The following is a 57,671-nucleotide window of genomic DNA, read 5'->3' on the forward strand; positions in this document are numbered from 1 at the left end:
ACCATTCCCTTTGTTAAAGAAGTGTTGCGCTTATAAGTGAATGCTTAAAAATGATTGTCTTTTTTGTAAGCTCACTCATATAGATGAGTTTATTTTGATATAAATTAATGAAAATTAGTATAGAAAGGATTATAACTGTCTGAATTCAGTTCATAACTCGAAGTCATTTTCACTGATTGATTTCTCTGGTATGAATTTCTCATATTATATTGCAAGGAAACATAAACATGAAAAAATTCATTGTGTTGGTCTGTGGTGTGTTGATGACAGCTGGTACTTTTGCCACTGATACTGAAACTGATAGCTCAATAATAGTCATAGATAAAAAGACCGAAAAAGTAGTACGCAAAAATACTGAAAAGTTAAAAAACTTTAAAGGTAACTTTTCTACTGAAACGGACAAAGCGGGTAATAAAGTAGAGAATAGCTCAGAAAAATTGATAAAGTTTAAAGGTGACAAAGTTAAAGGTAACAAGGTTAAAGCTGCCTCCGCTGAACAAGTCTCTGCTAAAAATGAATTACTCTTCGATAAAATGGACTCTGATGCTGATGGTATGATTTCAAAGGCTGAGTATATGCATTTTAAAGCGCAGCAATTAACCATTCAAAACGCTAAAAAGAGCCAGTAGTTGAATTAAGTCTTGAAATCAAGAGTTGAAATTAAAGTGTGAGTCGAAAAAGCCATTATTAATCTGTAATAATGGCTTTTTTAACCGCCGCCCAAATGTATTAGCAAAGTGCTAGTATATGGTAAGGAAAGGAGTAAAAAATAGGTTATTTTTTAGTTTTCTTTTTACGAATACTTAACCCTAACTCTTGTCCTTTATATTTAGCAAAATAGATATTCCCTGCCAAAAATAAACTCGCTAATACCAACTCAACTACCGCTAGCCATCGTTCTTGTTCATCGCTCATTATAATGACACATGCATGCATGATATAAATTAGGGCAATGAATCCACTCCAAGCATAAGTATAAGGATTACCTTGAACGATCCCTTTTAAAGGAAACAGCAATGGAATCAACCAGATCAGCATTACTAACCAAGGATTAATATCTAGTGCGGGAGGGGATAGATAAAGATGCCAAGTTGGAACCAAAATCAATAACCCAAAATACCCACATTGTGCAAGACGTTGAAAATGTATGGTGCTCATCTAAAGCCTTTTATTTTTTTGCTGTTAATAATATCACTATAAGATATCTAAAACAGATTCAGGTGGACGACCCAAAGCAGCTTTACCGTTAGCCACTACTATTGGTCGCTCAATTAATTTGGGATTGGCTTGCATCGCCGTTATTAATGCTGACTCATTGTCTTCATTTGCAAGATCTAACTCTTTATATAACGTTTCTGTAGTGCGCATTAATTGGCGAGCGGAATCAAAACCTAATTGCGTGATTAAGGTCTGAATTGTCTCTACAGAAGGTGGCGTTTCTAAATATTTTATTATTTCAATACTGTGTTGTTCGTTATCGACTAGCGCTAATGTTTCTCGGCTTTTTGAGCAACGTGGATTATGATAAAAAATGATATCTGTCATAGTAACCTCTTGTTATATAGTGAATTATTTTTAATGCAGGTGTTTAGTTGAGTATTTATTCTGCAGGCCAAATGGCGATATAGTCCTCTAAATTATCGAGATCTATTTGTGTTTCTGAAACAATTTTCCCTCGAATAGAGTGTCCGCCTTTATGCATTGCAGATTGACTACCTGTTAATAAAGGATGCCATACTGGCAATGGTTTTTCTTCTATTAATAGTTTATAGGCACAACTTGCTGGTAACCAGTGAAATTGTTCTACATCATCCAATGAAATTTTGACACAGTCAGGAACCAGTTTTAAACGCTTTTCATATTTTCTACATTGGCAGGTTTTAGTATGTAATAAATGACAAGCGACATTAGTAAAATGTAGTTCTTCTGTTTCATCATCGATTATTTTATTAAGACAACATTTACCACAACCATCACAAAGTGATTCCCATTCGTTTTGTGACATTTGCGATAGTGTTTTTGTTTCCCAAAATTTTTCCATTTTTTCTACTTACCTTGTAATCGACTATTATTTTTTGCGATGGGTAATGTTTATTACCCATTTTATTATTTATGTCACTTATTATTAGAACACGATTAAAATGCTGTTCGACTATTAGTTAAATGCTATTCAACGACTATGCGTGGCGAAAGAATACGCTCTGATAAATAACTGACCGCAGTGGCAAAGTAATACGAACGGTTCCAATGCATTAGCACTTTGTAATTATTATAAGCTAAGTAAACACGTCCGTTTTGATCATCAGGTATAACAATTGATGCCTGTAAGTCAACATTTGGTAAATCAGTTCCCTCGTAACGGCGCACTCCTAAAGCTTGCCATTGTGCTAATGATTTTGTTTGTTTAATGCCTGCTAATTCAGTATCGAAATCAGCTGGTAACTTAACTTGTCGTCCCCATGTCTGCTGGTTATTCCAACCTTCTGTTTTTAAATAATTTGCTGCAGAAGCAAAAACATCGCCAGGTGTATTCCATATGTCTTTTTTACCATCACCATCGTAATCAACAGCATAATTTAAATACGAGGTAGGCATAAATTGAACTTGTCCCATTGCACCTGCCCATGAACCAATAAATTTATCCTGGCTAATATGGCCTTGCTCTAAAATCGTTAAGGCTGCAAATAGTTGTTTTTTAAATAATGCTTCACGACGGCCTTCATAAGCCATTGTCGTTAATGAAGAGATAACGTAATGACGTCCAGTCAAACGTCCGAAATTGGTTTCAATGCCCCATAACGCAACAATAAAACGAGGCTGAACGCCATACTCTTTACCAATCTTTTGTAAAAGATGATAGTTATCAGCGTAGGCTTGTCGTGCTTGATTTATTTTCCAATCAGGGACAGCACGTGGAATATAAGTATCCAAGGTCATTTTAAATTCAGGTTGTTGTTTGTCAGATGACACACTGCGTTGTAAAAATTCTACTTTTTCAAAAGCACTGTCAATGATCTTTTGATCGATACCTAACTCGGCAGCTTCTGCTTTGATATTTTCAACATATTTAATAAAGGAAATGTCATCTTTTGCAGCGGCAAAACTACTTATTGAGAAACTGCATAGCGTAAAAACAGATATCGTTTTAAGTAAGTGCCCCATTTTATTTGAAAATTGCTTTATTGCATTCATTCCTCTGTTCCCCGTTTTTGTTGTTGGCGTTTTTTATGATCTTTTAAATGGTCAACAGGAGGTGGCGGAAGTTGCAAATAAAAACCTGATCTAGTCACTTCTTTGATCACCTTAGGTGCTTCGGCCATCGCCATTTTGGTGGTTTCAGTGATATTTAACATGCTCACTAATTTTGGTGGACCAAATTGTTCTAACAAAGCAGTCGGGACTTGTGAAAAGTCATCTCGTTTTGCTACAAAAATGTAGGTTTGTGGTTTACGGATACTTTTATATACAGCACATAACATAATACTTATCTAGCCCTTTACTTGCCTAATGTTGATGCAAACTATAACATGCATAAGCGTTTATTTTTTATAGAAATCCGCTGAATTTTATGTCAAATAATAAAGATTTAATAAGAAAGGACAATTATGACGTTAAAATCGTTAAATTTTACCTTGTTAGTCGTCAATCTTGATAATGAAACACTTTCAGACCTTGCCGAAGAATTAAATAGAAAACGGTTAATGGCACCTGAATTTTTTGCTCTGACCCCAATGGTGGTTAATATTGCTGAAACATCGTTAAATATCGATTTTCTACAACTACGAAATATCGTAGAAGAGCATGGTTTTATCTTGACAGGTATAACTGGCAAAGTGTCAGAACAGCAAAAACAACAAGCGAGTGAACATTCAATTGCGGTGTTACATGGTTCTAAGAGACAGGTTGTAAATACTTCTCCTGTGCCTGAGCCCATGGAGGAGAATAAAGAAGTTGCTGATGTCTTACCTACCGAGCAAGACTATACCGTCAGCGAAGTAAAAACAAAAATACATACTGGCCGCGTTCGGTCAGGACAGCAAATTTATGCAAAAGAGTGTGATTTAGTTATTCGTGGTGATGTGGGAGCCGGTGCAGAAGTTATTGCCGATGGCAATATTCATATCTACGGTACCTTAAGAGGTAAAGCATTAGCAGGTGCGATGGGAGATACCGATGCGGTTGTTTTCTGTACGGTTTTACAACCTGAGTTAGTGTCAATTGCAGGTGTTTACAAATTAAGTGATACCTTGCCTGAAGATATGTGGTCAACCTCGTGCTCAATCTCTTTAGAAGATCAAAACATGGTTTTTTCAAGTTTAAATAAAATTTAAAATTAGGAAGGAAAGTTATATGGCAAAGGTAATTGTTGTCACTTCAGGTAAAGGTGGCGTTGGCAAAACAACGAGTAGTGCCGCTATCGGCACCGGTTTAGCTAAAACAGGTGCTAAAACGGTGGTTATCGATTTTGATATTGGTCTAAGAAATTTAGACTTGATCATGGGATGTGAGCGACGTGTAGTTTATGATCTTATCAATGTGATTAATGGCGAAGCTAATCTACAGCAAGCATTAGTAAAAGATAAACGTGTTGATACCTTATTCATTTTACCTGCATCGCAAACACGTAATAAAGATGCGTTAACCCAAGAAGGGGTTGCACTGGTTATTGAAGCATTAAAAGCAGATGGTTTTGAATACATTATTTGTGATTCACCGGCTGGTATCGAGCAGGGGGCAATGATGGCTTTATACTTTGCAGATGAAGCGATAGTCACGACTAATCCTGAAGTATCATCGGTGCGCGATTCTGACCGAATTACGGGCATGTTATCCAGTAAATCATACCGTTCAGAAAAACAAATGGAGCCAGTTAAAGTTCATTTGCTAATTACGCGTTATTCTCCAGAGCGTGTTGAACGTGAAGAGATGCTAAGTATCGAAGATATTGATGACATATTAGGTATAGATTTACTAGGCGTTATTCCAGAGTCTAAGGATGTGTTAAGTGCATCTAACTTGGGTGAACCAGTGATCTTAAATCAAGAAAGTGATGCAGGTAAAGCTTATCAAGATGCTGTTGATCGTCTTTTAGGTACGCCGCGTGATTTACGCTTTGTAACAATTGAGAAAAAAGGCTTTTTAAGCCGTATATTTGGGGGTTAAGATGGGATTATTACAATATTTTAGAAAAGATAAACCTAAAAAGGGAACTGCGAAATTAGCAAAAGATCGCTTGCAGATAATTGTAGCCCATGAGCATTCAAGTTTTGACGTGCCTTCATACATGCCTGAATTACAAAAAGAATTAGTTGCAGTGATCCGCAAATACATGGATATTTCATCGCATGATGTTAAATGTGAATTTAATGATAGAGCGGATGATGATATGTCGGTATTAGAAGTTAATGTGACATTGCCAAAAAATAAATAAACAATCCAGTAAATAAAATGCGACTTAATAGTGGTCGCATTTTATCACTTTTGCTAAGCACGGTATGAAGCCTGTCATTCAGCATTAGTCATTCGCGTTGTTTTAACTTACCCTAACTTAGCTTAGTAAAATCAGCTTAAATTTAACAAAAGCTTTACTCTTTAGTTGCTGGTTTAACTAATGTGATGCTATTAATAATAACTGTTTGTACGGGTTTATCTGCCGCCGCGGTTTGCACTGATGCGATCGCATCGACAACATCTAAGCCTTTGCTCACTTTACCAAATACTGCATAACCCCACTGACTACCCCGCATATCCAAAAAAGTATTATCTTTGTGATTAATGAAGAATTGACGTGTTGCCGAATGAGGTGCATTTGTTCTTGCCATTGCAATAGTTCCTCGTTCATTGCTTAAACCATTACCTGATTCATTCCTAATCGCAGGCAGTGTCTGTAAGCGAGTGCCATCTTTTAAAAATCCACCACCTTGGATCATAAAATCTTTTATAACGCGATGAAAAGTGGTGCCTTTAAAGCCATCCTGTTGTACATAACTTAAAAAGTTAGCAACACTAAGGGGAGCTTGCTCAGGGTATAACTCGACGCTAATTTGACCTTTGTTAGTATCAATAATGACGACTGGGTTTTCGGCCGCTAACGCGAAGTGGCTACTCACTAATAAAATCAGTGCGGTGATGTACTTCATATCATTTCCTTTATTATATTTTATCGACTATAAATAAAATTAATTACTGTATTTACAATGTTGCTAACGAGTTGATTATACCAACTCTGCTAACTAACTGATCAATCTTGCTGGTTAAAAGAACTATTTTTACGTTAAAAGTTTTGTAAAGGGAGCAATCATTTACGGCAACTTTTGCCTTAAACTAGCTCCTTTTTCCTGCGTAATATTTGATCATTAAATTAACGTAATTGGAATTAAAACTGTTGTAATTTACTATTTAGTTCTGGGTCCTGAATAATTTGATTTAATAATTGTGATATCTGTACATTAAGTTGCTCTGTGATGCCTGCTGCACTGGTAGAAAAAGCGGCATCCCACTGTTTGTTGCTGCGGAATAATTTAACGAAGTTCTTGCCTTGGTAGTTAAGTTCTACTTTTATTACCATTTGTGAATCTACATCATAGCTTAATGTTGATTCAGTCACCGTAGCCAGAGCTTTGATTAATTTAATATTAACTTGGTGCTCACTGCTTTTATTCACTTTTAATTTATTGTTTATCCAAGCTTGGGTTAAACTTTTTTCAACTAGCAAACGTAATGATTGTTGCTCATTGATAAGTTGTGCGACATTGTCCCCATCAATAATCTCAATTAAATGGCGTGCAACTCGTAAGTCTTGGCTACCTATTTTCCAAGTATCCGATTTGTTAAAAGTATAAGCATTTTTTTCAAGGTCAAGCTCAGGGTTAATATTAATATCGGTCGGTAAAGACGCACAGCTGGCTAATGTAAGTAAGAGGGTAAGCATGGCAACTAATTTGCTATAAGTATTAAGCATTCAAAGGTCCTTAGAAGAAAAATAATAATGCATCATATCAAACCTATTATTGAATCGTATTAATAAATATTCTATTTGGTTTAATTTTGAACAGGATTGGTTTTATTGAATCAGTTAAGTTAACAAAGTGTTACATTTTTTGCTATATACCATCATTTTAGGCACGACTTGCCGCAACACCTTATTTTTTTATAAATGTACTTTTTTGTATAAAATATGATCGAACTAGCTAAATTATTTGCTAATGAGATCTCTGTCATATTATCTTAATCTTTCTGTAACACTGATAAACTCTAGGCTAGCGATGGTTATCCACTTTTTCTGTGGATAACTCTGTGGGAAGTTAATGAAGATCGTGCTGAAGGCCTTGCTATACCTTGGGTTTGATTAGATCGAAGTATTTTTGAGCATGAAATTTAAGTTATATTTATCAATGAGTTGTAATCGTCAAGTGGTTTTTTTATGGTTTTGTCACTTGTCTATAAGCTCGCTTTTGATTTATGCCTTGTCAATCATTTTCTGTGCATTATTTGTTAAAAAATATATTTATTTTAATTGACAAAAATACGGATCACAGAATTTATATTGCCTATTTATTGAGCGGGTGCTGCGCCTTGTATTTATTATAAAGCGTGCTTTTGATGCGCATGAATATTGAACTGTTGAAAAATTAGTAATGACTTAAAATGCCAAATAAGGTCTTTTATTGTTATTTTACTCTTGTAAATATTATGTTTGTCAAATAATTTAATCGTAACCTCTATTTTCAGCTATTACTGATATTTGTGTTTTTATCGGTTGTTAAAAAATGTTCATTTTAGTGGTGATCGTTATAATGATAAGATGAACTTTTGAATTAAAATCAATAACGAGGATTTATGAGTAAAGTATTTGAGTTAGTTTGTCCATTTTCTCCCGCAGGAGATCAACCACAAGCGATTGCTAAGTTAGTTGATGGCATTGAGTCAGGATTGGCATATCAAACCTTATTAGGGGTGACTGGCTCAGGTAAAACCTTTACTTTGGCAAATACCATCGCTCAATTAAATAAACCGACTCTTATTTTAGCGCCTAATAAAACGCTTGCCGCGCAATTGTACGGTGAGATGAAAGCTTTCTTTCCAAACAACGCTGTTGAATATTTTGTTTCATATTATGATTACTACCAGCCAGAAGCTTATGTCCCAAGTTCAGATTCCTTCATAGAAAAAGATGCTGCTGTTAATGCGCATATTGAACAGATGCGTTTATCGGCAACAAAAGCCTTATTAGAGCGTGATGATGTTGTCTTAGTCGCTTCCGTTTCTGCTATTTACGGTTTGGGTGACCCACAATTGTATCTTAAAATGATGTTGCATATTAGTGTCGGTGAAATGATTTCTAGCAGAGATATTTTACAACGTTTAGTCGATATTCAATATACACGCAATGAAACAGAGTTAAGCCGAGGCACCTTTCGTGTCCGTGGTGAAGTCATTGATATTTTCCCAGCGGACTCTGAAAAACAAGCTGTTCGTGTGGAATTATTTGATGACGAAGTCGAAGCGATTAGCATTTTCGACCCATTGACGGGTCAACAAATAGAAAAACTCTCACGTACCACTATCTTCCCTAAAACACACTATGTAACACCCAAAGAGCAAATCCTAAAGGCGATAGATGGTATTAAAGAAGAGTTACAGGATAGAAAGAAAACGTTTTTAGCTGAAAATAAACTCATTGAAGAGCAACGGATTTCGCAACGTACTTTATATGATTTAGAGATGATGAATGAACTCGGTTATTGTTCGGGTATTGAAAATTATTCTCGTTATTTATCCAGTCGTGGAGTAGGCGAAGCTCCGCCGACGTTGTTTGATTACCTACCTAATGATGGGTTATTGATAATTGATGAAAGCCACGTTACGGTTCCACAAATTGGTGCTATGTATAAAGGTGATCGGTCACGTAAAGAAAATTTGGTCAATTATGGTTTTCGTTTACCTTCTGCGTTAGATAATCGTCCATTAATGTTTGAAGAGTTTGAGAAGTTAGCACCACAAACCATTTATGTGTCGGCGACTCCAAGTGATTATGAGATTAACAAATCACAGGGAGATATTATTAGGCAGGTGATACGTCCCACGGGATTATTAGACCCAATCATCGAAGTTCGTCCGGTAACTACACAAGTGGATGACCTGTTATCTGAAATTAATATTCGCGTTGCAAAAAGTGAGCGAGTATTAGTTACTACCTTAACAAAACGTATGGCAGAGGACTTAACTGAATATCTGAATGAACATGGCATTAAAGTGCGTTATTTGCATTCAGATGTTGATACGGTGGAACGAGTTGAGATCATACGCGATTTACGTTTAGGTATATTCGACGTATTAATTGGTATCAACTTATTGCGCGAAGGTTTGGATATTCCTGAAGTTTCTTTAGTGGCTATTTTAGATGCGGATAAAGAAGGATTTTTACGTTCGGAGCGCTCGTTAATTCAAACTATGGGTAGGGCTGCACGTAATTTAGAGGGGCGAGCTATTTTATATGCGGATAGAATTACTGATTCTATGCGTAAAGCCATTAAAGTCACAGAAGATAGACGAATATTGCAAGATGATTTTAATAAAGCCAATGGTATTGAACCTAAAGGTCTGTCAAAAGAAGTCAATGATGTGATGCAGTTAGGGCAAAAACCACAACCTAGAAGTAATATTACACCGCTTAATGTAGCTGAGAATGGGGTTTTGTATCAATCCAAGAAACCACTTCGTACTGAGCAAGATATCTTAAAAGAGATTGCCAAGCTTGAGAAAGAAATGTTCGCTTTTGCCAAAGCATTAGAGTTTGAAAAGGCGGCACAGTTGCGCGATCAAGTGTCCAAATTACATGAGCAACTTCTATCTGTAGGGTAAACACTGATAGCTGTTTATATTTATAGGCAGAATCTAGTCGCTCATGTCTTGCAGATTTTGTTTCTTCAATGGTAACGAGTATCAATTATCTAGTTCCACATAATTAATGCTCAATTCTTTTTTCTAATTGGCACTAATAAAATGTGATACACCTCATTAATATAGATGAAGGTGAACAAGCAGGCAGTGCATGACCTCTCATTAGCATAAAAGTAGACTGCAACAGTAAAAATGACCATTATACTTAAAATAATAAGTCATACTTATAAGTGATCAAAATGGACTGACATTTTTTAGTTGAATCCAAGAATGGTAAATTAATGATAGAAACTGAAGAATATGGATATCGCCGCACTACACTGCGGGTTTTACTCGTTGTAACCATTTTTGCAGCAAGTTTTTTTGCTGTGACTAATTGGCTCGCAGGGTTTCATCTTTTTTCAATTATCGAAGCAATTATTGCGAGCTTTTGGAGTTGGATATTAGTTATTAGTAAGACAACACAATATTTACAGAGGTGGTCTTTTGTCTATTTATGTACTTTTTACTTTCTAGTCATATATGGAATTATGATCACTAATTTTAAGGCCGGGCTATTCTCATGGCTGTTTATTTTCCCCATTCTCTCTTATCTACTGTTAGGGCTAAAAGCAGGAACAGTGATCACCTTTGTTAGTGTTTCTGGCGGCTTAGCAGCGCTAGGGCAATTAGTGTGGGCGAGTAATACCGAAGCATACTGGATTGTTATGGGGAATGTTGGGTTTACGCTTGCTGCAATTTGGTCAATGGTTTATGTATACGAAGCTAAACGTGAAGAGGTTGTTAAATACTTGAAGGAGCAAGCAAGGAAAGATCCTTTAACTGGTTTACTCAATGTACGTGACTTGAATGGTATTCTCACCAGCACATTACAAATAGCGGAGCGGCATTCACAACCTGTGACCTTGGTATACATTGATATTAATGATTTTAAGCAGATTAATGATGCGCAAGGGCATCAAAAAGGCAATGAAATTTTGCTTGCAGTGGCAAAAGCTATAAAAAAAATGACGCGTGTAGAGGATCAAGCATTTAGATACGGTGGAGATGAATTTTGCATTATTTTCCCTAATTGTGTTGAACAACAAGTAGAGCAAACCTTTGGAATACGACTAGCTAATGAAGTACATGAAAATTTAGATAAATTGACCATGAGCATTGGTTATGCTCAGACGGGCCCTACTAATTTTTGTTCTCCTGATTCCCTTATCCATAAAGCAGATAAAAACATGTATTTAGTTAAGTCAACTTCCAAAATAAATATTTAACTTGGAAGCTGGCTGAATAAATACGCGGATATATTGTTAAGCAATTATTTTGCAATTACTTTATGTCGCATACTTGAATGAGCGATGACAACAATCATTATTGCGATATAAAATTAATGATGTCACTAGATTCATATAACCATTGTGTTTCACCGCTGGCATGCTCGATGCGTAAACATGGTACTTGTTTTTTACCGCCACCTTGAATTAAATCATTACGATGTTGAGTTTGCTGTTGGATATTTCTGTGCTCTATATCCAACCCTAATTTTTGTATCGCTTTACGTGTCATTGCACAATATGGGCAAGCATCGTAATGATAGAGAGACAGAGATTTTACTGGTGTTTTTGATAATGTCATTTTGCTTCCTTAAAGTGGAACTGGTTGTTATAAAATTTAATTTTACTGATTCATTTTGCTGATTGATATTTGTAATTTGAAGTGAATTATAAACAATGAATTAGTGTTGGTAGCGACCAATCGTCTAAATATCCCTCCCATTTGTCCATTTCGTTGATTTATAGATAAATGTTAACAAAGCCAATTCCTTTGCTTTGAATTCAATATCAATCTGCTTATCAGGCTGCTTTTGACATTTTCTTACCGTGCAAGGAAGTTAGTTTTTTTAATAACATATCACCAGCAATATAAATAACGATAGCCCCTACAGGCGGATTAATGGTTGTGAATAACCACCAGTTCGAATGCCAATACCAGGTGCCAAGCTGCGTACCGACAATTTCTAGATATAAGACCAATAGACTCATTATTAGATATAAAATAGCGTAGTTTTTGCGCTGCAGCAGATAAAAAAACAATAGCGCTAAACAGGCGCTTAGGGTGTCGCTGAGCACTATCGATACGGTCAAAAATAATAGAATGAAAAAGGGCACTAAGACCATTTTAATTTTGTGTTCATTTTTCTGGATTAATTTTACGTTACTGATTAATAAACCAGTGATATAGATTACAGCATGGCCAAAGGGTACGTATAGGGGAATGCCATCATTCCTATAATTATACATATCAAGCCATAGACAACAGATCAGCTCACCAAGCCATGATAAAGGCACCATGATGATCATTAGTTTTTTTAGTGATGTATTGACTTTAATAAAAAGAAAAGCCCATAAGCTCATAATTATGATTGATGTAAAGAGCTTATTATCAAAGTTAGTACCTTGTATCAATGTAGAATCTAACATCAATGCAGGGATCCATATCAAGATAAGTAATGAGTAGGTAGCATATTTATTTAGTAGCATTAATTAATACTTTTAATGAAGAAGTTTTTTAGGTTGATCAATTAAACAGCATTTTGACAAAGACATTATCATTTGCAAGATTTCTCTATATTATACTGCTATGTAAATCCTATGTAGAGTTCATAACATTTCTAAGCAGGGTAACTATCACACTGTTTCAATACTAAGCTAATGGTGTTAGTTGATGCTGTTTGGCAATGGCATTTGCAACCTGTATTAATCGATTTTTTATTGCTTGTTCAATACCTTCATTTATTTTTACTAAGTCTGCAATTGCAATCAAGGCTTGCGTATTTAGGTTATTACCTTGGTGTTGATAAGCAATGCCAGTATCGACCACCCAATGTTCTGTAGTCAGCTGTTTTTCTTCTATTGTCTTTACTAGCATAAAATTAATGGACAAAATAATCCTTTCATCTTCATACCAATTTGCCTTTAAAGCTTGAAAGTTGATCCACATTTCTAATTTCTTTATTAAAGGGGTTAGCGCACTAGAAAATGTCTGGTCGGCGACGACTGTGATAGGAAGTGAATTATACATTATGTAGATCATCTATTATTAGGGGCAGGAGTTGGCCTATTAACCTGATCCTGCCTAACGTTATTAGAATCTTGCTGCGGTACTTTTACAGTACTACACGATGCTGTTAGCGACTGCAGTATACGTATCAACACTTTGCTTAAAGCACGGAAAACCCTTCTTTTTCTAATAGCTCAATCAAAGAGATAAGTGGAAGCCCAATTAAACTATTTGGATCTTTCCCTTCAAATCGACTAAATAAGCTAATACCAAAACCTTCACTTTTGAAACTTCCTGCACAATTATAAGGTTGCTCTTTGTTAAGGTAATTAGTGATCATTGCATCTGATAAATCACGAAAATAGACGTCGAAAGGTTCAACTAAAGAGTGTACTTGTCCCGTTTTGCTATTAACTACCGCTAATCCAGTATAAAAAGTAACGTGTTGACCACTGGCTGCTTTTAATTGTTTAAATGCATTTTCAAAGTTACCGGGTTTACCTAAGATTTTACCGTCGTTTAAACACACTTGATCTGAACCTATGATTAAGGCGTCTGGAAATTCGCTAACAACTGCTTGAGCCTTTGCTATCGCCAATCTTTCTACTAATTGGATTGCCGTTTCTCCAGGTAATTCCTCTTCGTTTACGTGTGGGTTAGCTGTTGAAAAGTCTAGATGTAGCTTTGTTAATAGCTCTTTTCTAAACGGTGAAGTCGATGCTAACACTAGCTTCTGTGGCATAATAAACCTTACTTAAGTGGAAAAATGAGTTTATTTTAAGGACTGTGAAAGAATAAAGCGATAGCTGAATAAAAACTTAAGAAAAATAACGCTTTTTCTTTGACTATATTGAACTCTATCTATATTATTCGCGACCATGCAAAAGGTTAAACTACCGATTAGCGTTGATTCTGTTCGCGCTGCTAATAATAGACTGGAGCTAGTTGCTAGCCTCGATAAGTCTTTATTAAGCAGATTAGGAGAGTCAACAAACAGTATTCACTCTGATATCGATACTGCTTTTTCGTTTGATGTGGACCAGCAAAAGCTGAGAATATTCAAAGGTAAAGCAAGTGTCGCAGTAGAACTCACTTGTCAACGGTGCAATGAGCCTATGACTTATCAGTGTGAAGCTGAATTTACGTATTGTCCCGTTCTTAATAAAGAACAGGAAAATAATTTACCAGACGTTTATGAACCCATTTATTACGATGAAAATGGGGAGGTAAACCTTCATCAAATAGTTGAAGATGAGCTGTTATTAACACTTCCGCAAATTGCAAAACATGCAATAGCAGAATGTAAATATGGCAACTACGAAAGTAGCTTTGGCGAAATTGAGGAAGAGCAAGAACGTCCTAACCCATTTGATGCTCTAGCGAAGCTAAAGCTCAAGTAACTAGCAGGAATTTTTAAAATGGCAGTACAAAAAAGTCGTAAGACTCCTTCAAAACGCGGTATGCGTCGTTCACATGATGCACTAAGTGCACCTACTTTAACTGTTGATAGTACTTCTGGTGAAACTCACCGTCGTCATCACGTTACTGCTGACGGCTTCTACAAAGGCAAAAAAGTAATCGAAAAGTAAGTTATTACTTTGCGTAACTTTACCATTGCGCTTGATGCCATGGGGGGTGATTTTGGCCCCCATATTTCTTTATCTGCAAGTACCAAATCCCTACAGTTACACCCAAATTTGTTCATTACTATCGTTGGTGATGCCCAACAAATAACTCCTCTATTAAAAAAATATCAGCTACTTAATCACAATAGAATAAAGTTTGTACACGCACCAGAAACCATATCAATGGAAGATGATCCTGTTTCTGTTTTACGTCATCGATCTCAATCTTCAATGCTCGTTGCGTTACAATTAGTGGCTAACGGAGAGGCAGATGCTTGTGTCAGCGCAGGTAATACTGGCGCATTAATGTTACTAGCTAAGCATACCTTAAAAACATTAGAGGGTATTTCAAGACCCGCTTTAGTCTCTGCACTACCAAATAATCGTGGTGGTCACAGTTACTTAATGGATTTAGGTGCAAATTTGCAATGTGGGTGTGATACTCTGTTTAATTTTGCATTGATGGGCAGCGTACTTTGTGAACAAGTTGAGCAATTAAATGCTCCATCGGTTTCATTACTAAATGTTGGACGCGAAAGCAATAAAGGTAATGAAACGATTAAACAATGTGCAGAGATGTTGTCTGCTACTGAGTTTATTAATTACATCGGTTATATCGAAGCCAATGAACTATTCGACGGACGTGCAGATGTCGTTGTGACGGATGGGTTCAGTGGTAATATAGCGCTTAAAAGTTATGAAGGCATGGGACGTGTTTTTTTTGCACGATTACAGCAAGCGATAAATTCAACTTGGTATAGCCGTTTATTGGGTAAAGTATTGAATCCAATAATAAAAAACCAATTAAAAAATTTGCATCCAGATCTGTATAATGGAGCAAGTTTAATCGGATTACGTGGCATTGTTGTAAAAAGTCATGGAAGTGCAAATGAAAGTGCATTTTTCTATGCAATAGAACAAGCCATTAAAGAAATTCAATGGCAGATACCTGCTTGTATTAGCGCAAGGTTGGAATCTGTCCTAGCAGAGCGAGATTGTTTATCACATGAATAGCAAAATTATAGGTACGGGTAGTTATTTACCAACAGCAGTGCGCACCAACCAGGATTTAGAAAAAATGGTTGATACCAGTGATGAATGGATCACTGTACGTACTGGCATTAAAGAACGTCGCATTGCTAATGAGCAAGAAACAATCGCTTTCATGGGCAAGAAAGCTAGTGATCTAGCGTTAGAGGCGGCTGGTATGAGTGCGTCGGATTTAGATTTAATTATTGTGGCAACCACAAGTAACCATAATGCATTCCCTTCAGCAGCTTGTGAAGTGCAAAATTTATTAGGTATCTATGATATACCTGCCTTTGACGTTGCAGCTGCCTGTGCTGGATTTACTTATGCCTTAAGCGTTGCAGATAATTTCATTAAAGCCGGCGGAGCCAAAAACGTACTCGTGATTGGTGCAGATACATTGGCGAGTACTTGTGATCCAGAAGATCGCAGTACTATTATTCTATTTGGTGATGGTGCCGGTGCAGCCGTGCTAACAGCAACGGAAGAACCTGGTATTTTATCGACTCATATCAATGCCGATGGTCGTTTTGGTGATTTACTCAAACTGCCAAATGTTGGCCGCGATAAAAATGCATTATTAAGTAATTCATATTTAACGATGGCGGGCAATGAAGTATTTAAAGTAGCAGTTAAAAAACTAAGCCAAGTGGTTGTTGATACTTTAGCCGCTAATAATATTGAAAAAGAAAAACTAGACTGGTTAGTACCGCATCAAGCGAACCTTCGTATTATCGCAGCAACGGCAAAAAAATTAGAGATGTCTATGGATCAAGTTATTTTAGCACTTGATAAGCAAGGCAACACTTCTGCAGCATCTGTACCACTTGCTTTGGATGAAGGGGTAAGAAGTGGCAAAATTAAACCAGGCCATTTAGTGTTATTAGAAGCATTTGGTGGTGGTTTTACTTGGGGTAGTGCATTGGTTGTTATGTAATTAACTTTACTAGTTACTAACACTATTAACTTCCAAGTTTCATTTTAAAAATTGTTAATACAAAATTTAGGAATAAAGATGACAAACTTTACATTCGCCTTTCCTGGTCAAGGCTCACAAAGTGTGGGCATGTTGGCTGATTTAGCGGCAACCTATCCTGTTGTTGTTGATACGTTTAAAGAAGCAAGTGCAACGTTGGGTTATGACCTGTGGGCATTAACCCAAGAAGGTCCTGCTGAGTTGTTAAACCAAACAGATAAAACACAACCAGCATTATTGGCTGCATCTGTAGCAATTTGGCGTGTATGGGCAGAAGTTGGCGGTGAGTTACCAACAACAATTGCTGGCCATAGTTTAGGTGAATATTCTGCATTAGTGTGTGCTGGTGTGATTGATTTTAATGATGCCCTTAAATTAGTTGAGTTACGTGGTCAATTAATGCAACAAGCTGTACCAGCTGGTGTTGGTGCAATGTATGCGATCATCGGTTTAGGTGATGCAGAAATAAAAGCGGCTTGTGAGCAAGCTGCGCAGGGCGAAGTTGTTTCTCCTGTCAATTTTAACTCACCAGGACAAGTTGTTATCGCTGGTAACAAAGATGCAGTAGAGCGTGCCGGTATATTGTGTAAGGAAGCAGGTGCTAAACGCGCATTACCATTACCTGTTTCTGTACCCTCTCATTGTGCATTGATGAAACCTGCTGCCGATGAATTAGCCGTTGCACTGCGTTCTATTACATTTAATACACCGAAAATTTCAGTGATTAATAATGTTGATGTCGCGATTGAAACTGAAGCTAACAAAATCAAAGATGCGTTAGTGCGCCAACTATATTGTCCTGTACGCTGGACTGATATTGTAGTGAAAATGGCCGCCCAAGGCATTAATCTACAAGTGGAAGCAGGCCCTGGCAAAGTGTTAAGTGGTTTGGTTCGTCGTATTGAAAAAGGTGTTGCTGCGCAAGCTATCAATGATTCAGCAAGTTTAGACGCTGCATTAGCTGCAGTTAAAGGAGAATAAGAATGAGCATGCAAGATCAAGTTGTTTTAGTCACTGGTGCAAGCCGTGGTATCGGTCGTGCTATTGCCGAAAGTTTTGTTGCATTAGGTGCAACTGTATTAGGAACCGCGACGAGTGAAAGTGGCGCAGCTGCAATCAGTGAATATTTAGGTGATGCGGGTAAAGGTTTTGTCTTGAACGTCACAGAAAACGAGTCTATTGAAGCATTATTTGCTGACATTAAGAAAGAGTTTGGTACTGTTGATGTGTTAGTGAATAATGCAGGTATCACTCGTGACAACCTATTGATGCGTATGAAAGATGCAGAGTGGGATGACATCATTGGTACTAACTTAACGCCTATCTTTAAATTGAGCAAAGCGGCGCTTCGTCCTATGATGAAAAAGCGTGCTGGTCGCATTATTAATGTAGGCTCTGTAGTCGGTACGATGGGTAATGCTGGTCAAACTAACTATGCAGCAGCGAAAGCGGGCGTAATTGGCTTTACTAAATCATTAGCTCGTGAAGTGGCAAGCCGTGGCATTACTGTTAATACAGTAGCACCTGGTTTCATTGAAACAGATATGACTAAAGCATTAAACGAAGAGCAACGTGCCAATACTTTAGCAAACGTACCAGCTGGTCGTTTAGGTGATCCGAAAGAGATTGCTGCAACTGTTGTATTTTTAGCCTCTGAAGGTGCGGCTTACATTAATGGTGAAACAATTCACGTTAATGGCGGCATGTACATGGTCTAATTTTTGACTTGTTGAGTTATCAAATTAACCTGAAAAAGATAGATATTCTATAATTTATTGATTAAAGTCGTAAAATACTGGTCTAACCAGTGATAGAATACTTGAATATTAAACGCGATAGAATAAACTACCGCAACTTAACGCAAAAGCGTAATTACAAAGGAAGATAAAAAATGAGCAATATCGAAGAACGCGTAAAAAACATCATCGTTGAACAATTAGGTGTTCAACTTGACGAAGTTAAAAACGAAGCTTCTTTCGTTGACGATCTTGGTGCTGATTCACTAGACACAGTTGAGCTTGTAATGGCTCTTGAAGAAGAATTCGATACAGAGATCCCAGATGACGAAGCAGAGAAAATCACGACTGTTCAATCTGCTATTGATTACGTTGTTAACAACGGTTAATTCTTCACTTTAAAGTGTAGTTAATTTCTAAAGGCGGTCTTCTGACCGCCTTTTGTTTTTTATAGTTTGAATCCCATCATTTTCTTTAGCAATACCTAAGTATTTTATTTAAAGTTTTTAGTTATTGTTTTTAAAGCCTCATTTAGGAGAGTCTAGTGTCAAAGCGTCGAGTTGTAGTAACCGGTTTAGGTATGATATCGCCAGTAGGTAATACAGTAGAGCAATCGTGGCAGGCCATTCAAGCTGGTCAAAGTGGGATCTCAAATATTGAGCACTTTGATACAGAGAAGTTTTCTACTAAATTCGCTGGTTTAATTCGAGACTTTAATGTCGAAGAATATATGCCAAAGAAAGAAGCACGTAAGATGGACCTATTTATTCAATACGGTGTAGCAGCTGCTGATCAAGCAATCAAGGATTCAGGTTTAATCATTAATGATGATAACGCTGAACGCATTGGTGTTGCTATTGGTTCTGGTATTGGTGGTCTTGGTATCATTGAACAAAACAAAGATAATTTTGCAAAAAGTGGCCCTCGTAAAATTAGTCCATTTTTTGTCCCAGCGACAATTATTAATATGATTTCAGGTCATGTTTCTATTAATAATGGTCTGAAAGGTCCGAACATTGCGGTGACAACGGCCTGCACAACGGGTACGCATAGTATCGGTTTAGGTGCGCGCATGATCCAATACGGTGATGCTGATGTAATGATTGTAGGCGGCGCTGAAAAAGCATCGACTGAAATGGGCATGGGTGGTTTTGGTGCTGCACGTGCATTATCGACACGTAACGATTCGCCAGAAACTGCAAGTCGCCCGTGGGATGAGTCCCGTGACGGTTTTGTATTAGGTGACGGCGCTGGTGTGTTAGTGATTGAAGAATACGAACACGCAAAAGCACGTGGTGCCAAAATTTATGCTGAGTTTGTTGGTTTTGGTATGAGTGGTGATGCTTATCACATGACGTCACCACCAGAAAGTGGTGCAGGCGCTGCGTTAGCAATGAAAAATGCGATTAAAGACGCGGGTATTAACGCTGCAGATATTCAATATATTAATGCACATGGCACTTCAACACCTGCTGGTGATATTGCTGAAACACAAGCTGTTAAAGGTATATGGGGAGAAGATGCAAAATCAGTAATGATGAGCTCTACTAAATCCATGACAGGGCATTTGTTAGGCGCTGCTGGTGCAATTGAAGCTATTTTCAGTGTACTTGCAATTAAAGATCAAGTTGCTCCACCTACTATCAATCTTAAAAACCCAAGTGAAGGTTGTGATTTAGATTACGTAACAGATGGTAAAGCGCGTCCTTCGAATATAGAGTATGCACTATCGAATTCATTTGGATTTGGTGGAACAAATGGTACGTTAATCTTTAAACGTATCTAGTTTTACGCATTACCTATAAAATGAAAACCCGATATTGACTCGGGTTTTTTTATGTCTAAATTTTACATCGCTAAAGTCGCTTATTTTCAGTACAAGTGACTTGTATTGAGCACAAGTGCTTTCTTATTAGCTTTGTTTAACCCTGTATTAGCAATTACTTTAAAATAGGTGGCAGTAAGCTGATGTTTATTAACGGTGAACAACATAACTCAATCGATGCAAGTGATCGCGGTTTAGGCTATGGGGACGGTTTGTTTTCCACCATAAAAGTCGAATATGGCAAGGTTGTTGATTGGCAACTTCATCTACAACGTTTACAGCTAGGCGCCTCGCGTTTATTTTTTCCTGCTATCGATTGGTTGCAACTTCAAAGTGAGGTGCTTAGCTGTGCAACTACGGTGAAAGCAGAAGCAAATTATGTGTTAAAAATCATATTAACTCGCGGTAGTGGTGGTCGGGGCTATAGTGCTGAAGGTTGTGCGCAACCGATGCGCATCATTAGCTTATCACCATTCCCAGTGCATTATTTTGAATGGCAAACGCAGGGAATTGACATTGTGCAATGCCAAAGTCAATTGGGGCGAAATAAACAATTAGCTGGGTTAAAATCATTAGCGAGATTAGAACAAGTCTTTATCAAACAAGAACTAAGCTCATTAAATGCAGTAGAAGGCTTAGTATGTGATGAGTTTGGGCATGTTATTGAGGCCTGCAGTGCGAATCTTTTTATTCACCTAAATGGGCAGTGGTTGACGCCTAAATTAGATTATTGTGGCGTAGCTGGAGTGATGCGTCAGCGTATTATGCAACATATCGATATTGATGTGACTGAAGCTGAATTGACCGTCGAACAAGTTAAACAAGCCTCCTGTATGCTATTAACTAATGCGTTGATGGGGATCGTACCCGTTAAGCAATATCAAGATATAACATATTCTCAACAACAGTTGCAGCAAGTAACTGACTTACAAATTAAGCTTAAGCAAGGAAGTGGTTACTAATGGTCAAAAAAATTATCTTAGCCTTACTATTTATCGGTATTTGTCTGAGCATCGCTTTTTTATGGGCACAGCAACAGGTAGATAAATATTTACATGTGCCAAGAGTACAACAAACACAGTTGTTTACCTTATCTGAAGGGCGTTATTTTGCACACCTTGCACCGCAGCTAATTGAACAAGATTTATTGGATACTGATCGATGGTGGAAAGTTGTTTCTAAATTGAAACCTGAGTTAACTAAAATAAAATCAGGCACCTATGAGTTACCTAAAGGTGCATCATTAGCAGATATCTTAACCATTTTAACCACAGGACGTGAGTTTCAATTTAAATTGACATTTGTTGAAGGTAGTACCTATAAAGACTGGTTAGTGATATTGCAAAATGCACAACATATTCAACCATTACAAGAGTCTGAGCAAACTTTGTTAGCTAAACTTGGCAGTAAAGCAACAAAGTTAGAGGGGTTATTATTCCCTGAAACTTATCATTACACTGCTAATATGAGTGCTTTTAGTATTGTTAAAAAAGCCTATTTGCATCAACAAATGGTATTAGATAAATTATGGCCTGAAAGAGACAAAAATTTACCTTATAAAACACCTTATGAAGCGCTGATCATGGCCTCTATTATTGAAAAAGAGAGTGGGCTTGCAAATGATAGAGATAAAATAGCATCAGTGTTTGTTAACCGTTTACGTATTGGCATGCGGTTACAAACCGATCCGACGGTTATTTATGGCATGGGAGAGCGCTACGACGGGCGTATTCGTAAGAAGGATTTGCAGGAGAAAACAGCTTACAATACGTATACTATTAATGGTTTACCACCGACACCAATCGCGATGCCGAGTGAGGAAGCAATGTATGCGGCTCTACATCCAGCGAAAACACGCTACTTATATTTTGTCAGTAAAGGGGATGGGACCTCTTATTTTTCTAAAAATTTGAGAGAGCATAATAATGCCGTTAATAAATATATCCGAGGAAGGTAACATGTCAGTATTAGAAAAATTAGCGGGTAAATTTATTGTTATTGAAGGGTTAGAAGGGGCAGGAAAAACGACTGCCATTCAGTATATTAAAAACTGGCTAATATCAAAAGGGCTTGCTGAACGACAACTTGCCTTTACTCGAGAACCTGGTGGTACTGTATTAGCTGAAAAAATGCGTGATATAGTTAAAATGGACGTGACAGACGAACAATTAGCTGACAAAGCGGAGTTACTGATCATGTACGCAGCACGAGTACAATTGGTTGAGCATAAAATCAAACCAGCTTTAGCGGCGGGCCATGTGGTGATTGGTGACCGACATAATTGGTCTTCACTTGCTTATCAAGGTGGTGGTCGTGGCATAGATCTAAACCTAATCAATGAAATTAAGCAGGTAGCCTTAGGTGACTTTAAAGCGGACTTCACCCTATTTTTAGATATTGAACCTGAGTTGGGACTTGCAAGAGCACGTGGCCGGGGAGAGTTAGATCGCATTGAGCGTTTAGCCATTGATTTTTTTAATCGTTCTCGTGCTGTTTTTCAGCAGCTGGTTAGCGAAGAAAAAAATGCGGTCTGTATCGATGCAAGTCAAACATTTTCGCAGGTTGAAATTGATATTAATCGACAGCTTGACGCATGGTTAGCGAGTTTATAAAAATGCCCGAAAGTAATATTTTTGAAAATGTGAGTACCCCTTGGTTAACCCCTTTCTATACGCATTTACAGGATGCATATCATCAAGGGCGTTTTGCGCACGGTCTATTATTTACTGGCAGTAGTGGTATTGGTAAATATAAATTAGCGCGACAATTAGCCCAGTATTTATTGTGCAGTAATAAACAACATAACGATGCCTGTTTTGAATGTCACTCCTGTCAGCTGTTTAGTGCTAATAATCATCTTGATTTTAATCTATTGGAAGCTGAAAAAAATAAATCAATTGGCATTGATCAAATTCGTTTATTAACAGATAAATTGAATGAACGTCCGCAACTTGGTAATAATAAAGTCGTGTTGATTAAAGGTGCTGACCAATTAACCGAGGCTGCTGCTAATGCGTTGTTGAAAACCCTTGAAGAGCCTCAAGGTGATAGTTATTTAATTTTATTAACTCGAACACATCATCAATTGATGCCGACCTTACTAAGCCGTCTGCAACAAACACATCTACACAGTCCCGACGATCAAACCTTAATTGATTGGTTATATCAATTTGGTTTTCAAGTCAGTGACGTTGGTGTATTACGTTGGTTTCAAAATAGTCCTTTAGCCTTGCTCAACCATTTAAAAGCGTTACAAGAAGATGCGTCGCTTGATACTCGTCGGCAATGCATCGAAGGGTTGTTCTCTCTTTTATATGAGCCTATTAATTTATTTTCCTTTGCACAATTATTAGTGAAGGACGTTGAACAAAATCTATTATTATTATTTCATTTATTACATGACCTGCATAAATTAAAATTGAATGGTAACCAGCTTGATCCTGATGCTATTTATTACTTCGCTTTACCGCAATTGAAAATCTGGCAAACACAGTTGTCGTTAAAAAGTTTACGTCTATTAAGCGACGAAATACTAAAAAATCGCAGCCTATTAATGGGGCATTCGGCGCTTAAAAAAGAATTATTGGTTAATGCGTTATTAATAAAAATTAAAAATGAATTTAAGGAAATTACAGTATGTTAGTAGACTCTCATTGTCATCTTGACCGATTAAAATATGGGGAAAAACATACCGATATTACTGAGGTCATTGAAAAAGCCCAAGCAAAGGGCATTACTCATTTATTGAGTGTTTGCGTGACGTTACAGGATTACCCTGCAATGGCTGCAATGATTGCACCTTTTAAACAAGTCTCTAGCACCTGTGGCGTACATCCGTTATATGAAAAAGCGGTGATGGATGAAGCCTTATTACTAGAATATGCAAGTGCAGAAAAGGTGGTTGCAGTAGGAGAAACAGGTTTAGACTTTTTCTATTCTCCAGAAACAAAAGAATGGCAAATCGATGCATTTCGTAAACAAATTAGAGTGGCTAAACAACTCAATAAACCTTTAATTATTCATACTCGAGGTGCTCGCCAAGAAACCTTAGATATTCTTCGTGAAGAAGGCGCTGAGCAAGTCGGTGGGGTTTTACATTGTTTTACTGAATCAATTGAAATGGCAGAAGCAGCGATGGAAATGGGTTTTTATATTTCTGTCTCGGGCATTGTAACCTTTAAGAATGCAAAAGAATTACAAGCAGTAATTAAAGCGGTGCCTTTGGAACGCTTATTGGTAGAAACGGATTCCCCTTATTTAGCACCAGTCCCTCATCGAGGGGAAGAAAATGAACCTGCTTATACCTACGATGTTGCACAATTTGTTGCTGAATTAAAAGGGGTGACATTTGAAGAGCTTGCCAAGGTCACCACTGAAAACTACTTTACGCTATTTAAAGGTGCGCAAAGGTAACCTATAGTCATTAAACCTAGCTCAATTGGGAATGCTCAGTTTGGCAATGAAATTCGTTTTATATATAAGGACCTCTCATGCAATCAATATTATTAAATGGAAAAATAATTACCCCGTCGAAAGTAGTTTGTATTGGCCGTAATTATGTAGAGCATATTGCTGAACTGAACAATGAAGTCCCTACTGAGCCGGTTATTTTTGTCAAACCTAACTCTGCTATCGCTGCTGAAATCAAAACACATGCCGTTGACGCGATTCATTATGAAGCTGAAATTTCTTTTGTTGTTGAGAATAATCAGTTTATAGGTGTTGGCATTGGATTGGATCTAACTAAGCGTGAAGTGCAAAGTGTCTTAAAGGCTAAAGCATTACCTTGGGAACGTGCAAAAGCATTTGATGGGTCTGCTGTTTTTTCAGATTTTATTACGCTCGATTATGATACTAATATTGAATCGATACGCTTAGTTTTATTGATTAATGAGCAGGTCACTCAGCAAGCGACGTTTGATTTGATGATCTATAAACCAATGCAAATTGTTGATGCAGTAAAGGCATTTATGTCCTTTGAAGATAACGATATTTTAATGACAGGCACACCTAAAGGTGTCGGGAAAGTGAATCAAGGTGATTGCTTTACTGGACAATTATTTGCAGAGGATAAGTTGTTGTTAAGCAAAACGTGGACGGTATTATAAGTCCTTATTTCATCTGTTTTAGTTCAATGCTGGAGTGAAGACTTTAATATCGTTAATTAATTCTTCATTTCCAGCGTTTTATAGTCTGCAAAACGCCCTCAGCACTAGCCATATCAATTTGAACTGCGTAAAATTACATCCATATTTTTTATCACTTGTCTAAAGTAGAGTAATCAAATGCAGCATCTAGATGAAATCGTTGCTAATGCGCAACAACAGATCGAAAACGCCGCTGATACCAATGAATTAGAAGAAATTCGTTTACAGTATCTTGGCAAAAAAGGCTTAATGACTGAACAAATGAAAGGCTTAGGCAAATTACCGCCTGCTGAAAAACCAGCCGCTGGACAAATGATCAATCAAGCGAAACAAGCAATTCAAGCTGTTTTAGTTGAACGTAAAAAAGGCATGGAAGAAGCTATTCTAAATGAAAAATTAGCGTCTGAAACTATCGATGTCACTTTACCTGGTCGCGGTTCAAAGCAAGGTAATATTCACCCTGTAACACGTACAACAGAGCGTATCGTTGAGTTTTTTAGTGAATTAGGTTTTGAAGTTAAAGACGGACCTGAAGTTGAAGATGGTTACCATAACTTTGATGCGTTAAACATTCCGCCTCATCATCCAGCACGTGCTGATCACGATACTTTCTACTTTAATCCTGACTTAGTATTACGTACACAAACCTCAGGTGTACAGATTCGTACCATGGAAAAGCAAGAGCCTCCGGTACGTATTATCTCTCCTGGACGTGTTTATCGTAACGACTACGATCAAACACACACACCAATGTTCCATCAGGTTGAAGGCTTGATGATTGCTGAAAACGTAAGTTTTGCGCAGCTTAAAGGTATTTTGAACGATTTCTTACATAATTTCTTTGAAGAAGATTTAGAAATCCGTTTCCGTCCATCTTACTTCCCATTTACTGAACCTTCTGCTGAAGTAGATGTAAAAGGTAAAAATGGTTGGTTAGAAGTGTTAGGTTGCGGCATGGTACATCCAACTGTATTAAAATCGATGGGAGTTGATCCTGAAAAATATTCAGGCTTTGCCTTTGGTATGGGTATCGAGCGTTTAACAATGCTGCGTTACGGCGTAAATGATTTACGTTCATTCTTTGAAAACGATCTTCGTTTCCTCAAGCAATTCAAATAAGGGTTAATAATAATGAAATTTAGTGAAGCTTGGTTACGCGAGTGGGTTAACCCAGAAATTACACGTGATGAATTAACACATCAAGTGACAATGGCCGGCCTTGAAGTTGACGATGTTGATCCTGTTGCTGGTGAGTTTAGTAAAGTACTTGTTGGTGAAGTCGTTGAATGTGGACCACATCCTGATGCAGATAAATTACAAGTCACTAAAATCAATATCGGTGAAGATGAATTAATCGATATCGTTTGTGGTGCTAAAAACTGTCGTTTAGGTTTAAAAGTGGCTGTTGCCGTTGTTGGTGCCGTATTACCGGGCGATTTTAAAATTAAAAAAGCAAAATTACGTGGCCAGCCATCATTTGGTATGTTGTGTAGTGAATCAGAGTTAGGTATGGCTGACAGTGCTGAAGGTATTATTGAATTACCTTTAGACGCACCTATCGGACAATGTGTTCGTGAATATTTACAACTTGATGATGTGATCATTGATGTTGACTTAACAGCCAACCGTGCTGATTGTTTAGGTATCGCAGGTCTTGCTCGTGAAGTGGCCGTATTAAATGGCATCGAAGCAACACCGGTAACTTGGAATAATGTTGATGTAACGATTGATGACCAAGTCGCTATTAATCTACAAGCGCCTGAAGCATGTCCTCGCTATCTTGGTCGTGTCATTAAAGGCATTAATCAAAATGCAACAACACCACTTTGGATGGTTGAAAAGCTACGTCGTTGTGGTGTGCGCAGTGTCGATGCCGTGGTTGATATTACTCAATACGTATTACTTGAGTTTGGTCATCCAATGCATGCATTTGATTTAACTAAACTAGAAGGTGGTATTGAAGTTCGCCTTGCTGAACAAAATGAAAAACTAACGCTTTTAGACGGTAAAGAAGTTAAATTAAACGCTGATACATTAGTGATTGCCGACCAATCTAAAGCACTTGCAATGGCGGGTATCTTTGGTGGCCAAGATTCTGGTGTTCAAGAAGGCTCAACAGATATTTTCTTAGAAAGTGCATTCTTTGCTCCTTTAGCGATTGCGGGTCGTGCACGTAGTTACGGTTTACATACTGACGCTTCACATCGTTATGAACGTGGTGTGGATCCTGTATTACAAGCAACTGCAATGGAACGTGCTACACAGCTGTTAGTTGAAATCTGTGGTGGTCAAGTTGGCCCAATTACAGAAGCTGTAAGTGAAGCCCATTTACCTAAGCAAGCTACAATTGAACTACGTCGTAATAAATTAGATCGTTTAATCGGTATTTCAATTGATTCAGATCGCGTTCAGAAAATATTAACGCAATTAGGTTGTGTTGTATCTGAAACGGCAGAAGGGTGGTCAGCTGTTGCACCTACTTATCGTTTTGATATGGAAATTGAAGAAGATTTAATCGAAGAAGTTGCTCGTGTATTTGGTTATAATAATATTCCAAACATTGCTCCTCAAGCCGCGTTAACAATGCCTGCGCATAATGAATCTCGTTTAAAATTATCTAAAATTCGCGATGTGCTAGTAAATCGTGAATATCAAGAAGCGATCACCTACAGTTTTGTTGACCCAGATAAGCAACTTAAACTACATCCTGAAGCGGATGCACTGATTTTGCCACATCCTATCTCTAAAGATATGTCGGCAATGCGTGTTAGTTTATGGACTGGTTTGTTAGAGAGCGTGTCTAAAAACCAAAAGCGCCAACAAAATCGTGTGCGTTTATTTGAAACGGGTTTGCGTTTTATTAAATATGAACAAGCTGAAAATGGTATTCGCCAACAAGCAATGCTTTCAGGTGTGATAATCGGTAACGTCAATGACGAGCACTGGGCGATTGAAACTCGTGGTGTTGATTTCTTTGATCTTAAAGCAGATTTGGAAGCCGTATTGGATTTAGCTGTTGATGATGCAAGTTTTGAATTTAAAGCAGAGAAACACAGTGCTTTACATCCAGGTCAATCTGCAACTATTTACCGTAATGGTATTAAAGTCGGATATATTGGTACTTTGCACCCAAGTTTGAAAAAAACTTTTGCTTTAAACGGCCAAGCAATTGTATTTGAAATAGAAGTTGATGCTATTTTAACCCGTCAATTACCTCAAGCTGGCGACATTTCTAAGTTCCCTGCAAACAACCGAGATCTCGCTTTTGTAGTCGATGATCAAGTAAATGCAGGTAAGGTCCTCAAATTTATAGAAAAAATTGGCGGATCTCAGCTAGTTAGCATAAACTTGTTTGACGTATACAAAGGATTGGGTGTTGAAGACGGTAAGAAAAGCTTAGCAATAGGCTTAATATTACAAGACGCGACACGTACTTTGGAAGAACAGGAGATTGCTGATAGTGTTAATTCAATAGTTGAAGCGGTTTCTACGGAATTTCATGCATCGTTGAGAGATTAATTTATGGCACTGACAAAAGCTGAGATAGCGGCACATTTATCGGAAGAAATCGGATTAAGCAAACGAGAAGCTAAAGAGTTTGTGGAATCATTTTTCGAAGAAATTAAATCAACTCTTGAAGCTGGTTCACCAGTTAAAATATCAGGCTTTGGTGGATTTGAGCTAAAAGATAAAGGGGAACGGCCAGGTCGTAATCCTAAAACTGGTGAGGACATACCTATAGAGGCCCGACGAGTTGTTACTTTTAAAGCGGGTCAGAAATTGAAAGAGTTAGTAGAAACAAGTCTTTCAGATAAGCCTAAAAAATAATTTATTCCCTTTTAAAGAAAGTCGCTTTGCGGCTTTTTTTTTGCCTCAAATTCGGTTGGAATATGAACTGAACCACAAACTTTTTCTGATATAACATTACAATCAATAATGACATTTTTGATACTTTATTGCCGCTTATCAAAAGTCAGGTTGTGAACAGTCAGATTGCATTGGGGCGTTAGTAAATAAGGCATTAATAAATAGAGCTCAGCTTTATGCTGTTGGGATTATGTTTTTGATTGAGGTTTAAAGTAGTGAGTAAATATAAAAAAATAGTAGTGTTAACAGGAGCGGGTATTTCTGCAGAATCAGGTATTGAAACGTTTCGTGCAAAAGATGGTTTGTGGGAAAAATATAAACTTGAAGACGTCGCGACTTTGGATGGTTATCAACGTGATCCTGAATTAGTATTAGATTTTTATAATAAACGACGTCAGAGTTTTTGTTTAGGAGAAAATAAACCTAATGCTGCACATTATGCGTTAGCGGAATTGGAACAAAAATTTGATGGGGACTTTTTACTTGTTACTCAAAATATAGATGATTTGCATGAACAGGCTGGATCAAAGAGCGTTATTCATATGCATGGCGAATTATTAAAAGTACGCTGTGCTAAAACTAATCAAGTCATTCCTTGGGCAGTGGATTTAACCAGCGATGATTTTTGTACCTGTTGTCAATACCCGTTACCTTTAAGGCCACATATTGTTTGGTTTGGTGAAATGCCTATAGGTCTAGATATTATTTATCATCACCTTGCGCAAGCCGATCTATTTATAGCAATTGGTACTTCTGGCACTGTCTATCCAGCAGCAGGATTTGTTGAAGAAGCGAAAAGTGCAGGAGCTGATTCTATTGAGGTTAATCTAGAGCGCAATGAGCACAGTCATTTCGATACCATACTAGAAGGTAAGGCTAGCCAATTAGTGCCTGAATTGGTTAAAAACCTATTAGCATAAAATTAATTACTGGTTTTATAGTGACTAAAAGCTAAATAGCCTGAAGGTTTGAAACTTTGAAGGGTGGATAAGGGCGAGTCAACATTCTTAACTCGTTAATAAGCAATCAAAGATTTATGTTTATATTGCTTGATCCGGTTTTTTTAAGTGCAAATTCAAAAGCTGGTTAACCACGAAGAGTGCAGAAGGATGAATCAAACCATAACCCTTTAACAAGTGATTAAAATTTACTTTTTAGCTTGATCCTCATTTTTAATCTTTTCTTCGTGTTCTCTGTGCAGCGGCTTCGTGGTTAATTGCTTTAAAATCAAAAGCTGATTAACCACGAAGAGTGCAGACGGATGAATCAAACCATAACCCTTTATCTCGTTAACAAGTGATTAAAATTTACTTTTTAGCTTGCTCCTCATTTTTAATCTTTTCTTCGTGTTCTCTGTGCAGCGGCTTCGTGGTTAATTACTTTAAAATAAAAAGTGAGTTAACCACGAAGGCTCGAACTGAAACCAAAAAACTGAAACAAAAAAACTTAAAAAATGATAATAAAATGGCTTAGTTTTTCCTTAGTAAGCTCTGTGTCGTGTCTTGATTTTGTCGTTAATTACTTTTTAAAATCAAAACTGACTAAGCACCAAGCATAGTAAAGAAGGCGTGTTTAAAAACTTACTAAGTAATCAATTCTAATTAATCTTGTTTAGTCTTGAATGTACTTGAAAAGCTAACAGAACTCCCTACAATGATCCGCTGTTAAGCAGCTGTTATTCAATTTAGGGAAGTTAGTGTGTTATGAATTCAAAATATTTTGTATTAGGTGGTGATATTAAAAAATCGCTGACCGAAGGGTATCGATTTGATCTGAAAAAATTGTTGCTAGATGCCCTTAAAATTACGCGTAAACATTTCTTTCCTTTGCTGACTGCTTGTTTATTTATCATGTTGGTTTCATTTGCTTTACTCAGCGTATTTCTTGATCAAACAACATCACTTGATGATCCTAAAACCATGATCCTTTTCTTTATTTTTGCCTTAATTGTCGTGCCTCCTTTGATGACCGGTATGCTGATGATGGGAGTACACCATTCAGTTGGATTAAAAACGAAATCTTTTCACTTGTTTAATTATTTTAATATCATCTTTAAATTATCGTTAGCCGCGATGATCATCAATTTGATGACCAATGGCGCTAGCATGTTCTTAGGGCAAGTCTTTGGCAGTGTTGGTTTTGTGCTATCTGTTATTGTGTTGCTGTATTTAAAAATGTCTTTCTGCTTGGTTTATCCTTTGATTGCCGAGAAAAAAGTATCACCAGTGATGGCTTTAAAACTCTCATTTAAGTTGGTTCATAAAAACATTGCTCAATTTACCCAACTATTAATTATTTTTTGTGTTCTTTTTATGATTGGTATTTTGACATCAGGCATTGGCTTATTATTCGTTATTCCATTTGCTATCAACGTGATGGGGATTGTTTATCGTCAAGTATGTGGTGTTAGCATATCGGTAACAGAAGCAACGGAAGGTCCAAAAGACAACGACAATAATGACGATGATAACCATCACTCAGGACCTAAAAACGGCGGCTTTGAAGCTTAACTCCCAATACAGAGAAGGAAGGTATAATGCGACGTTTAGTGCTCGCCATTTTATTGTCTAGCTTGACTTCACTGAGTCAAGCTTCAACTATTAAGCTTAATTATTCAGTGTTTTTTAGCTACATGAAAACCATGTATAAGCTTGACTATCCCTATGTCACTACCGCCTTTTATCTAATCGATAGAGAGGATAAAACGCTATGTACGATTACTAATGCAGAGATGGTGGTTGAGAATATTCGAGAGCCTATTTTGTTTGAATCAGCAGGTCGTTTGTTGCCTTTTTACTCTGATAAACATCGCAAAGACGGTGGCATGTTAGAAGTTGATATCGATGATAATAAAAAATTATCTAGTTGTGACTTACAAGTAACAGTGATGGTAAAAGAGAGTGAATTATTTAATTTAAACGAACAAAAACTCGCTACTATTAATGAACAATTAAAAGGGGTGATAAAGAAAAATGCAGGCATGATAGGAAAGTATTTTTTACCAACGTTTGCTGGTTTACGCCTGCAGTTTTTAGATCCAATTGCCGCATCCATGAATACTTCACTAAGTAGCAATGTTGAAAGTAACGATGTTAAATTTGCTGCTAATGGTGATCTATTACTTAACAAAGATGATTTTGCAAAAATTAAAGAAATAAATGAACTTAAACTTTCAGTGGTGCGTATAACCCCATGGATGTTAAATGACTGACTTTGTTAGCTTATCGCCATTGACGGGTTAATTGTGGCAGCCCAATTTAATTACTCTACTTATTGATATGGATATAGTTTAATTAACTAATGGTCATGTTTGAAATGATGATTTTGAAGCGGGTAATTAATTACAAGTTAATACCGCTAAAATACATTGCAAAACCACATTGCCAAACCAAGTACAATAAAAAATAAAATAGCAGCACTTAGGAGTGACTCTTGAAATTTACAGGTAAAAAAGCAATTCTTTTTGATTTAGATGGTACGTTAATTGACAGCGCACCGGATCTTGCATTAGCTATCAATCATATGTTAACAAGTATTGGTCGTGAACCTATCTCTGCAACTATTATTCGTTCTTGGGTAGGCAATGGAGCAAGTGTGCTAGTGCAAAGAGGTCTTTCTGGACAAGCGCAGATAGCCGATGATCTTGACTCTGATTTATTAGCAAAAGCTTTAGCTATTTTTCTTGAGTTTTATGCTCAAAACTTATGTATAGATACGGTCACTTACCCACATGTACGTTCAACATTAAAAATATTAAAAGCGAAGGGTTATCAGCTTGCTATTGTAACCAACAAACCTTTTGATTTTATACAACCTATCCTTGATGGTTTAGAATTAAATGGTTTATTTGAGCTTTTAATTGGTGGCGATACACTAGAAAAGCGTAAACCTGATCCACTGCCTTTGCATTACAGTTGCGAAAAATTAGGTGTTACTGTTGATCAGTGTGTGATGATTGGTGATTCTAAAAATGATATTTTAGCAGCCAATGCAGCCAACATGCAGAGTATTGGTTTAAGTTATGGTTATAACTATGGCGAAGATATCAACGAACACAATCCAGATATCAGTTTTGATGACTTTGCGGACATCATTGCTACTTTCTCAGATGTTAATCAATATGAATTAACAGAGTAAATAGAGCTTCAGTTAATTTTTGATAAAATCTAACCATATTATTTTATATATGGGATGACTTAACGTAAATATAAACGGTTTTAAAATGACTAAGAACGAAATGTCAGATAAAAAAATTGCCATTATCGGTGGTGGTATTGCTGGAGCTTCAATTGCACTTTATTTAAGTGAAATAGGTTTACAAGTTGATTTATTTGAAAAGGGGACGAGTTTAGTAAATGGACCTCCTATTTGTCATCTTCATGCTGGTGGCAATCTATATAGAGAAATTTCAGAAGATCAATGTGTGACGCTATTAAAAGAGTCTATAGAAGCACTGCGCTTATATCCTGACTCGGTCGATTATCGCCCAACAGTGATTGCGATTCCTGAGCAAGATCCAGGACAACCATCAGAACTTTTACCTCGTCTAAAGCGATTGCAAAGTGAATACCAAAATCTAATTGATGAAGATACTGATAATCAAGTATTGGGCAAAGCCAGTGACTATTATCAACTATTTGAGTTGGAAGAATTACAACAGTTAGCGTTACTCGATGAGCATCAAGTACCTAGTACTGCACTACAATGGATGATTCCATTTGCTAAGCATGTTGACCTGTCTTTATTAAAGTTTCCTGTTGTTTTAGTCCAAGAATTTGGTTGGAATGTTTTTCGCTTAGGCGCAACAGCTGCGCTTTCTTTAGAAAAGAACACACACTGTCAGGTCCACCTAAATGCTAAAATTACAAAAATTGAACAAACTGTTGATAAGAAATGGCAGCTAAGCTGTGATGAGAGTGGTCAAAATACCCAACAGAAATTTGATTATTTAATTAATGCAGCTGGCTTCAAAACCGGTGAAATTGATGATTTAGCAGGTTTTCATCGTCAACGTTTAGTCGAGTTCAAAGCTGCCTATGTCACCAAATGGCAGGGTACAGGAGGGCTATGGCCTGAGGTTATTTTTCATGGTCAACGTGGTACGCCTGAGGGGATGGCACAGTTTACACCCTATGCTGAAAATTTAGTGCAGTTACATGGTATGACAGAACAAATTACATTATTTGATAATGGCCTGGTTGCTAGCGCTGGAAATAGTTCTCAACCTCAGCTAGATGAGCAGTTTCTTCGCAAAATAGATAAAGGTTGGTTAGCCCAAGAGGTTGCAGAACGTGGACAACGCGCAATAGCACACTTGGCTCGTTATATTCCTGCTTTTAAAGAAGCGAGCGTAGAGGGTAAACCACTATTTGGAGCACAACAAATACCCGGTGAGGACGCTTCCCTGCGCGCCGCTGGTGTATCTTTTGAAGATGATAATTATGCACGTTGTGAAATAGTCAAAGCCTCATCTGTATTAACTAGCGCCGATGCGTTAACTGAAAAATTGGCGGAATTGGGTTTCGTTGATAAAAGCTTAGTGGGAGCACGTTCGTTTCCAGTGACGCGTTCTATCACTGATCAACAAGTAACCGAACGTTCTGAGTGTTACACGCAGCAACGCGGTTATCCGCTGGCTTTAGCGCATAGAACAGTCAAACAGCCATGATTGATCCATTTTACCTAACGCTTAAATAGACCATTTATTTATCCAGATTGGTATTACGAGTAGTGAGTATAAATAGGGGGATAATCCCCCTATTTATCATTAAATAATAAACACAGTTGTTTTGTGCTGTAAATTTGAAACACACGATTCATTTACCTTGTGGTCTCATTTGGTCTAAACTTCAAAATCCAATTCGCAGTACTTATCAATAATCTACCACGTTTACCAACGCCTCATTAAAAAGCATGTTCACCCATCATCGGAGCGGTTTGATTACTACTAAACAAGCTAGCATGTAAGCGCAACGCATGATTATCCGTTAAGCTAGAAATATAATCTGCAATGACTCGTTGCTCTCGAGACTCATCTCCATTTTGAGCTTTCCATAATTGCTTAGCACCCTCCGGTAGAAAACGTAAGGGGCCTGCTTTAAAGGCCTCAAATAACTCCATCACGATTTGCTGTCCACGGTATTCTAATATTTGCAAATCAGGGCTTTTAATCACGTAGTTTAAAACAAAGCCTTTCAGTATTTCTAACGCTTTAAACATCGCTGGATCTAAGTAGGCATTATAAGCTAATAGAGGATCGACAAATTGCTTATTAACACGTTGAATACTGATTGATGTGATCAGTGAATTTACTAGGGCACCAATCGCATCTTTGCGTTTAAAGTGCTGTAAGGAGAATAGGTTATCCGTGATCTCTTGTAGGTTATCACTTAGGCAAAAGTGCTCAATTGATGCTAACTGATTCAATACTTTTTCTTGCCATAGTGCTTTATTAATAATGCCCATTGCAATTGCATCTTCAAGGTCATGCACACCATATGCAATATCATCTGCTATTTCCATTATTGAACAATCTAAGGATTTATATTTAGATTTAAGATGAAATTTTGAATCTACAACCGGCGTTCTTTTACTGCCAAATAACAGTCGGTCACCTGCACATAAAGGAGAAAGAACCGCTTCTAATAGTGCTTTATCGTGATCATAAATACCTTTCGCTGGCATCCATTCTTCAGTTTTTAATTGACGAAAGTTACGACTATTATCCACTGGGTATGACGTACTAATTTCACTCAAGCAAACGGGATACTTTAATAGACCTAATAAACTGCGGCGAGTCAAATTCATGCCATTATCCTCAGTGTATTGTTCAAGTTGCGTTAATATTCTAAAAGTTTGACCGTTACCTTCAAATCCACCGTGTTTAATCATCATATAATTAAGCGCGGTTTCTCCGCCATGCCCAAAGGGAGGGTGTCCAATATCATGACTTAAACAGATAGTTTCGATTAAGTTATTACCAGGCAAAATATATTCAAACTGCGGTTGAATAATTTTTAAATTAGCAACAATACCTGTGCCTATTTGTGCCACTTCCAAGGAGTGCGTTAAGCGAGTACGATAAAAGTCGCTGAGACCATTATTATGAATTTGGGTTTTAGATTGTAAGCGACGAAAAGCAGCAGAATGCAACACTCGTGCTTTATCTCGTTGGAAAGGAGTACGTTGATCTAAACGTCTTTTTTTATTAGGTTCTTCCACTAAACGTTCAAGCCACTGTTCGGCGACGGTTAATGTTGAATTCGAATGGTCAGTCATAGCATCAAGTTTATTTGAAATGTTATTGTTATCTATTGCTGTATTTTTTTCTAAACTCATATTCCCACCATTGTTTGCTAAGCACACAAAAAGTGTAACGTGTTTTTATGCTGAAAAATACCATTAAGTTAGTAGGCTGTAACAGAAAATCTAAAAGGACTGGATAGGCTTATGGTCAGTTTAGATGGTCAAATTATCTAGTGAAATGCTATTGAGCAGTCAATATATTTTTGATCGGAATAGAAAGTGACTATAAAAAGCAATATAAAAAAGAGCAACGAAATTTTCTGTTGCTCTTTTTAATGTTTCAATAAGCTAAGCGTTTGAATTTATTGTTATATTACTGACGAATACCTTCTAAAACGATATCTAAATCAACGTAAGTTGATGCGCCTTTCACATTCATACCAAAATCAGCTAACTCTAAGCGTGTTGTACCTTCTAAACCCGCACGGTAATTACCCCATGGATCATCGCCTTGCCCGATCACTTTAGCATCAACAACAACCGGTTTAGTCACTCCATGGAATGTCATATCTCCAGTAATTGCTAGACCGCCATCGGCTGTTTCAGCAACGCTTGTACTAACAAATTTTGCCGTAGAGAATTTACCCGCGTTAATGTAGTCATCACTTTTAAGATGCTTATCACGCTCTGCATGATTTGTATCTAAGCTAGTTGTATCAAGGTTAATAGAGACTTTAGACGCAGCTACATTTTTGTCATCGTAGCTGAACTGTCCTTCAAATTTATTAAAGCGTCCTTGAATAAAGCTGTAACCTAAATGACTAACTTTAAAGTTAACGAAAGCATGGGTTGTATCTACTTTATAATCTGCTGCGATTGCGCTCATTGGTAAAGCCATTGCTGCGCTTAAAACTGACGCGATGAGTACTTTTTTCATGGTGTTTTCCTTGTTGAGTATATTTAACGTAGAACTGGGTTGAAATAACTAAAGCATTTTTTTCAGTGTATTATCTTTATCAATGAAATGGTGTTTCAAAGCAGCAAGAGCATGTAAGCCTGATAAACCGATTAATATATAAGCTGCATATTCATGGACTTGCCCTGCAAGATCTTCTTGGTTTTCAATAAATGAGCCTAATCCAGGTACTTCGATCCAATTAAAAATAGCAATACCACGTCCATCTGCTGTCGATATTAAATAGCCAGATAAAAACATGGTGAATAACAAAATATAAATAAGGTAATGTGCGTAGGTTGCTGCTTTTTTTTCAAAAGCTGAGCCTTCAATGCTAGGGGCATTCGATACTAGCTTCCATATCAATCTCCCTAAGGTGATCACCACAAAACATAAACCAAATGATTTATGCCAATGTGGTGCCGTTTGATACCATTCACTATAATAGCTAAGGTCGACCATCCAGTAACCTGCTGCAAATAATCCAATGACCATAATGGCTGAAAACCAATGTAATAGCTTGGCTAGTTTATTGTATGTTACGAGTGAGCTGCTCATTTTAAAACCTTGTCTATAAAATTAATTATTGAGAGTAGTTAACCTTGGGTTAAGAAAAGGTTAAGAATAATACTATCTCCGGCAATCATTTGCCTTCCTTATTACTAAAGAACTGATTTTTGACTTATAAATTTCATTAATAGAACAATTAGTTATTTTAATCTATACGGTGATTTTGTCGCGACACAATATTTGTGTTAACTATGTGATCAATTTGAGTTAAATAATGGTTAAGGAAATTTAATTGCTTTGCCTGATTCTAACCACGTAGGGTATTTTTTCATGCAAGCATTGAATAAATCACTATCCATTAAACCTGCTAACCATTTTTTGACTTGCGGATATGGACTTTGTTCAAACCAAGTTTTATCAACACTAGCAAATTGCCTAATAAAAGGAAAAATAGCCATATCGGCAAGCGTCATATGTTCAGCAAATAGATATGATTGTCGGTTTAAGCGCTGCTCTAATTCCATGATAAAATCTTCTGCTTGTTCGCGGTAATAAGCTTCGCTTTGCTCTGGGTGCCTATCGGCATATTTATATTTATCTAACCATGGTTTAAATTCATAATCGCTGCTATCGATTAACATTAGCATCTGCGGTAATTGATCCGTTAACCAATGTTCAGGGTCATGCTTAGAGAGTGCCCAGACCATGATCTCCAAACTTTCAATTAAAACTTGTTGCTCATTGAGCTGTAAAACTGGGATAGTTTTATTTGGAGAAATAGCCAGTAGGGCTGGTGGCTTATGTTTTAATACTATTTCTCTTAATTGTACTTTTTGCTCACTGACTGCAATCGCTAATCGTGCCCGCATTGCATAAGGACAGCGACGAAATGAATATAAAATTGGGACCATAAGTGCTCTCTTCAAAAAAGTGATGATTGATTGTGGCAAATTACGATCATAAGTGCATGTTAAATATTTCTTAAATGAGGGTTAAATAGGTGTTGAAGTAGTTGATGTTTGTATTTTACTTTCGTTCTTAACAAGAAGGTGCAAATATCTGGACCCCAAGTTATGCTGTCAGTGATTTTATTATTAGTAAACCGCTAAAATTAATGATTGTGTTTGTGGCTATGTTGAGGACTTTGACTGATATCAGATTGATGAGTCTGCTGTTTAGCCTCGGCTTGTTGTTTTTTCTCACTATTCGCTTGCTGAATTATTTGTTTCGCTGAGCTTAAAAATAACGTTGCTAAAAAGGCTGCAACGATTAAGTCAGGTAATGCACTTTCCGTGACCCATACGCCAGAGGCAGCAACTAATACGACTAAATTACCAATCGCATCGTTGCGACTACATAACCAAACAGAGCGTATGTTGGCATCCCCATCTTTATATTTCATGAGTAATAAAACACTGACCACATTAGCGATAAAAGCGAGAATAGCGATGCTGCCCATGATGGTTGCATCGGGGGTTTCTATGAACCAAAATTTGTAAAGTGTGGATGATAATACCCAAATAGCCATGGCTAATAAGCTAACACCTTTTAACCATGCGACACGGCTACGTAAAGATAATGATTTACCGATCACCCATAAGCTAATACCGTAGGTAAGCGTATCACCTAAAAAATCCAAGGCATCGGCCTGTAATGCTTGAGAGTTTGATTTCACTCCCGCAAACATTTCCACAAAAAACATGATTGCATTGATCAGAATCACTGCCACTAATATTCGTTTATAGACAGGATCCATACCTGTAAAATCTGCCTTATGATTGCAACATCCTGCCATAAAATATACCTTATAGATTGTAAAATGATTATATGAATATAATATATAAGCTCTAGTAACTAGAGGTTCAAGTATTTTATTTAATTATTTTAAAATATATAGGCATCACATGATTTATACTATTGGACAATTAAGTAAAAAAACACAATGTAAAATACCTACCATTCGTTATTACGAAGAGATTGGGTTATTAGATAAAGCATTGCGCAGTGCTGGTAATCAACGGCAATATACAAGCTCACAATGCCAACGATTACATTTCATTCGCCACAGTCGTGCATTAGGCTTTAGTTTAGATGAAATTAGAGATCTACTGAACCTGAATGAATGTCATCAAGCTGATAAAGTAGCGATGAAACATTTAGCAGATGTACGTAATAAAATAAAAAAATTACAGCATCTAGAACAAGAATTATTAATGATGATTAATGACTGCCAGAACTCGATATCAGAAGATTGTCTAGTGTTAAAAAAATTGAATAGTATCGCAATAGAGGATGACGCAGACTTATAACTAGAAATGATCTACTCAGCCATTTAAATATTTGCTAAGTAACTGCTAAAAATATAAATTCTTAATTCAATATAAATACAGAGAATACAAATGAAAAAACCGCAACGTGATATTACCCTTCGATTTTTAGCTGAGACACAAGATGTTAACTTTGGAGGCAAAGTTCACGGTGGTGCTGTTATGAAATGGATCGATTTAGCTGCTTATGCCTGTGCTGCAGGGTGGAGTGGACGTTATTGTGTTACTGCTTATGCTGGCGGCATTCGTTTTGTTGCGCCAATTCATGTGGGGAGTTTGGTTGAAGTACTTGCAAAAGTCATTTATACCGGTAAATCATCCATGCACATTGCCTTAGAAGTGAATGCTTGTGATCCAAAATCACTGAATAAACGCACCACTACACATTGTATCGTGATTATGGTGGCTGTTGATCAAAATGGTCAATCAGAGCAAGTGCCACAATGGATACCGGAAACAGAAGCTGATATTAAACAACATGATACAGCAATGAAACTAATGGATATGCGTAAACAAATTGGCGAAGAAATGCAAATTTTTGTTGAGTAATCAATTGCTTTAAAGGTAATGAGCCAATTAAAATCCTTAGGTTAAATTTAGTTGGCTTATTACTTATTGCAAGTTTTGGTGGTAAAGATACTGAAATGAGAATGGTTAACAAATATTCGTTGTTTATGTGTAAATGTCATTAATAATTACTGCCTGTTTTATCATCGATAAATAAGCTTAGATGGAATGAATAGGGTTTGTAAGACGAACTATAAAATGATGAGTATAAAAAATGAAATTAGTATTCAGTAATGAAAACCACTTTATTGTTAATAATGTCAAAAACTTAATTGAAGCTCAATCGATCCAAGTATTTATCAAAAATGAATTTGCACAGGGGGCCTTAGGTGAGACTGCTGTATTTGATTGTTGGCCGGAAATTTGGGTGTATGATGATGCCGATTTTGAACAAGCAGAAGCTATTGCAAATGACGCACAGTCTAAAAAATCAGGTGCTGATTGGATTTGTACAAAATGTAAAGAAACCAATGCGTCTTCTTTTGAAATTTGTTGGTATTGTCATTATGATAAAAGCCATTAAAGTAAATATTCAATGAATTTTTCAAGTGGCTGTTTTATAGATTATTTATTTGTAAATAATCGCTTTATAAGTCACCGCTCTACAAACAACTATTTCGAAAAATGACGATGCTAAATACAACCATTCCACAAGTTATCAAGCTAAACTGGCAACAAACAATCCCCGTTCGCCATCAGGTCCTTTGGCCTAACGAAGCACCTGAATTTTGTCAGGTAGAAAGTGATGCTGAAGCATTACATTTCGGCGTGATCTTAAATGAGAAGATAATTTGTGTAGCCTCACTTTACCTTGAAAAAAATACAGCGCGATTGAGGAAATTTGCAACGCTTGAACATTACCAAGGGAGGGGGATCGGCTCATTAATGTTAAATCACCTGATTGATGCATTAAAAATGCTTGATATAAACTATTTATGGTTTGACGCAAGAGCCTCTGCATTACCCTTTTATCAGCGTTTTGGTTGTACCCAAAGTGGTGATATTTTCTATAAAAACACAGTACCGTATTACAAAATGCATATTCATCTTTAAGATAAATTTTGCTCGTCAATTGTAAGCTCTCGCACGCATATCATGTGTAATTGACTTATATATCTATTTATTGTGCTAAAAATGTCATCAAGCGGCATGATGGCAATATCAATGAACTTAATCGTGCTTTTGTCTATTCACTTCTTCTTTTTATATTAATGAGCATTCTTGCCTATGGAATCGCTGGGATTTCAAGATCACCACGTTGGGTCGAATATGGTGCATAAGTGCTAGCCATGGTGGTGGGGAACTCAGCTGAGTTATTAGGTTTTAAACATCAATCTATGTTGCATTTATCAGGTACTGCTACTTTGTTAGGCTCTGGCATAATTAGTTCAGTATTTTATGATTTTATGTTCTGCAATTATTATTCTGAGTTTTATTGCTGGCTCGGCTATTTCTGGCTACTTTCTTACGTGGCCGTGCATTAATTTTAGGTCGACATTATAGTGGATTACCGGTCTTAAAAGCGGCTTTTCTTTTAGTCGGTGCAGTTTATAGTAGGTGCAGTTTATTTTTATGACTTGATTCATTGAATGGTCATTATTTAGCTTCGGCTGCATGTGGTTTGCAAAATGTACAAGCGACAACCTATAGTGGCGCCGTGACCTGTATAACACATGTCACGGGTATCTTTACCGATTTAGGGGGCATGATTAGTGCTAAGTTTAGAGTTGGACCGTTTGATAAAAGAAAAGGATTGTTAGTAAGCTTAATTATCGCTGGTTTTACTGTTGGTGGGTCATTGGGTGTGTACCTATTTGAGTTATTTAAGTTTCAGGCCTTATATATTCCTGCTTTAATATGTGTATTACTTACTCTTCCATATTCACTTTATAACGCAAAGCCAGCTAATTAAAAAATAATCATTTTTTGAAAAAAGCTATGATTGTAGTCATACAGTTTATTTGAAATTTTTAGCGTTAAGAACGACTAAGCGTAGGTTCTTGACCAATCACTGAATGTAAACTAAATTGTTGTCGTTGTGATCAGCGAATAGAGCCCACTGTCATGCTTTGATAATGTTATTTGATAGGATTCCAATATGTATCTAAAGTATAAAGTCACTATCAAGCTCGTCCTAATTGGTTAACTAGGAATTTACTTACCTTAATGAAAAATAATGTTTCAATGAAAACGATTACTTTTAAACAGCTGCAACTCCGCTTGTTGCTGTTTCTATTTGTTTTATTTACTAGTGCAGTTTTTAGTTATCGCCATTTTATTGAATTACCGCATTTAAAACAGAGTATCAGTAAATTGTCTGAAAGAGAGCTAGATACTTTAACTTATGGAATTAAGAGTAAATTGGATTTACTCTTCCGCGTTAACTTTGATTATGCTGTTTGGACATCAACCTATGAATTTATTCGCACACTAGATCAAGAATATATTGAAGAAAATACAGTTGATAATACATTTTTCAGCCTAGGGATAGATGGTATTTTTTATTTAGATGAAAATCTTAAACCTATTTTTACAAAGGGTTTCCATCACACTAAACGTATAGATCTTAAATTTTCATTCTATGAATTCGATAAATACCCTGTTAATGCAATGATCTTTCCTGAGCCGATTATTAGTAATGGAGCACCTAATAAACTTGGTTTTATTAATACTCAACATGGGCCCGCTATGTTTAGTACAACGCAAATTAGAGATTCGCACATGAATGGTGAAAATCGAGGTTATTTGGTCATGATACAATTGTTGGAGAAGCCTTTTACCACTGACTTATCGCGAATCACTTTAACTGAAATTAACTATCAATCTCCAATAAACAACATACCTGATTCAGATTTAATTAGTTGGGGTGTAAAACCTGAACAAATAACAATATCACCGTTCAGTTATATTGTGTTAGAGGATGCTAAAGGTAAGGCCGTTTCTATATTAAAAATGAAGCATGCGATTGGTAAAATACCAAATTTAATTAATCAACAAAGTGTCTTCTTTACAGCACTTATTAGTGTGTTGATTTATTTGGTTTACCTTGTTTTAGTGATGACTATTATTGATCCTGTAAAAAAGCTGGCAAAGGAAATAAAAGAGAGAGAAGGTATCCAAAAATTCTGTCCATTAAATGAGTCATTTATTGTAGCTGAGCTAGCTTTAGTGTCTCAAAATGTCAATAAATTGATGTTGACAGTGCAGGAGCAAAATAAAATTTTATCGGAGCAAGCCAATACCGATCCTTTGACTAAAATATTAAATCGTCGTGGGTTGATCAATGCTTTAGAAATACACAAAAAACTCTGTATTCGTAACAATATTACTTTCACGGTTGTTATGGTAGATATCGACCATTTCAAAGCTTATAACGATGCATTAGGCCATATACAAGGTGATGTAGCTTTGAGCGCTGTAGCTGACATACTTAATCAAGAATGTCATCGTAGCACTGATATTTGTGCGCGTTATGGCGGAGAAGAGTTTATGCTGCTGCTGACGGGAATATCCAGCGAGGATTTGGATAAGAAGCTGAACCATATAATACATAAAATGCAGCAACTCGCTATACCACATCCAGACTCTCCAACCGCTGATTATATTACAGTCAGTATGGGAGCAGTTACTATTAAACCGACTGAGATTGTCGATTTTGATATCGCATTAAGTGCCGTATTTAAAATTGCAGATAATGCCATGTACCAAGCAAAACACTCGGGACGTAACTGCTTTGTGGTGAGGGAATGAGTAACAAATTTCACATTGAAGCTGCTTAATTAATATTCGCAGTCGTCAATGCTAAGTTATCTGATGTAAGGAAGTAAATGTTAACCATCACCAATGTTGCTTATGGCCAGTATTAATCACTAAATCCTTGATGAATGAACTGCTGTCTTAATTGCACAAAGTTCTCCTCTGTACATTGTAAAAATTGCATCGCAAAGTTATATCCCTCAGGTTTAAATTTATCAAGCTTTGCTAATTCATATTCATTCATAATGATATGCATCGCTTCTTGTACTAGCTCTGCTTCATCTTCACCAATCAAGGTTTCTGGTGGATCGAAGTGTGTCACCATCCAGTCTTGAAGTTGTGCATTATCAATTTTGCTTTGTTCCCATAAGGTCAGGGTATCAATCAGCTGTTGTTTTGTGACAATAGGTTGAGTCATTGGATATCTCTCTGCTGGTATTGAATAGTAGTGATTAATGTTGATCATAACTGATCATAGGCGGGATAACTACTTGCTGATCATGACTATCCCATTTTACCAAGCCTGAAAAGGGGAAAAGTGGGTGGTTGTGTAAGGTGTTGAATAGTTAATAATGCTTTAATACACTTATTTATGATTTATATCGTATTTAAATCTCTATTATCTAAGGAACTATTTTGCGCAAATGAGTTTTTTAGGCATAATTAATGACTATCTTTTACTGACACATCACTTTCACCTGAGTCTCTTCTGTAGAATAGACTTAATTTGTTCAGGATCGATAATAAGTGATTGAATAGAATAATTAATTGATGAAACAGTAACAATAAAAATGAAGGGATGCTAGTGGCAGAAATAGATAATCGGGAGTTTATCCGCTTAAACCAAGTGAATTGTGGGGAACTTGTACATTTACAAATTATTACCGCCACTAAACCGATACGTTTAAAAACACGTCTAATTGGTGTTGATCCTAATATGTCGGTTATTTTGGCATTTGGCAACGATGCTACTTGGGAAAAAGCGACGCCTCATATTAAAGAATCAAAAGACGTTATCGTTCGCTTTATGAATAATGAAGATCAACAAGCTAGTGTGATTGCATTCCGATCTTCAATACAAAAAATAATGACTATTGCAGGGCGTTGGTTAGTTTTAGACTATCCTAAAGCGATTGAATCTGCTGAATTACGTCAACATCTTAGAGTCGCTGTAAAAATAGAAGCATCTTTACTAGATAGTGATGCTAACTCAGTTCTGGTAGCAGGTGTTTTAAGTGATATTTCTATTCAAGGTTGTGCTTTTATTACTCGTCAAAAAGAAGCATTAGACCTACATAACTTATACCGTCTGTCGATCACCTTTGAAGATGAAAGCGTTGGTAGTAGTGCTGATAAAAGTATTCAGCTATCTGTGGCTTTAAAAAATATTCAAACATCAATTGCTAATGGCCATACACAGTATGGGCTTGCTTTTATGACCCCAGAAAAAGAGACCAAACTAAGTATTCAAAAATTACTTTTACACCATTTACAAAAATAGCATTAGTTCTATCAATTACTATTTCTTGCTGTATCGCTATGCTGATACAGCTTAAATTAAAAATAGTTAAGCTGAAGTCACTCATTATTTTAATACAGGGAAGTTTATGACCTATTTTATTATATTAATCGTCAGCCTATTCACGATGCCGGCGATTGCTTCAAGCGAGGAACTTGATTATTTTGGTGGTAGCTTTGAAAACGATCTCTTTTTTGATGACGATGGAGGCTATAGTAATGGTTTGATGGTGAACTGGGGATATTATGATATCGATGCCCTAGACAGTGATAGCTTGCCTAATTGGATCGCATATTTAACGGATAGAACATATTTAAGCTCCCTAGCAAATAGACAATACGCAATTCATTACAATCTTGGTCACTTTATTCAAACACCTGTCGATATTAAACAAACCACGCTCATTGAAGAAGATGCTCCCTATGTTGGTCTTCTAGCTTGGGAAGTCAATATACTTGCTTATAATCAATCTATTATCGATGACCTCAGCTTAACAATTGGCATTGTAGGTCCTGCAGCTGGTGCCAAAGAGCTACAAAAGTCGGTCCATGAACAACTCAGTGCCAATCAGCCCATGGGCTGGGATAATCAAATAGATAATGAAGTTGTTGTAAGGTTACAACTAAAGCGCTTATGGCGTAATGCTAGCGTTGACCTTGGAAGTTCTGAGATTGATTTTATTTCTGGCCTTAGTGCAGGGGTGGGGAACTTATTATCCGATGCAAGTGTTGGTGTTGGAGTTCGTTGGGGACAGCAATTACAATCGAGCTTTGCTTCGAGCACGCCTTTTCCGATACAGCAATTAAAAGGGCAAACACCCAATGCAACTGGTTGGTATATATTTGCTAATTTATCAGGTTCTTATGTATTAAATGATATTTTCATCGATGGTAATACTTTTAACAGTAGCCATCATGTTAATTTAATTCATTTGCAAACTGCAGCAACAGTCGGTGCGGTGTTTAATATTTCTCATTGGAACTTGATGTATAGCCTGACCTATTCTTCCGACCAATATAAAGATCAGTCGGAAGATAGCCGTTTTGGTACACTTTCAGCGGCCTATCATTTCTAATAAATTAGTGGTTTTTGAGCTTTGCCGTTTAAATTTTATTCACCACAATGTTGTTTTGATCGAGGCGGATAAAGTGAAGCCTACTCATTCTAAGCAAATTTTATCCAACAAAGAGCATAACGCCTTGTGGTGAACCCGTAGAGCAACGTTTGCTGACTATTTCTACTGCATTTTCGCTTATTTGTGGGGATAACCACAAATAAGCTCAGTCTTGTATAAAAAGCCTGCAACGCGTTGCAAAAATAAGCTTGAAAGATAAACAGCCGCTAATAACCCATACTTAATGAAGAAGGAGTACGGGGATCGGAAGCACCGAATAATCCGCTGTCTTTCTTCATGATACTTTGTGTACTACCCATGGTAGATTGAAGTTTTAGTTTATGCCCTTTAGCTTCTAATAGTTTGATTGTATCCGCATTTAAACCTGATTCTATACGAATATAATCAGGTAACCATTGGTGGTGAATACGTGTTGCTGAAGTTGCTTCTGCGACATTCATACCATAATCGATAACATTAGAGATAACTTGTAATGTTGTTGTGATAATACGAGAACCGCCGGGTGTACCAGTCACCATAAATAACGCGTTATCTTTTAAAATAACCGTTGGACTCATTGAGCTAAGTGGGCGCTTACCGGGGGCAATTGCATTTGCTTCGCCACCAATTAAACCATAACCATTAGCATGGCCGGGTTTAGCTGAAAAATCATCCATTTCATTATTTAATAAAACACCTGTTCCTTGTGCAACAATACCCGACCCGTAACTATAATTTAAGGTATAAGTATTAGTCACCGCATTGCCCCATTTATCAACAATACTAAAATGTGTTGTTTGGTTACTTTCATAGGGTAAGTTAGCATCAGGTTGTACATCTTTGCTTAATGTTGCTTGATTTGGGTTAATACCCGTGACTAATTGTTTAGCATACTTTTTGCTGATTAATGTTTTTACTGGTACTTTTACAAAATCACTATCACCTAAGTGTAAACTACGGTCTGCATAAGCGCGGCGCATACTTTCAACTAAAGTATGAATATGTTGTGCGCTATTGTGTCCCATTGTAGTGATATCGTAGTTTTCTAGCATATTAAGAATTTGTACAATATGTACACCGCCCGAAGAAGGTGGCGGCATAGAGAAAACTTGATAACCACGGTAAGTCCCTTTAATAGCTTCACGCTCTACTATGTTATAATTTGCTAGGTCCTCTTCATTGACCACGCCATCAGCTTCTTTAATACTGCTGGCTATAGCCTTTGCAACTGGCCCTTGATAAAAACCTTTTTCACCTTGCTCGCTGATTAAAGTTAACGTTTTTGCTAAATCAGTTTGTTTAAGTAGATCACCGGCTTGATAATTTGAGCCATCTTTTTTATAAAAGATACTGCGCGTGTTAGGCCATTGACTAAGACGCTGTTGCATTGCTGTCAACGAGTTAGCTAAGTCTGCAGTTACCTCAATGCCTTGTGCGGCTAGCTTAATCGAAGGTGCCATCAGTTGTTCACGAGATAAGCTTCCGTAAGTTTTACGGGCATGCTCTAAGCCCATCACTGTGCCCGGAGTACCAATCGCTAGACCATGAAATTTAGAAAGGTCAGGAACCACTTCACCTTCTGCATCAAGGTACATATCACGCGATGCGCTAGCAGGGGCTTTTTCTCGATAATCAATGGCGATCACTTGTTTTTTATCTGCAAGGTAGACCAACATAAAACCACCACCGCCTAGGTTACCTGCTCTTGGTAAGGTGACTGCTAATGTATAACCCACTGCAACGGCTGCATCTACTGCATTACCGCCTTGTTTTAAAATATCGAGACCAATTTGAGTAGCAACCGCCTCCTGCGTTGCGACCATACCACTTCTTGCCCACACAGGATGATGAATCGCCATCTGGCTATAAATAGCAGTTTGTGGAGCAGGAGTTGTAATGATTGGTGTTTCAGTCACCACCGAAGTGACCGCAAATACACTTTGGCTTACGGATAATAACAAACAGGATATGAATATATTGTTGAGAGGCTTGCTTACTGTCTTTTTAATCAGAGCTAACATAATGTTGTTCCTTATTTGGCAGTGGTGCGATAGGTTATTTATAACATTGTTGTTCTTTTATATAAGTGCATACAGATTGTGGAGTTAAAAAGTTAATACTTTTATTTGTTGCGAGTAAATCGCGTATTTCAGATGACGATATGGCCAACTGTGTTGTACTTTGAAAATAAATATGGCCCGACAAAGAACGATGTAATTGAGTAGGGTTGCTTATTTGATGTTTTCTTAATAATTCACTGATAACGCTATTGAATTGAGGGTCCCAGCCGGGTCGGTGGCTGACAACTAAATGACAATAGCTCAATATTTCTTGATATCGATACCAAGAGTCAAATTGAATCAGTGAATCCATGCCCATAATAAAGCACAAAGGTGTCTCAGGATACTGTTCTCTTAGCAGTTTTAAGGTGTCGATCGTATAACTGTGAGAAGGTCGTAAAAGTTCTTGTGTAGTGAGTTGCAAAGTTGGTGTATCTTGAATGGCTAATTGCACCATATCAATACGTTGTTGCGCACTGGCCATGCTTTTGGCTTTATGTGGAGCGATATAATTAGGCATTAAGTATAGCGCTTGTAAAGCCAAAGCTTGTTGGATTTCTAGTGCAGGGCGCAGGTGTCCAAAATGAATGGGGTCAAAGGTGCCCCCTAAAAAACCTATTGCTGTTTGATTGCTTTTATTCATAGCAAGGTATCCTTAAGGGCTAGCTCTATTTTAAAAATTGATAACAGATCGCATCTAACTGTAACCAAGTATCTGATTTATTTTCAACCTTAACCGAGACCTCTAATTGCGCACATTGAATCAGCATATTTTCTAATTGTTTGGTTTTTAGTCGGGTTAAAGCATTCGTTACTAAGGCTTGTTTCGCAGGCCACAGTTTTGGTTTTTGTTGTGCCAATAAAGCAGCTAATGGCTGTTTTTTGAGTTGATAGGCATAGGCAAGTAGCTTTTGTATTTCACTACTTATTGTTGCACTGAGTAACAATAATTCAGTGCCTTCAGCATGTAGTTGTTTGATGATACGTGAATTACGCGCTTTATCACCAGCCAAAAGGCTATCCACCCACTGGAATAGACTAAAGTGATTATGAGTGGTAATACTTTGTTCTACCTGAGTAAGGTGTAAATGTTGTTTAGGAAATAAAATAGAGAGCTTTTCTATTTCCTGTTTGGCCGCTAATAAATTACCTTCAAAATGTAACACCAGAAAATCGATAACTTCCGAATTAGCCGTTAAACCAACAAATTTAAGGCGCTGAAATAACCATTGTGGAAAGCGTTGTGGTAACAGGGCATTGGTTGAAATAAATAAACCTTGTTGCTCTAACTTATTAAACCAGACACTTTTTAATTGTTGGCTATTAAGTTTTGGCCCCTTTAACACTAATAGAATATCTTCATTTAAAAGTGGAGTAATTTCACGAATAAAATCAGTATTTTCTTTGGTTGTTTTAAAAAGGGTGAGTTCAATAATTTGCTTTTCAGAGAATAAAGACAAAGTATTAAATTGACTAAAGATTTGGTCTTTATCGAAATTTCCATCCAAACTATAGCTAAAACGCTCTAGAAAACCTTGTTTTTTGGCATGAGATTGAATCTGCTCGAAAGCTTCAATGGACAGTAAAGGTTCATCGCCGAAGATTAAACAACAGGTCGGCAGTTTTTTTTGAATATGACTGCTTAATTGCTCTGGATAAATGCGCATTGAAATTACTCAGCCGATGGATCTTGCATGCTTAACATAGTCGAAATAACATGATCTGCTGCCACCGCACGTAACTCTTTGGTCAATAATTCCGCTTCTCGAGATTTGGCTAAGGCTTGTGTTGAATCGTCTAGAAAATCTCGATACAAATTAACACTAAAATCACGGGGGGTATAATTAGGCAATTTCAAAGAATACTTCATGACATAACCAATTTCTTTTTCTGCATTCTGAGCATTGGCATATAAAGAGATGGTACGTTCACTTTGACGTTCTGATTTAAGGTGTAATATTGCAGAACTTGGTGATGATTCAGTTAAAATTTTAATATTTGCACCACGTAAGCGTAATCTCACTAAGCGCGCTAATTCACCCTTTGGATTATTAGTTTGTAAGTAAATCTCTGGAAATTTTTCAACTAAACCATTGTTATGTTTAAGGTGAAATCCACAGCCACTAAGAAAAAAAGTCATGATCAACGTTGTTAATAACAACTTATGACGATAAAAAGCTTGAAGGTTAAATGAGTGCATAAACAGCCTTTTGATAGCATTTAATTGAGGTTAGAGAACAAACGAGGTTTGCTATTGTATTTAATAACAAACCCCTCAATCTAATTAAATAAAGTGAGGGGTTTGTTAAAATAAATGAGTAACGCTCGCTATTAAAATATTACTTTTTAACGTTAATTACTCATTAATTCTACTTATTAACAGCTAGTTAGCAATGATTAATTAGCAACGATTAATTTGCAACAATGTTAAGTAGTTTACCTGGTACATAGATAACTTTACGTACGGTTTTGCCTTCAGTAAATTTACTCACATTTTCATCTGTATTAGCAAGTGCTTCAACGTCTGCTTGCGTTGCATCAGCAGCGACAGTTAACTTTGCACGTAGTTTGCCATTTACCTGTACAACAATCAGTTTTGATTCTTCAACAAGTGCCGATTCATCAACCGTTGGCCATGGTGCAGATAAAATATCGTCTTCAGAACCTAATAAAGTAAACAATTCAGCACAAATATGCGGCGTGATAGGTGATAACATTTTCGTCACTGCAACTAATGCTTCTTGTAAAATAGCACGATCTTGTGCAGCCTCAGTTGGTGCTTTAGTCAATTTATTCATCAACTCCATCACTGCGGCAATCGCTGTATTAAAGGTTTGGCGACGACCTACATCATCACTTACTTTAGCAATAGTTTTATGCAACTCACGACGTAAAGTTTTTTGATCATTATTGAATGCTTTGATATCTAACGTTGCTACTTCACCTAATGCGACATGCTCAAATGCTAATCTCCATAAGCGTTTAAGGAAACGTAATGAGCCTTCTAAAGCTGAATCAGACCATTCTAGTGTCTGCTCTGCAGGCGCTGCAAACATCATAAACAAACGCACACTGTCTGCGCCGTATTTATCAATCATCACCTGTGGGTCAATACCGTTATTTTTTGATTTAGACATTTTGCTCATGCCATCATAAATAAGCGTTTGACCGTCAGCTGTTTTAGCTGATATTACTTTGCCTTTTGCATCTGTTTCTGTGATGGCTTCCGTTGGAGAAACCCAAACTTTGCCACCTTTTTCATCTTCATAGTAATAAGCATCTGCTAATACCATACCTTGAGTCAGTAATTTTTTGTAAGGTTCATCACAATCTACCAATCCAAAATCACGTAATAATTTATGGAAAAAACGTGAGTATAAAAGATGTAAAATAGCGTGCTCAATACCACCGATGTATTGATCTACCGGTAACCAGTAATTCGCTTTAGCGGGATCTAACATTTTATCGTCACTTTGCGGGGAACAATAGCGTGCGTAATACCAGCTTGATTCCATGAACGTATCAAACGTATCTGTTTCGTGTGTTGCAGGTTGACCGTTATACGTTGTTTTAGCCCACTCAAGGTCAGCTTTGATAGGTGAAACAATGCCGTTCATGGTGACATCTTCAGGTAAGATAACCGGTAACTGATCTTCAGGCACAGGCACAACCGTACCATCTTCAAGCGTTAATGTTGGGATTGGTGCGCCCCAGTAACGTTGACGTGAAACACCCCAGTCACGAAGACGGAAGTTAACCTGACGCTTACCTTTATTTTCACTTGTTAATCGCGCTTCTACTGCGTCGAATGCAGCATCAAAGTCTAAACCTTCTAAAGCAGTGAAGTCGCCAGAGTTAAAACAAACGCCTTTATCAGTAAACGCTTCAGTTGAAACATCAACGTCAGCATCAGCAGGTTTAATCACTGCTTTAATATCTAAACCGTACTCTTTTGCAAACTCGTAATCGCGTTGGTCATGAGCCGGTACAGACATAACCGCACCAGAGCCGTAACCCATTAATACAAAGTTAGCCGTCCAAATAGGAACTTCTTGTCCAGTGATCGGATGGATTGCTTTCAAGCCCGTATCGACACCTTCTTTAGGCATCGTTGCTAATTCAGCTTCCGCTAATTTAACGTTTTTACAGCTTTCACAAAATGCTGCTAATGTCGGGTTAGATTTTGCAGCTTCTAGTGCTAGTGGGTGCTGCGCAGCGACAGCAACGTAAGTTACCCCCATAACAGTATCTGGACGAGTAGTATAAACAGAGAAGGTTTGATCACTGTTTGCCACTTTAAAGTCCATCTCAATACCTTCTGAGCGGCCAATCCAGTTACGTTGCATAGTACGTACTTGCTCAGGCCATTCGTCTAGTTGATCTAAATCGTCTAATAATTCTTGTGCGTAAGCAGTAATTTTTATAAACCATTGTGGAATTTGTTTTTGTTCAACAACAGCTCCTGAGCGCCAGCCGCGTCCGTCAATCACTTGTTCATTGGCTAATACAGTCTGGTCAACAGGATCCCAGTTAACCGTAGCCATTTTTTTATACACTAAGTCTTTTTCTAATAACTTAGTGAAAAACCACTGTTCCCAACGGTAATATTCGGGTTGGCATGTTGCTAATTCGCGACTCCAGTCATAACCAAAACCTAGCTGTTTAAGCTGTGTTTTCATGTAAGCAATGTTTTCATAGGTCCAACCTGCTGGTGCAGTATTGTTTTTTAGCGCTGCGTTCTCTGCTGGTAAACCAAATGCATCCCAACCCATTGGTTGCATTACATTTTTTCCTTGCATACGTTGGAAGCGAGAAACTACATCACCTATGGTATAATTACGCACATGTCCCATGTGTAACTTGCCGCTTGGGTATGGAAACATTGAGAGGCAGTAATATTTTTCTTTTGATGGATCTTCTGTCGCTTTAAATGATTGATTGTCATCCCAATGCTTTTGGAATTTCGCTTCAATTTCTTTAGGGTTGTATAATTCTTGCATATTCAGTCTGCCTGCAATCAAAAATGGAATGATAATGGTGCGTTAGGATACAGGAGCAGGCGCTTGGCAACAATATTTATGAAGAATGAAGCTGATTTTTTTAAAAAAAATGAATTAATGAGAACAAGAACGGTCAAATATGACAATTAATTGATCATAATTTCTGAAAATTGTCGTAAGGTTATATAGTTAAGGATTTCCCCGACATTAAACATGGAGGCCACGTGGCTAAATTACATCAAGAGTTACTAGTTAACGATCAAGAGTTCGAGCTGCTATCTGAAATGTTGCTTGAAACTGAAATCATGAATGGTAAAGAACATAAGTACGATATTTCTGGTCAATCTGGTGGCAAAGAAGCCCTATTGTTTCAGCTTGGGTTAGCAGATGATTTGCAATTAGTAGCAAATTACGGTGATCACCACCTTGTTTTTCCAGTGCAAATGGAAATGGGGGATTTCACTAATTTCAGTATGTCATTAAAATCACCAAAAATTTACGAAACAGGTGAACATCTTCGTTCTTGGCGTTTAGCTGCTGATAAAACGATGAGTATTGTTAATGAGGCCGGTGAACTGTTGCCTTATCATGTTAAAGACTTATCAGCGTCTGGTATTTCCTTATTAATTGAAGATAATGAAAATGCTGCATTACCCGAAGTCCTCAATAATCTGTATTTACAATTACCAGACCGTGAACGCCTCCCTATTTGTGGTTCGCAAATACGCCGTATTGATCAGCATACTGTCGCTTATTCATTGGGCAAAGGAACAGACGATTCCGTGCTATCTTCATTAACTGAATACTTATTCGAATGTCATGCGGAACAACATCCTGAAGCGCATATAAGTCGATTTAAGTAATTGTTTTGTTTGAAATTTAGTCTTAATGTTGTTTATTTAAACTGTTTGTTCGATTATTCGCCAAGCAGTTTTTTTTTGTCAAAATAAACTTTACAACAGTGAGGCTAGTTCTGTATTATTCACCTCGTTCTGCGGAGGGGTGGCAGAGCGGCTGAATGCACTGGTCTTGAAAACCAGCGAGGGTTAATAGCTCTCCGAGAGTTCAAATCTCTCCTCCTCCGCCACATTAAGAAAAGCCACTTACAGTTTACTGTAAGTGGCTTTTTGCTTTATAAATATAAAATTTCTAACAATTAAAAAGTTCAAATCTCTCCAGCATCATCTTCCACATTGAGAAAAAATCTAACAATGACTGTAAGTGGCTTTTTGCTTTATAAATATAAAATTTCTAACAATTAAAAAGTTCAAATCTCTCCAGCATCATCTTCCACATTGAGAAAAAAGCTAACAATGACTGTAAGTGGTTTTTTGTTTTATAAATATAAAATTTCTAACAATTAAAAAGTTCAAATCTCTCCAGCATCATATTCCACATTGAGAAAAAAGCTAACAATGACTGTAAGTGGTTTTTTGTTTTATAAATATAAAATTTCTAACAATTAAAAAGTTCAAATCTCTCCAGCACCATCTTCCACATTGAGAAAAAAGCTAACAATGACTGTAAGTGGTTTTTTACTTTTTAAATATAAAATTTCTAACAATTAAAAAGTTCAAATCTCTCCAGCATCATCTTCCACATTGAGAAAAAGCTAACAATGACTGTAAGTGGTTTTTTGTTTTATAAATATAAAATTTCTAACAATTAAAAAGTTCAAATCTTTCCAGCACCATCTTCCACATTGAGAAAAAAGCTAACAATGACTGTAAGTGTTTTTTTGCTTTTTAAATATAAAATTTTCAAACAATTAAAAATTTCAATTCTTTCCTGCACCATCTTCATTAAAATGATCATCTAGTAATCTTAATTGTGAAAATATAATTTCTGCATTGTTTTCAACTGTGTTAATGAACTGTTTACGACTTTAAATACTCATTATTAATTATTTAATTTATTTTTGTGTGATTATTTTATTGCCTTAATATTAAAGTTAAGTAATATATAAATGCTTTTAAATCATCAACTTTCCCTGCTTTTCTTGGTTAAAGTGATGTTTTATAAGATCATCAATATTGGGCTTATAATAACTCCATAGCCTGACCTAAATAGACAGGAGTTAATTAAAAAGGATTTACCTGTGAAAGATATATTTTTCTTTGATTCAATGCTAACACCTAAAATAATTACATTTATATATTGGCTACTTTTATTGTCAGCAGTCATCACTGGTGTTATCACTATGTTTAGTGGTTACTCAGGTTTAACATTTTTTACTTTTCTAATGGGGATGCTATATATGGTTGGCGGGGCTGTTGGCGCACGAATTTGGTGTGAATTACTGATTGTCTTATTTAAAATTCACGAAAACTTACAGAAAATTGCTAATAAGTAAGCAAAACCAGTAACAGATCTAAATAGGTGTCGCTTATCGACACCTTTAAACGTCCTTCTTTGTTTCGTTAAATTATTAAATGCAGAATACTATTTACTTGAGCTTAATTGAGTAAGAATATTTTAGCCTGGTTAAACCTAATTAGCATTTTTAACATTGAACCATATATAATCAACGTGCTATTTTGTCCTCTAGAGTGTTTTTTTGTTGCTTTAGACCTTTTAATTCAGTCGCTTAATTTTTTTAAATATCTATTTCCGATTTATATTAAATGACTTTTCAGTGTGAAATTTAGAAAGTAGGCCTAATGTAATTGCACTTATTCGTTATGCTTTTTTAATTATTTCGCTTTAGGTATCTCCTTTTAGTTAATCCTTCTAGTCAGTTAATTTACTTGTGTAAGGTATTTAATGATAAAAAAATCTATTTATTCAATTGCTTTCGTCAGTATTATTATTGTCGTCATACTGGCGACGATCGCTACTCAGCAGCTTTATAGTTCGAAAGTGGGCACGTTAGATATTTCACTTAAAGAGATATCTGGTATTGAATATGATAAAAATGGCAATTTGTGGGGGATTAATGACGGGGATAATACTGCGCAATTACATCAAATAGAAAAAGATGGCAGCGTCAGTCGAAGTATTACTATTACTAATGCTAAAAATCTAGATTGGGAAGATATGACTCAAGATGATTTTGGCCATTTTTTTATTGGCGATTTTGGTAACAATGACAATATACGAAAATGGTTTACTATTTATAAAATTGAAAGCCCTATTGATATTAAAGGCACTGAGACTGAAGCTGAAATCATTAAGTTTACCTTTCCAAAACAATTACATTACCCCCCTAAAGCCTCAGAGAAAAACTTTGATTTTGAAGCCTTTGTCTTTTACAAAAAACATCTTTATATGTTTTCAAAAAATCGCACTAAACCTTTCGATGGTGATACAAATTTATATCGGATAGGGGACCATGCCGATAACTATGAAGCCGAATTTATTAGTAACTTTAATACTTGCACGACTTTAGAGGAGCTTTGCTGGATAACGTCCGCTGCATTGAGCCCTGATAGAACTAAGTTAATTTTATTGGATTCA

Annotated in this window: 62 protein-coding genes and 1 tRNA gene (2 of these 63 cut by a window edge); 41 read left to right on the forward strand and 22 right to left on the reverse strand. The window is 36.8% G+C overall.

Going from position 1 to position 57,671, the window contains the following annotated elements; all coding sequences use genetic code 11:
* Together hda and H5084_RS03790 are read left to right on the forward strand one after the other, a co-directional pair.
* On the forward strand, positions 1 to 36 hold the end of the coding sequence (gene hda, locus H5084_RS03785) for a DnaA inactivator Hda (RefSeq protein WP_182689586.1). 693 nt of this gene lie to the left of the window's left edge; 36 of the gene's 729 nt are visible here — the last part of the coding sequence; its start codon lies off the left edge, out of view; the stop codon is at positions 34 to 36.
* Positions 37 to 227: 191 nt separating this feature from the next.
* On the forward strand, positions 228 to 629 hold the full coding sequence (locus H5084_RS03790) for a hypothetical protein (RefSeq protein WP_182689587.1): 402 nt from the start codon (positions 228 to 230) through the stop codon (positions 627 to 629).
* Between the two features lie 145 nt (positions 630 to 774).
* Here the strand turns inward: H5084_RS03790 and H5084_RS03795 are convergent, their stop codons facing one another.
* The 5 genes from H5084_RS03795 to H5084_RS03815 form a co-directional block, all read right to left on the reverse strand.
* The gene (locus H5084_RS03795; protein WP_182689588.1) at positions 775 to 1,158 is read right to left on the reverse strand and encodes a DUF2069 domain-containing protein; all 384 of its coding nucleotides are present in this window, start codon (positions 1,156 to 1,158) and stop codon (positions 775 to 777) included.
* Between the two features lie 36 nt (positions 1,159 to 1,194).
* A complete protein-coding gene (arsC, locus tag H5084_RS03800) occupies positions 1,195 to 1,545 on the reverse strand; it encodes an arsenate reductase (glutaredoxin) (protein WP_028869989.1) in 351 nt (116 codons plus the stop codon).
* Between the two features lie 55 nt (positions 1,546 to 1,600).
* Entirely contained in the window at positions 1,601 to 2,041 is a 441-nt protein-coding gene (locus H5084_RS03805) for a YcgN family cysteine cluster protein (RefSeq protein WP_028869990.1), read from the reverse strand.
* Between the two features lie 125 nt (positions 2,042 to 2,166).
* On the reverse strand, positions 2,167 to 3,192 hold the full coding sequence (locus H5084_RS03810) for a lytic transglycosylase domain-containing protein (RefSeq protein WP_245600449.1): 1,026 nt from the start codon (positions 3,190 to 3,192) through the stop codon (positions 2,167 to 2,169).
* Positions 3,189 to 3,479 carry a YcgL domain-containing protein gene (locus tag H5084_RS03815; protein ID WP_028869992.1) on the reverse strand — a complete coding sequence of 97 codons (291 nt, stop codon included), beginning with the start codon at positions 3,477 to 3,479 and terminating at the stop codon, positions 3,189 to 3,191. The genes H5084_RS03810 and H5084_RS03815 overlap by 4 nt, the downstream gene beginning before the upstream one ends.
* 126 nt (positions 3,480 to 3,605) lie before the next feature.
* Here H5084_RS03815 and minC point away from each other — a divergent pair, with 126 nt between their 5' ends.
* Genes minC through minE form a run of 3 tightly spaced genes read left to right on the forward strand, consistent with a single transcriptional unit; the run spans position 3,606 to position 5,431 of the window.
* Positions 3,606 to 4,331 carry a septum site-determining protein MinC gene (gene minC, locus H5084_RS03820; RefSeq protein ID WP_028869993.1) on the forward strand — a complete coding sequence of 242 codons (726 nt, stop codon included), beginning with the start codon at positions 3,606 to 3,608 and terminating at the stop codon, positions 4,329 to 4,331.
* A 19-nt stretch (positions 4,332 to 4,350) separates the two neighbouring features.
* Positions 4,351 to 5,163, forward strand: a complete 813-nt coding sequence (gene minD, locus H5084_RS03825; RefSeq protein ID WP_182689589.1) for a septum site-determining protein MinD — start codon at positions 4,351 to 4,353, stop codon at positions 5,161 to 5,163.
* 1 nt (position 5,164) lies between these two features.
* Positions 5,165 to 5,431, forward strand: coding sequence for a cell division topological specificity factor MinE (gene minE, locus H5084_RS03830; RefSeq protein WP_028869995.1), 267 nt, complete (start codon positions 5,165 to 5,167; stop codon positions 5,429 to 5,431).
* Between the two features lie 154 nt (positions 5,432 to 5,585).
* Here the strand turns inward: minE and H5084_RS03835 are convergent, their stop codons facing one another.
* Both H5084_RS03835 and H5084_RS03840 read right to left on the reverse strand, forming a co-directional pair.
* Positions 5,586 to 6,140, reverse strand: coding sequence for a peptidylprolyl isomerase (locus H5084_RS03835; RefSeq protein ID WP_028869996.1), 555 nt, complete (start codon positions 6,138 to 6,140; stop codon positions 5,586 to 5,588).
* 236 nt (positions 6,141 to 6,376) lie between these two features.
* The gene (locus H5084_RS03840; RefSeq protein ID WP_028869997.1) at positions 6,377 to 6,961 is read right to left on the reverse strand and encodes a YajG family lipoprotein; all 585 of its coding nucleotides are present in this window, start codon (positions 6,959 to 6,961) and stop codon (positions 6,377 to 6,379) included.
* A gap of 878 nt (positions 6,962 to 7,839) precedes the next feature.
* Between H5084_RS03840 and uvrB the strand changes: the two genes are divergently transcribed.
* Together uvrB and H5084_RS03850 are read left to right on the forward strand one after the other, a co-directional pair.
* Positions 7,840 to 9,864 carry an excinuclease ABC subunit UvrB gene (gene uvrB / locus H5084_RS03845; RefSeq protein ID WP_028869998.1) on the forward strand — a complete coding sequence of 675 codons (2,025 nt, stop codon included), beginning with the start codon at positions 7,840 to 7,842 and terminating at the stop codon, positions 9,862 to 9,864.
* Between the two features lie 320 nt (positions 9,865 to 10,184).
* On the forward strand, positions 10,185 to 11,171 hold the full coding sequence (locus H5084_RS03850) for a GGDEF domain-containing protein (RefSeq protein ID WP_182689590.1): 987 nt from the start codon (positions 10,185 to 10,187) through the stop codon (positions 11,169 to 11,171).
* A gap of 97 nt (positions 11,172 to 11,268) precedes the next feature.
* Here the strand turns inward: H5084_RS03850 and H5084_RS03855 are convergent, their stop codons facing one another.
* The 4 genes from H5084_RS03855 to H5084_RS03870 form a co-directional block, all read right to left on the reverse strand.
* Positions 11,269 to 11,532 (reverse strand): glutaredoxin domain-containing protein, encoded by a 264-nt coding sequence (locus H5084_RS03855; RefSeq protein WP_051369252.1) that lies wholly within the window; start codon positions 11,530 to 11,532, stop codon positions 11,269 to 11,271.
* A gap of 218 nt (positions 11,533 to 11,750) precedes the next feature.
* Entirely contained in the window at positions 11,751 to 12,437 is a 687-nt protein-coding gene (locus tag H5084_RS03860) for a hypothetical protein (RefSeq protein ID WP_182689591.1), read from the reverse strand.
* Between the two features lie 163 nt (positions 12,438 to 12,600).
* A complete protein-coding gene (locus tag H5084_RS03865; RefSeq protein ID WP_182689592.1) occupies positions 12,601 to 12,978 on the reverse strand; it encodes a hypothetical protein in 378 nt (125 codons plus the stop codon).
* 139 nt (positions 12,979 to 13,117) lie between these two features.
* Complete coding sequence (locus tag H5084_RS03870; RefSeq protein WP_028870001.1) at positions 13,118 to 13,699, reverse strand: nucleoside triphosphate pyrophosphatase; 582 nt, start codon at positions 13,697 to 13,699, stop codon at positions 13,118 to 13,120.
* Positions 13,700 to 13,835: 136 nt separating this feature from the next.
* Here H5084_RS03870 and yceD point away from each other — a divergent pair, with 136 nt between their 5' ends.
* The 22 genes from yceD to H5084_RS03980 all read left to right on the forward strand — a co-directional run bounded on the left by yceD (position 13,836) and on the right by H5084_RS03980 (position 34,830).
* Entirely contained in the window at positions 13,836 to 14,357 is a 522-nt protein-coding gene (gene yceD, locus H5084_RS03875) for a 23S rRNA accumulation protein YceD (RefSeq protein ID WP_028870002.1), read from the forward strand.
* An 18-nt stretch (positions 14,358 to 14,375) separates the two neighbouring features.
* Positions 14,376 to 14,546, forward strand: a complete 171-nt coding sequence (gene rpmF / locus H5084_RS03880; protein ID WP_025562454.1) for a 50S ribosomal protein L32 — start codon at positions 14,376 to 14,378, stop codon at positions 14,544 to 14,546.
* Positions 14,547 to 14,555: 9 nt separating this feature from the next.
* Positions 14,556 to 15,596, forward strand: a complete 1,041-nt coding sequence (gene plsX / locus H5084_RS03885) for a phosphate acyltransferase PlsX (RefSeq protein WP_182689593.1) — start codon at positions 14,556 to 14,558, stop codon at positions 15,594 to 15,596.
* A complete protein-coding gene (locus tag H5084_RS03890; RefSeq protein ID WP_028870004.1) occupies positions 15,589 to 16,548 on the forward strand; it encodes a beta-ketoacyl-ACP synthase III in 960 nt (319 codons plus the stop codon). Before plsX ends, H5084_RS03890 begins: the two co-directional genes overlap by 8 nt.
* Positions 16,549 to 16,626: 78 nt before the next feature.
* A complete protein-coding gene (fabD, locus tag H5084_RS03895; protein ID WP_028870005.1) occupies positions 16,627 to 17,568 on the forward strand; it encodes an ACP S-malonyltransferase in 942 nt (313 codons plus the stop codon).
* A 2-nt stretch (positions 17,569 to 17,570) separates the two neighbouring features.
* Positions 17,571 to 18,305 (forward strand): 3-oxoacyl-ACP reductase FabG, encoded by a 735-nt coding sequence (gene fabG, locus H5084_RS03900; RefSeq protein ID WP_028870006.1) that lies wholly within the window; start codon positions 17,571 to 17,573, stop codon positions 18,303 to 18,305.
* 173 nt (positions 18,306 to 18,478) lie between these two features.
* Positions 18,479 to 18,712: an acyl carrier protein gene (gene acpP, locus H5084_RS03905; protein WP_025562459.1), complete on the forward strand. Its 234-nt coding sequence runs from the start codon at positions 18,479 to 18,481 to the stop codon at positions 18,710 to 18,712.
* A gap of 155 nt (positions 18,713 to 18,867) precedes the next feature.
* Positions 18,868 to 20,109 (forward strand): beta-ketoacyl-ACP synthase II, encoded by a 1,242-nt coding sequence (gene fabF / locus H5084_RS03910; RefSeq protein WP_028870007.1) that lies wholly within the window; start codon positions 18,868 to 18,870, stop codon positions 20,107 to 20,109.
* A gap of 182 nt (positions 20,110 to 20,291) precedes the next feature.
* Entirely contained in the window at positions 20,292 to 21,110 is an 819-nt protein-coding gene (gene pabC / locus H5084_RS03915; RefSeq protein WP_182689594.1) for an aminodeoxychorismate lyase, read from the forward strand.
* Positions 21,110 to 22,105, forward strand: a complete 996-nt coding sequence (gene mltG / locus H5084_RS03920) for an endolytic transglycosylase MltG (protein WP_028870009.1) — start codon at positions 21,110 to 21,112, stop codon at positions 22,103 to 22,105. Before pabC ends, mltG begins: the two co-directional genes overlap by 1 nt.
* A 1-nt stretch (position 22,106) precedes the next feature.
* Positions 22,107 to 22,760: a dTMP kinase gene (tmk, locus tag H5084_RS03925; protein WP_182689595.1), complete on the forward strand. Its 654-nt coding sequence runs from the start codon at positions 22,107 to 22,109 to the stop codon at positions 22,758 to 22,760.
* Between the two features lie 2 nt (positions 22,761 to 22,762).
* Entirely contained in the window at positions 22,763 to 23,791 is a 1,029-nt protein-coding gene (gene holB, locus H5084_RS03930) for a DNA polymerase III subunit delta' (protein WP_182689596.1), read from the forward strand.
* On the forward strand, positions 23,785 to 24,561 hold the full coding sequence (locus H5084_RS03935; protein ID WP_028870012.1) for a TatD family hydrolase: 777 nt from the start codon (positions 23,785 to 23,787) through the stop codon (positions 24,559 to 24,561). Before holB ends, H5084_RS03935 begins: the two co-directional genes overlap by 7 nt.
* 77 nt (positions 24,562 to 24,638) lie before the next feature.
* On the forward strand, positions 24,639 to 25,256 hold the full coding sequence (locus H5084_RS03940; RefSeq protein ID WP_028870013.1) for a fumarylacetoacetate hydrolase family protein: 618 nt from the start codon (positions 24,639 to 24,641) through the stop codon (positions 25,254 to 25,256).
* A gap of 177 nt (positions 25,257 to 25,433) precedes the next feature.
* Positions 25,434 to 26,414 (forward strand): phenylalanine--tRNA ligase subunit alpha, encoded by a 981-nt coding sequence (gene pheS, locus H5084_RS03945; RefSeq protein WP_028870014.1) that lies wholly within the window; start codon positions 25,434 to 25,436, stop codon positions 26,412 to 26,414.
* A gap of 12 nt (positions 26,415 to 26,426) precedes the next feature.
* Entirely contained in the window at positions 26,427 to 28,814 is a 2,388-nt protein-coding gene (pheT, locus tag H5084_RS03950; protein WP_182689597.1) for a phenylalanine--tRNA ligase subunit beta, read from the forward strand.
* Between the two features lie 3 nt (positions 28,815 to 28,817).
* Positions 28,818 to 29,123: an integration host factor subunit alpha gene (locus tag H5084_RS03955; protein ID WP_028870016.1), complete on the forward strand. Its 306-nt coding sequence runs from the start codon at positions 28,818 to 28,820 to the stop codon at positions 29,121 to 29,123.
* 254 nt (positions 29,124 to 29,377) lie between these two features.
* On the forward strand, positions 29,378 to 30,082 hold the full coding sequence (cobB, locus tag H5084_RS03960) for a Sir2 family NAD+-dependent deacetylase (protein WP_310735732.1): 705 nt from the start codon (positions 29,378 to 29,380) through the stop codon (positions 30,080 to 30,082).
* Between the two features lie 783 nt (positions 30,083 to 30,865).
* Positions 30,866 to 31,672, forward strand: a complete 807-nt coding sequence (locus H5084_RS03965; protein ID WP_182689599.1) for a hypothetical protein — start codon at positions 30,866 to 30,868, stop codon at positions 31,670 to 31,672.
* A 26-nt stretch (positions 31,673 to 31,698) separates the two neighbouring features.
* Positions 31,699 to 32,373: a DUF2987 domain-containing protein gene (locus H5084_RS03970; RefSeq protein ID WP_182689600.1), complete on the forward strand. Its 675-nt coding sequence runs from the start codon at positions 31,699 to 31,701 to the stop codon at positions 32,371 to 32,373.
* Between the two features lie 221 nt (positions 32,374 to 32,594).
* Positions 32,595 to 33,299 (forward strand): phosphoglycolate phosphatase, encoded by a 705-nt coding sequence (locus H5084_RS03975; protein ID WP_182689601.1) that lies wholly within the window; start codon positions 32,595 to 32,597, stop codon positions 33,297 to 33,299.
* Between the two features lie 85 nt (positions 33,300 to 33,384).
* A complete protein-coding gene (locus tag H5084_RS03980) occupies positions 33,385 to 34,830 on the forward strand; it encodes an FAD-dependent oxidoreductase (protein ID WP_182689602.1) in 1,446 nt (481 codons plus the stop codon).
* 236 nt (positions 34,831 to 35,066) lie between these two features.
* Here the strand turns inward: H5084_RS03980 and H5084_RS03985 are convergent, their stop codons facing one another.
* The 5 genes from H5084_RS03985 to H5084_RS04005 form a co-directional block, all read right to left on the reverse strand.
* On the reverse strand, positions 35,067 to 36,440 hold the full coding sequence (locus H5084_RS03985) for an anti-phage deoxyguanosine triphosphatase (RefSeq protein WP_182689645.1): 1,374 nt from the start codon (positions 36,438 to 36,440) through the stop codon (positions 35,067 to 35,069).
* A 340-nt stretch (positions 36,441 to 36,780) separates the two neighbouring features.
* Complete coding sequence (locus tag H5084_RS03990; RefSeq protein WP_028870023.1) at positions 36,781 to 37,344, reverse strand: YceI family protein; 564 nt, start codon at positions 37,342 to 37,344, stop codon at positions 36,781 to 36,783.
* A 48-nt stretch (positions 37,345 to 37,392) separates the two neighbouring features.
* Positions 37,393 to 37,920, reverse strand: a complete 528-nt coding sequence (locus H5084_RS03995; RefSeq protein WP_182689603.1) for a cytochrome b — start codon at positions 37,918 to 37,920, stop codon at positions 37,393 to 37,395.
* Between the two features lie 230 nt (positions 37,921 to 38,150).
* Positions 38,151 to 38,783 (reverse strand): glutathione S-transferase, encoded by a 633-nt coding sequence (locus H5084_RS04000; RefSeq protein ID WP_182689604.1) that lies wholly within the window; start codon positions 38,781 to 38,783, stop codon positions 38,151 to 38,153.
* 200 nt (positions 38,784 to 38,983) lie between these two features.
* Positions 38,984 to 39,667: a cation transporter gene (locus H5084_RS04005; RefSeq protein ID WP_182689605.1), complete on the reverse strand. Its 684-nt coding sequence runs from the start codon at positions 39,665 to 39,667 to the stop codon at positions 38,984 to 38,986.
* A 109-nt stretch (positions 39,668 to 39,776) separates the two neighbouring features.
* On the opposite strand from H5084_RS04005, the gene H5084_RS04010 reads away from it, so the two are divergent.
* The 6 genes from H5084_RS04010 to H5084_RS04035 all read left to right on the forward strand — a co-directional run bounded on the left by H5084_RS04010 (position 39,777) and on the right by H5084_RS04035 (position 44,516).
* Positions 39,777 to 40,181, forward strand: a complete 405-nt coding sequence (locus H5084_RS04010; protein WP_182689606.1) for a helix-turn-helix domain-containing protein — start codon at positions 39,777 to 39,779, stop codon at positions 40,179 to 40,181.
* A 90-nt stretch (positions 40,182 to 40,271) separates the two neighbouring features.
* On the forward strand, positions 40,272 to 40,748 hold the full coding sequence (locus tag H5084_RS04015) for an acyl-CoA thioesterase (protein WP_028870027.1): 477 nt from the start codon (positions 40,272 to 40,274) through the stop codon (positions 40,746 to 40,748).
* A 232-nt stretch (positions 40,749 to 40,980) separates the two neighbouring features.
* Complete coding sequence (locus tag H5084_RS04020) at positions 40,981 to 41,289, forward strand: DUF2007 domain-containing protein (protein WP_182689607.1); 309 nt, start codon at positions 40,981 to 40,983, stop codon at positions 41,287 to 41,289.
* A 107-nt stretch (positions 41,290 to 41,396) separates the two neighbouring features.
* The gene (locus H5084_RS04025) at positions 41,397 to 41,819 is read left to right on the forward strand and encodes a GNAT family N-acetyltransferase (protein WP_182689608.1); all 423 of its coding nucleotides are present in this window, start codon (positions 41,397 to 41,399) and stop codon (positions 41,817 to 41,819) included.
* A gap of 532 nt (positions 41,820 to 42,351) precedes the next feature.
* Complete coding sequence (locus tag H5084_RS19910; protein WP_310735733.1) at positions 42,352 to 42,678, forward strand: YoaK family protein; 327 nt, start codon at positions 42,352 to 42,354, stop codon at positions 42,676 to 42,678.
* A gap of 254 nt (positions 42,679 to 42,932) precedes the next feature.
* Complete coding sequence (locus tag H5084_RS04035) at positions 42,933 to 44,516, forward strand: diguanylate cyclase (protein WP_182689609.1); 1,584 nt, start codon at positions 42,933 to 42,935, stop codon at positions 44,514 to 44,516.
* Positions 44,517 to 44,628: 112 nt separating this feature from the next.
* On the opposite strand, the gene H5084_RS04040 is transcribed toward H5084_RS04035, so the two are convergent.
* On the reverse strand, positions 44,629 to 44,940 hold the full coding sequence (locus H5084_RS04040; protein WP_182689610.1) for a hypothetical protein: 312 nt from the start codon (positions 44,938 to 44,940) through the stop codon (positions 44,629 to 44,631).
* Between the two features lie 387 nt (positions 44,941 to 45,327).
* On the opposite strand from H5084_RS04040, the gene H5084_RS19915 reads away from it, so the two are divergent.
* Positions 45,328 to 46,023, forward strand: a complete 696-nt coding sequence (locus H5084_RS19915) for a PilZ domain-containing protein (RefSeq protein WP_182689611.1) — start codon at positions 45,328 to 45,330, stop codon at positions 46,021 to 46,023.
* A gap of 106 nt (positions 46,024 to 46,129) precedes the next feature.
* A complete protein-coding gene (locus H5084_RS04050) occupies positions 46,130 to 47,116 on the forward strand; it encodes a lipid A deacylase LpxR family protein (RefSeq protein ID WP_182689612.1) in 987 nt (328 codons plus the stop codon).
* A gap of 266 nt (positions 47,117 to 47,382) precedes the next feature.
* On the opposite strand, the gene ggt is transcribed toward H5084_RS04050, so the two are convergent.
* The 5 genes from ggt to leuS form a co-directional block, all read right to left on the reverse strand.
* Positions 47,383 to 49,176: a gamma-glutamyltransferase gene (ggt, locus tag H5084_RS04055; protein ID WP_156916155.1), complete on the reverse strand. Its 1,794-nt coding sequence runs from the start codon at positions 49,174 to 49,176 to the stop codon at positions 47,383 to 47,385.
* 34 nt (positions 49,177 to 49,210) lie between these two features.
* Positions 49,211 to 49,858 (reverse strand): nicotinate-nucleotide adenylyltransferase, encoded by a 648-nt coding sequence (gene nadD / locus H5084_RS04060; RefSeq protein WP_028870036.1) that lies wholly within the window; start codon positions 49,856 to 49,858, stop codon positions 49,211 to 49,213.
* A gap of 25 nt (positions 49,859 to 49,883) precedes the next feature.
* Positions 49,884 to 50,882, reverse strand: coding sequence for a DNA polymerase III subunit delta (gene holA, locus H5084_RS04065; RefSeq protein ID WP_182689613.1), 999 nt, complete (start codon positions 50,880 to 50,882; stop codon positions 49,884 to 49,886).
* A gap of 5 nt (positions 50,883 to 50,887) precedes the next feature.
* The gene (gene lptE, locus H5084_RS04070) at positions 50,888 to 51,415 is read right to left on the reverse strand and encodes an LPS assembly lipoprotein LptE (RefSeq protein WP_028870038.1); all 528 of its coding nucleotides are present in this window, start codon (positions 51,413 to 51,415) and stop codon (positions 50,888 to 50,890) included.
* A 211-nt stretch (positions 51,416 to 51,626) separates the two neighbouring features.
* Positions 51,627 to 54,215 (reverse strand): leucine--tRNA ligase, encoded by a 2,589-nt coding sequence (gene leuS / locus H5084_RS04075; protein WP_182689614.1) that lies wholly within the window; start codon positions 54,213 to 54,215, stop codon positions 51,627 to 51,629.
* A gap of 224 nt (positions 54,216 to 54,439) precedes the next feature.
* Between leuS and H5084_RS04080 the strand changes: the two genes are divergently transcribed.
* The 4 genes from H5084_RS04080 to H5084_RS04095 all read left to right on the forward strand — a co-directional run.
* Positions 54,440 to 55,078, forward strand: a complete 639-nt coding sequence (locus tag H5084_RS04080) for a PilZ domain-containing protein (RefSeq protein ID WP_028870040.1) — start codon at positions 54,440 to 54,442, stop codon at positions 55,076 to 55,078.
* Positions 55,079 to 55,211: 133 nt separating this feature from the next.
* Positions 55,212 to 55,302: transfer RNA gene (locus H5084_RS04085), tRNA-Ser, on the forward strand.
* Positions 55,303 to 56,313: 1,011 nt separating this feature from the next.
* Positions 56,314 to 56,568, forward strand: coding sequence for a DUF4282 domain-containing protein (locus H5084_RS04090; RefSeq protein WP_028870041.1), 255 nt, complete (start codon positions 56,314 to 56,316; stop codon positions 56,566 to 56,568).
* 410 nt (positions 56,569 to 56,978) lie between these two features.
* Positions 56,979 to 57,671, forward strand: partial view of a hypothetical protein gene (locus tag H5084_RS04095; protein WP_259396674.1) — the 5' portion only. 279 nt of this gene lie beyond the right edge of the window; the window shows 693 of its 972 coding nt (coding positions 1–693); the start codon lies at positions 56,979 to 56,981; its stop codon lies off the right edge, out of view.

It is taken from the genome of Psychromonas sp. SR45-3 (assembly GCF_014163575.1).
Lineage (GTDB): Bacteria > Pseudomonadota > Gammaproteobacteria > Enterobacterales > Psychromonadaceae > Psychromonas > Psychromonas arctica.

What these genes read in the sequence shown, in the direction of transcription:
- H5084_RS03790 (WP_182689587.1), top strand. Translation starts at nt 228, where the DNA reads ATGAAAAAATTCATTGTGTTGGTCTGTGGTGTGTTGATGACAGCTGGT.
- H5084_RS03795 (WP_182689588.1), bottom strand. Translation starts at nt 1,158, where the DNA reads ATGAGCACCATACATTTTCAACGTCTTGCACAATGTGGGTATTTTGGG.
- arsC (WP_028869989.1), bottom strand. Translation starts at nt 1,545, where the DNA reads ATGACAGATATCATTTTTTATCATAATCCACGTTGCTCAAAAAGCCGA.
- H5084_RS03805 (WP_028869990.1), bottom strand. Translation starts at nt 2,041, where the DNA reads ATGGAAAAATTTTGGGAAACAAAAACACTATCGCAAATGTCACAAAAC.
- H5084_RS03810 (WP_245600449.1), bottom strand. Translation starts at nt 3,192, where the DNA reads ATGAATGCAATAAAGCAATTTTCAAATAAAATGGGGCACTTACTTAAA.
- H5084_RS03815 (WP_028869992.1), bottom strand. Translation starts at nt 3,479, where the DNA reads ATGTTATGTGCTGTATATAAAAGTATCCGTAAACCACAAACCTACATT.
- minC (WP_028869993.1), top strand. Translation starts at nt 3,606, where the DNA reads ATGACGTTAAAATCGTTAAATTTTACCTTGTTAGTCGTCAATCTTGAT.
- minD (WP_182689589.1), top strand. Translation starts at nt 4,351, where the DNA reads ATGGCAAAGGTAATTGTTGTCACTTCAGGTAAAGGTGGCGTTGGCAAA.
- minE (WP_028869995.1), top strand. Translation starts at nt 5,165, where the DNA reads ATGGGATTATTACAATATTTTAGAAAAGATAAACCTAAAAAGGGAACT.
- H5084_RS03835 (WP_028869996.1), bottom strand. Translation starts at nt 6,140, where the DNA reads ATGAAGTACATCACCGCACTGATTTTATTAGTGAGTAGCCACTTCGCG.
- H5084_RS03840 (WP_028869997.1), bottom strand. Translation starts at nt 6,961, where the DNA reads ATGCTTAATACTTATAGCAAATTAGTTGCCATGCTTACCCTCTTACTT.
- uvrB (WP_028869998.1), top strand. Translation starts at nt 7,840, where the DNA reads ATGAGTAAAGTATTTGAGTTAGTTTGTCCATTTTCTCCCGCAGGAGAT.
- H5084_RS03850 (WP_182689590.1), top strand. Translation starts at nt 10,185, where the DNA reads ATGATAGAAACTGAAGAATATGGATATCGCCGCACTACACTGCGGGTT.
- H5084_RS03855 (WP_051369252.1), bottom strand. Translation starts at nt 11,532, where the DNA reads ATGACATTATCAAAAACACCAGTAAAATCTCTGTCTCTCTATCATTAC.
- H5084_RS03860 (WP_182689591.1), bottom strand. Translation starts at nt 12,437, where the DNA reads ATGCTACTAAATAAATATGCTACCTACTCATTACTTATCTTGATATGG.
- H5084_RS03865 (WP_182689592.1), bottom strand. Translation starts at nt 12,978, where the DNA reads ATGTATAATTCACTTCCTATCACAGTCGTCGCCGACCAGACATTTTCT.
- H5084_RS03870 (WP_028870001.1), bottom strand. Translation starts at nt 13,699, where the DNA reads ATGCCACAGAAGCTAGTGTTAGCATCGACTTCACCGTTTAGAAAAGAG.
- yceD (WP_028870002.1), top strand. Translation starts at nt 13,836, where the DNA reads ATGCAAAAGGTTAAACTACCGATTAGCGTTGATTCTGTTCGCGCTGCT.
- rpmF (WP_025562454.1), top strand. Translation starts at nt 14,376, where the DNA reads ATGGCAGTACAAAAAAGTCGTAAGACTCCTTCAAAACGCGGTATGCGT.
- H5084_RS03890 (WP_028870004.1), top strand. Translation starts at nt 15,589, where the DNA reads ATGAATAGCAAAATTATAGGTACGGGTAGTTATTTACCAACAGCAGTG.
- fabD (WP_028870005.1), top strand. Translation starts at nt 16,627, where the DNA reads ATGACAAACTTTACATTCGCCTTTCCTGGTCAAGGCTCACAAAGTGTG.
- fabG (WP_028870006.1), top strand. Translation starts at nt 17,571, where the DNA reads ATGAGCATGCAAGATCAAGTTGTTTTAGTCACTGGTGCAAGCCGTGGT.
- acpP (WP_025562459.1), top strand. Translation starts at nt 18,479, where the DNA reads ATGAGCAATATCGAAGAACGCGTAAAAAACATCATCGTTGAACAATTA.
- pabC (WP_182689594.1), top strand. Translation starts at nt 20,292, where the DNA reads ATGTTTATTAACGGTGAACAACATAACTCAATCGATGCAAGTGATCGC.
- mltG (WP_028870009.1), top strand. Translation starts at nt 21,110, where the DNA reads ATGGTCAAAAAAATTATCTTAGCCTTACTATTTATCGGTATTTGTCTG.
- tmk (WP_182689595.1), top strand. Translation starts at nt 22,107, where the DNA reads ATGTCAGTATTAGAAAAATTAGCGGGTAAATTTATTGTTATTGAAGGG.
- holB (WP_182689596.1), top strand. Translation starts at nt 22,763, where the DNA reads ATGCCCGAAAGTAATATTTTTGAAAATGTGAGTACCCCTTGGTTAACC.
- H5084_RS03935 (WP_028870012.1), top strand. Translation starts at nt 23,785, where the DNA reads ATGTTAGTAGACTCTCATTGTCATCTTGACCGATTAAAATATGGGGAA.
- H5084_RS03940 (WP_028870013.1), top strand. Translation starts at nt 24,639, where the DNA reads ATGCAATCAATATTATTAAATGGAAAAATAATTACCCCGTCGAAAGTA.
- pheS (WP_028870014.1), top strand. Translation starts at nt 25,434, where the DNA reads ATGCAGCATCTAGATGAAATCGTTGCTAATGCGCAACAACAGATCGAA.
- pheT (WP_182689597.1), top strand. Translation starts at nt 26,427, where the DNA reads ATGAAATTTAGTGAAGCTTGGTTACGCGAGTGGGTTAACCCAGAAATT.
- H5084_RS03955 (WP_028870016.1), top strand. Translation starts at nt 28,818, where the DNA reads ATGGCACTGACAAAAGCTGAGATAGCGGCACATTTATCGGAAGAAATC.
- H5084_RS03965 (WP_182689599.1), top strand. Translation starts at nt 30,866, where the DNA reads ATGAATTCAAAATATTTTGTATTAGGTGGTGATATTAAAAAATCGCTG.
- H5084_RS03970 (WP_182689600.1), top strand. Translation starts at nt 31,699, where the DNA reads ATGCGACGTTTAGTGCTCGCCATTTTATTGTCTAGCTTGACTTCACTG.
- H5084_RS03980 (WP_182689602.1), top strand. Translation starts at nt 33,385, where the DNA reads ATGACTAAGAACGAAATGTCAGATAAAAAAATTGCCATTATCGGTGGT.
- H5084_RS03985 (WP_182689645.1), bottom strand. Translation starts at nt 36,440, where the DNA reads ATGACTGACCATTCGAATTCAACATTAACCGTCGCCGAACAGTGGCTT.
- H5084_RS03990 (WP_028870023.1), bottom strand. Translation starts at nt 37,344, where the DNA reads ATGAAAAAAGTACTCATCGCGTCAGTTTTAAGCGCAGCAATGGCTTTA.
- H5084_RS03995 (WP_182689603.1), bottom strand. Translation starts at nt 37,920, where the DNA reads ATGAGCAGCTCACTCGTAACATACAATAAACTAGCCAAGCTATTACAT.
- H5084_RS04000 (WP_182689604.1), bottom strand. Translation starts at nt 38,783, where the DNA reads ATGGTCCCAATTTTATATTCATTTCGTCGCTGTCCTTATGCAATGCGG.
- H5084_RS04005 (WP_182689605.1), bottom strand. Translation starts at nt 39,667, where the DNA reads ATGGCAGGATGTTGCAATCATAAGGCAGATTTTACAGGTATGGATCCT.
- H5084_RS04010 (WP_182689606.1), top strand. Translation starts at nt 39,777, where the DNA reads ATGATTTATACTATTGGACAATTAAGTAAAAAAACACAATGTAAAATA.
- H5084_RS04015 (WP_028870027.1), top strand. Translation starts at nt 40,272, where the DNA reads ATGAAAAAACCGCAACGTGATATTACCCTTCGATTTTTAGCTGAGACA.
- H5084_RS04020 (WP_182689607.1), top strand. Translation starts at nt 40,981, where the DNA reads ATGAAATTAGTATTCAGTAATGAAAACCACTTTATTGTTAATAATGTC.
- H5084_RS04025 (WP_182689608.1), top strand. Translation starts at nt 41,397, where the DNA reads ATGCTAAATACAACCATTCCACAAGTTATCAAGCTAAACTGGCAACAA.
- H5084_RS04035 (WP_182689609.1), top strand. Translation starts at nt 42,933, where the DNA reads ATGAAAAATAATGTTTCAATGAAAACGATTACTTTTAAACAGCTGCAA.
- H5084_RS04040 (WP_182689610.1), bottom strand. Translation starts at nt 44,940, where the DNA reads ATGACTCAACCTATTGTCACAAAACAACAGCTGATTGATACCCTGACC.
- H5084_RS04050 (WP_182689612.1), top strand. Translation starts at nt 46,130, where the DNA reads ATGACCTATTTTATTATATTAATCGTCAGCCTATTCACGATGCCGGCG.
- ggt (WP_156916155.1), bottom strand. Translation starts at nt 49,176, where the DNA reads ATGTTAGCTCTGATTAAAAAGACAGTAAGCAAGCCTCTCAACAATATA.
- nadD (WP_028870036.1), bottom strand. Translation starts at nt 49,858, where the DNA reads ATGAATAAAAGCAATCAAACAGCAATAGGTTTTTTAGGGGGCACCTTT.
- holA (WP_182689613.1), bottom strand. Translation starts at nt 50,882, where the DNA reads ATGCGCATTTATCCAGAGCAATTAAGCAGTCATATTCAAAAAAAACTG.
- lptE (WP_028870038.1), bottom strand. Translation starts at nt 51,415, where the DNA reads ATGCACTCATTTAACCTTCAAGCTTTTTATCGTCATAAGTTGTTATTA.
- leuS (WP_182689614.1), bottom strand. Translation starts at nt 54,215, where the DNA reads ATGCAAGAATTATACAACCCTAAAGAAATTGAAGCGAAATTCCAAAAG.